This window comes from Butyrivibrio sp. FCS006 (assembly GCF_000424525.1).
Lineage (GTDB): Bacteria > Bacillota > Clostridia > Lachnospirales > Lachnospiraceae > Butyrivibrio.
Genome location: NZ_KE384203.1, coordinates 792,928 through 850,598, shown reverse-complemented (window position 1 = coordinate 850,598; position 57,671 = coordinate 792,928). Strand labels below are relative to the sequence as shown.

57 protein-coding genes, 1 tRNA gene and 2 pseudogenes (2 of these 60 only partly in view) are annotated in these 57,671 nt (G+C 43.5%); 53 read left to right on the top strand and 7 right to left on the bottom strand.

Annotation, left to right across the window (positions count from 1 at the left end):
• Positions 1 to 1,023, top strand: partial view of an AAA family ATPase gene (locus G633_RS0111195; protein ID WP_022770086.1) — the 3' portion only. Its footprint begins 402 nt before the window's first position; the window shows 1,023 of its 1,425 coding nt (coding positions 403–1,425); the start codon falls outside the window, past its left edge; it ends in the stop codon at positions 1,021 to 1,023.
• Positions 1,013 to 1,735 (top strand): hypothetical protein, encoded by a 723-nt coding sequence (locus G633_RS0111190; RefSeq protein WP_022770084.1) that lies wholly within the window; start codon positions 1,013 to 1,015, stop codon positions 1,733 to 1,735. Before G633_RS0111195 ends, G633_RS0111190 begins: the two co-directional genes overlap by 11 nt.
• 388 nt (positions 1,736 to 2,123) lie before the next feature.
• Here the strand turns inward: G633_RS0111190 and G633_RS0111185 are convergent, their stop codons facing one another.
• On the bottom strand, positions 2,124 to 3,314 hold the full coding sequence (locus G633_RS0111185) for a cation:proton antiporter (protein WP_022770083.1): 1,191 nt from the start codon (positions 3,312 to 3,314) through the stop codon (positions 2,124 to 2,126).
• Between the two features lie 126 nt (positions 3,315 to 3,440).
• Here G633_RS0111185 and G633_RS0111180 point away from each other — a divergent pair.
• The 12 genes and pseudogenes from G633_RS0111180 to G633_RS20350 all read left to right on the top strand — a co-directional run bounded on the left by G633_RS0111180 (position 3,441) and on the right by G633_RS20350 (position 8,869).
• Positions 3,441 to 3,513, top strand: a tRNA-Ala gene (locus tag G633_RS0111180).
• A 64-nt stretch (positions 3,514 to 3,577) separates the two neighbouring features.
• Positions 3,578 to 4,231 carry a histidine phosphatase family protein gene (locus G633_RS0111175; RefSeq protein WP_026512608.1) on the top strand — a complete coding sequence of 218 codons (654 nt, stop codon included), beginning with the start codon at positions 3,578 to 3,580 and terminating at the stop codon, positions 4,229 to 4,231.
• Positions 4,232 to 4,368: 137 nt separating this feature from the next.
• The gene (locus G633_RS0111170; protein WP_207638109.1) at positions 4,369 to 4,560 is read left to right on the top strand and encodes a hypothetical protein; all 192 of its coding nucleotides are present in this window, start codon (positions 4,369 to 4,371) and stop codon (positions 4,558 to 4,560) included.
• Positions 4,535 to 5,089 (top strand): thermonuclease family protein, encoded by a 555-nt coding sequence (locus G633_RS0111165; RefSeq protein ID WP_022770080.1) that lies wholly within the window; start codon positions 4,535 to 4,537, stop codon positions 5,087 to 5,089. Before G633_RS0111170 ends, G633_RS0111165 begins: the two co-directional genes overlap by 26 nt.
• A gap of 20 nt (positions 5,090 to 5,109) precedes the next feature.
• Positions 5,110 to 5,754, top strand: a complete 645-nt coding sequence (locus tag G633_RS0111160) for an MBL fold metallo-hydrolase (protein WP_022770079.1) — start codon at positions 5,110 to 5,112, stop codon at positions 5,752 to 5,754.
• A 57-nt stretch (positions 5,755 to 5,811) separates the two neighbouring features.
• Positions 5,812 to 6,609: a putative ABC transporter permease gene (locus tag G633_RS0111155; protein WP_022770077.1), complete on the top strand. Its 798-nt coding sequence runs from the start codon at positions 5,812 to 5,814 to the stop codon at positions 6,607 to 6,609.
• Between the two features lie 33 nt (positions 6,610 to 6,642).
• Entirely contained in the window at positions 6,643 to 6,834 is a 192-nt protein-coding gene (locus G633_RS0111150) for a hypothetical protein (RefSeq protein ID WP_022770076.1), read from the top strand.
• A 4-nt stretch (positions 6,835 to 6,838) separates the two neighbouring features.
• Positions 6,839 to 7,573, top strand: coding sequence for a GNAT family N-acetyltransferase (locus G633_RS0111145; protein WP_022770074.1), 735 nt, complete (start codon positions 6,839 to 6,841; stop codon positions 7,571 to 7,573).
• A gap of 36 nt (positions 7,574 to 7,609) precedes the next feature.
• Positions 7,610 to 8,302: a TVP38/TMEM64 family protein gene (locus G633_RS0111140; protein ID WP_022770073.1), complete on the top strand. Its 693-nt coding sequence runs from the start codon at positions 7,610 to 7,612 to the stop codon at positions 8,300 to 8,302.
• A pseudogene (locus G633_RS20445) lies at positions 8,303 to 8,401 on the top strand (metallophosphoesterase); the annotation flags it as partial.
• Between the two features lie 182 nt (positions 8,402 to 8,583).
• On the top strand, positions 8,584 to 8,757 hold the full coding sequence (locus tag G633_RS20495) for a helix-turn-helix domain-containing protein (protein ID WP_081647180.1): 174 nt from the start codon (positions 8,584 to 8,586) through the stop codon (positions 8,755 to 8,757).
• Positions 8,735 to 8,869, top strand: a complete 135-nt coding sequence (locus G633_RS20350) for a hypothetical protein (protein WP_022770070.1) — start codon at positions 8,735 to 8,737, stop codon at positions 8,867 to 8,869. The genes G633_RS20495 and G633_RS20350 overlap by 23 nt, the downstream gene beginning before the upstream one ends.
• Positions 8,870 to 8,976: 107 nt before the next feature.
• Here G633_RS20350 and G633_RS0111125 read toward each other — a convergent pair whose 3' ends face one another.
• Entirely contained in the window at positions 8,977 to 9,525 is a 549-nt protein-coding gene (locus G633_RS0111125; protein WP_022770068.1) for a TetR/AcrR family transcriptional regulator, read from the bottom strand.
• A 145-nt stretch (positions 9,526 to 9,670) separates the two neighbouring features.
• On the opposite strand from G633_RS0111125, the gene G633_RS0111120 reads away from it, so the two are divergent.
• The 12 genes from G633_RS0111120 to G633_RS0111070 all read left to right on the top strand — a co-directional run bounded on the left by G633_RS0111120 (position 9,671) and on the right by G633_RS0111070 (position 20,085).
• The gene (locus tag G633_RS0111120; protein WP_022770067.1) at positions 9,671 to 11,164 is read left to right on the top strand and encodes a radical SAM protein; all 1,494 of its coding nucleotides are present in this window, start codon (positions 9,671 to 9,673) and stop codon (positions 11,162 to 11,164) included.
• A gap of 401 nt (positions 11,165 to 11,565) precedes the next feature.
• Positions 11,566 to 11,724, top strand: a complete 159-nt coding sequence (locus G633_RS19955) for a hypothetical protein (protein WP_022770065.1) — start codon at positions 11,566 to 11,568, stop codon at positions 11,722 to 11,724.
• Between the two features lie 245 nt (positions 11,725 to 11,969).
• The gene (locus G633_RS19950) at positions 11,970 to 12,692 is read left to right on the top strand and encodes a hypothetical protein (RefSeq protein ID WP_022770064.1); all 723 of its coding nucleotides are present in this window, start codon (positions 11,970 to 11,972) and stop codon (positions 12,690 to 12,692) included.
• Positions 12,607 to 12,789 (top strand): DUF6462 family protein, encoded by a 183-nt coding sequence (locus tag G633_RS20440; RefSeq protein WP_334290988.1) that lies wholly within the window; start codon positions 12,607 to 12,609, stop codon positions 12,787 to 12,789. The genes G633_RS19950 and G633_RS20440 overlap by 86 nt, the downstream gene beginning before the upstream one ends.
• Before the next feature lie 165 nt (positions 12,790 to 12,954).
• Positions 12,955 to 14,175 (top strand): site-specific integrase, encoded by a 1,221-nt coding sequence (locus tag G633_RS0111105; protein ID WP_022770063.1) that lies wholly within the window; start codon positions 12,955 to 12,957, stop codon positions 14,173 to 14,175.
• Between the two features lie 615 nt (positions 14,176 to 14,790).
• Positions 14,791 to 15,063 (top strand): DUF6462 family protein, encoded by a 273-nt coding sequence (locus G633_RS0111100; protein ID WP_026519969.1) that lies wholly within the window; start codon positions 14,791 to 14,793, stop codon positions 15,061 to 15,063.
• On the top strand, positions 15,060 to 15,368 hold the full coding sequence (locus G633_RS0111095) for an excisionase (RefSeq protein WP_026518386.1): 309 nt from the start codon (positions 15,060 to 15,062) through the stop codon (positions 15,366 to 15,368). The genes G633_RS0111100 and G633_RS0111095 overlap by 4 nt, the downstream gene beginning before the upstream one ends.
• Positions 15,361 to 16,143, top strand: a complete 783-nt coding sequence (locus G633_RS0111090) for a ParA family protein (protein WP_026518387.1) — start codon at positions 15,361 to 15,363, stop codon at positions 16,141 to 16,143. Before G633_RS0111095 ends, G633_RS0111090 begins: the two co-directional genes overlap by 8 nt.
• Positions 16,144 to 16,156: 13 nt before the next feature.
• The gene (locus G633_RS0111085; RefSeq protein ID WP_026518388.1) at positions 16,157 to 17,083 is read left to right on the top strand and encodes a ParB/RepB/Spo0J family partition protein; all 927 of its coding nucleotides are present in this window, start codon (positions 16,157 to 16,159) and stop codon (positions 17,081 to 17,083) included.
• Positions 17,084 to 17,104: 21 nt separating this feature from the next.
• Positions 17,105 to 18,130 carry a DUF6017 domain-containing protein gene (locus G633_RS0111080; protein ID WP_026519968.1) on the top strand — a complete coding sequence of 342 codons (1,026 nt, stop codon included), beginning with the start codon at positions 17,105 to 17,107 and terminating at the stop codon, positions 18,128 to 18,130.
• Between the two features lie 43 nt (positions 18,131 to 18,173).
• Complete coding sequence (locus tag G633_RS0111075) at positions 18,174 to 19,550, top strand: replication-associated recombination protein A (RefSeq protein WP_026519967.1); 1,377 nt, start codon at positions 18,174 to 18,176, stop codon at positions 19,548 to 19,550.
• Between the two features lie 121 nt (positions 19,551 to 19,671).
• Positions 19,672 to 20,085, top strand: coding sequence for an EamA family transporter (locus tag G633_RS0111070; protein ID WP_026519966.1), 414 nt, complete (start codon positions 19,672 to 19,674; stop codon positions 20,083 to 20,085).
• Between the two features lie 161 nt (positions 20,086 to 20,246).
• On the opposite strand, the gene G633_RS0111065 is transcribed toward G633_RS0111070, so the two are convergent.
• Entirely contained in the window at positions 20,247 to 21,128 is an 882-nt protein-coding gene (locus tag G633_RS0111065) for a LysR substrate-binding domain-containing protein (protein WP_022765370.1), read from the bottom strand.
• 121 nt (positions 21,129 to 21,249) lie between these two features.
• Here G633_RS0111065 and G633_RS0111060 point away from each other — a divergent pair, with 121 nt between their 5' ends.
• The 4 genes from G633_RS0111060 (at position 21,250) to G633_RS0111045 (ending at position 24,444) form a co-directional block, all read left to right on the top strand.
• Positions 21,250 to 22,287 (top strand): YeiH family protein, encoded by a 1,038-nt coding sequence (locus G633_RS0111060; RefSeq protein ID WP_022765369.1) that lies wholly within the window; start codon positions 21,250 to 21,252, stop codon positions 22,285 to 22,287.
• A gap of 125 nt (positions 22,288 to 22,412) precedes the next feature.
• On the top strand, positions 22,413 to 22,850 hold the full coding sequence (locus G633_RS0111055; protein WP_013282512.1) for a radical SAM mobile pair system MarR family transcriptional regulator: 438 nt from the start codon (positions 22,413 to 22,415) through the stop codon (positions 22,848 to 22,850).
• Positions 22,847 to 23,545 (top strand): radical SAM mobile pair protein A, encoded by a 699-nt coding sequence (locus G633_RS0111050; protein WP_026519965.1) that lies wholly within the window; start codon positions 22,847 to 22,849, stop codon positions 23,543 to 23,545. Before G633_RS0111055 ends, G633_RS0111050 begins: the two co-directional genes overlap by 4 nt.
• On the top strand, positions 23,521 to 24,444 hold the full coding sequence (locus tag G633_RS0111045) for a radical SAM mobile pair protein B (RefSeq protein ID WP_026519964.1): 924 nt from the start codon (positions 23,521 to 23,523) through the stop codon (positions 24,442 to 24,444). The genes G633_RS0111050 and G633_RS0111045 overlap by 25 nt, the downstream gene beginning before the upstream one ends.
• A 91-nt stretch (positions 24,445 to 24,535) precedes the next feature.
• Here the strand turns inward: G633_RS0111045 and G633_RS0111040 are convergent, their stop codons facing one another.
• Complete coding sequence (locus G633_RS0111040) at positions 24,536 to 25,723, bottom strand: cation:proton antiporter (RefSeq protein WP_026519963.1); 1,188 nt, start codon at positions 25,721 to 25,723, stop codon at positions 24,536 to 24,538.
• 180 nt (positions 25,724 to 25,903) lie between these two features.
• Here G633_RS0111040 and G633_RS0111035 point away from each other — a divergent pair, with 180 nt between their 5' ends.
• The 7 genes from G633_RS0111035 to G633_RS0111005 all read left to right on the top strand — a co-directional run bounded on the left by G633_RS0111035 (position 25,904) and on the right by G633_RS0111005 (position 32,273).
• Entirely contained in the window at positions 25,904 to 27,514 is a 1,611-nt protein-coding gene (locus G633_RS0111035) for an ABC transporter substrate-binding protein (protein ID WP_026519962.1), read from the top strand.
• A complete protein-coding gene (locus G633_RS0111030) occupies positions 27,507 to 28,430 on the top strand; it encodes an ABC transporter permease (RefSeq protein ID WP_026519961.1) in 924 nt (307 codons plus the stop codon). Before G633_RS0111035 ends, G633_RS0111030 begins: the two co-directional genes overlap by 8 nt.
• A complete protein-coding gene (locus tag G633_RS0111025) occupies positions 28,430 to 29,248 on the top strand; it encodes an ABC transporter permease (protein ID WP_022779912.1) in 819 nt (272 codons plus the stop codon). Before G633_RS0111030 ends, G633_RS0111025 begins: the two co-directional genes overlap by 1 nt.
• Before the next feature lie 2 nt (positions 29,249 to 29,250).
• Complete coding sequence (locus G633_RS0111020; protein WP_026519960.1) at positions 29,251 to 29,973, top strand: ATP-binding cassette domain-containing protein; 723 nt, start codon at positions 29,251 to 29,253, stop codon at positions 29,971 to 29,973.
• A 70-nt stretch (positions 29,974 to 30,043) separates the two neighbouring features.
• The gene (locus G633_RS0111015; RefSeq protein WP_196804255.1) at positions 30,044 to 30,715 is read left to right on the top strand and encodes an ABC transporter ATP-binding protein; all 672 of its coding nucleotides are present in this window, start codon (positions 30,044 to 30,046) and stop codon (positions 30,713 to 30,715) included.
• A gap of 38 nt (positions 30,716 to 30,753) precedes the next feature.
• Positions 30,754 to 31,515: a class I SAM-dependent methyltransferase gene (locus G633_RS0111010; protein WP_051200124.1), complete on the top strand. Its 762-nt coding sequence runs from the start codon at positions 30,754 to 30,756 to the stop codon at positions 31,513 to 31,515.
• 17 nt (positions 31,516 to 31,532) lie between these two features.
• Positions 31,533 to 32,273 carry a DUF4198 domain-containing protein gene (locus G633_RS0111005; RefSeq protein WP_207638108.1) on the top strand — a complete coding sequence of 247 codons (741 nt, stop codon included), beginning with the start codon at positions 31,533 to 31,535 and terminating at the stop codon, positions 32,271 to 32,273.
• Between the two features lie 36 nt (positions 32,274 to 32,309).
• Here the strand turns inward: G633_RS0111005 and G633_RS0111000 are convergent, their stop codons facing one another.
• Positions 32,310 to 33,248, bottom strand: coding sequence for a succinylglutamate desuccinylase/aspartoacylase family protein (locus G633_RS0111000; RefSeq protein ID WP_026519957.1), 939 nt, complete (start codon positions 33,246 to 33,248; stop codon positions 32,310 to 32,312).
• A gap of 191 nt (positions 33,249 to 33,439) precedes the next feature.
• On the opposite strand from G633_RS0111000, the gene G633_RS0110995 reads away from it, so the two are divergent.
• The 11 genes and pseudogenes from G633_RS0110995 (at position 33,440) to G633_RS0110945 (ending at position 50,302) form a co-directional block, all read left to right on the top strand.
• Complete coding sequence (locus G633_RS0110995) at positions 33,440 to 34,465, top strand: aldo/keto reductase (RefSeq protein WP_026519956.1); 1,026 nt, start codon at positions 33,440 to 33,442, stop codon at positions 34,463 to 34,465.
• 1 nt (position 34,466) lies between these two features.
• Positions 34,467 to 34,787 (top strand): annotated as a pseudogene (locus G633_RS0110990) (carboxymuconolactone decarboxylase family protein); the annotation flags it as partial.
• 57 nt (positions 34,788 to 34,844) lie between these two features.
• Positions 34,845 to 35,072, top strand: coding sequence for a hypothetical protein (locus G633_RS0110985; RefSeq protein WP_022770378.1), 228 nt, complete (start codon positions 34,845 to 34,847; stop codon positions 35,070 to 35,072).
• Positions 35,073 to 35,087: 15 nt separating this feature from the next.
• The gene (locus G633_RS0110980) at positions 35,088 to 35,285 is read left to right on the top strand and encodes a hypothetical protein (protein WP_026519954.1); all 198 of its coding nucleotides are present in this window, start codon (positions 35,088 to 35,090) and stop codon (positions 35,283 to 35,285) included.
• Positions 35,286 to 35,548: 263 nt separating this feature from the next.
• The gene (locus G633_RS0110975; RefSeq protein WP_026519953.1) at positions 35,549 to 35,923 is read left to right on the top strand and encodes a YccF domain-containing protein; all 375 of its coding nucleotides are present in this window, start codon (positions 35,549 to 35,551) and stop codon (positions 35,921 to 35,923) included.
• 127 nt (positions 35,924 to 36,050) lie between these two features.
• The gene (locus G633_RS0110970; protein WP_026519952.1) at positions 36,051 to 37,364 is read left to right on the top strand and encodes a diguanylate cyclase domain-containing protein; all 1,314 of its coding nucleotides are present in this window, start codon (positions 36,051 to 36,053) and stop codon (positions 37,362 to 37,364) included.
• A gap of 317 nt (positions 37,365 to 37,681) precedes the next feature.
• A complete protein-coding gene (locus G633_RS19360; protein WP_051200123.1) occupies positions 37,682 to 45,925 on the top strand; it encodes a rhamnogalacturonan lyase family protein in 8,244 nt (2,747 codons plus the stop codon).
• Between the two features lie 171 nt (positions 45,926 to 46,096).
• A complete protein-coding gene (locus tag G633_RS0110960; RefSeq protein ID WP_026519951.1) occupies positions 46,097 to 46,834 on the top strand; it encodes a YwaF family protein in 738 nt (245 codons plus the stop codon).
• A 128-nt stretch (positions 46,835 to 46,962) separates the two neighbouring features.
• Positions 46,963 to 48,573 carry a sensor domain-containing diguanylate cyclase gene (locus G633_RS0110955; protein WP_026519950.1) on the top strand — a complete coding sequence of 537 codons (1,611 nt, stop codon included), beginning with the start codon at positions 46,963 to 46,965 and terminating at the stop codon, positions 48,571 to 48,573.
• A 107-nt stretch (positions 48,574 to 48,680) separates the two neighbouring features.
• Positions 48,681 to 49,511: a deoxyribonuclease IV gene (locus G633_RS0110950; protein ID WP_026519949.1), complete on the top strand. Its 831-nt coding sequence runs from the start codon at positions 48,681 to 48,683 to the stop codon at positions 49,509 to 49,511.
• 32 nt (positions 49,512 to 49,543) lie between these two features.
• A complete protein-coding gene (locus G633_RS0110945; protein ID WP_026519948.1) occupies positions 49,544 to 50,302 on the top strand; it encodes a J domain-containing protein in 759 nt (252 codons plus the stop codon).
• Positions 50,303 to 50,672: 370 nt separating this feature from the next.
• Here the strand turns inward: G633_RS0110945 and G633_RS0110940 are convergent, their stop codons facing one another.
• The gene (locus tag G633_RS0110940) at positions 50,673 to 51,149 is read right to left on the bottom strand and encodes a pyridoxamine 5'-phosphate oxidase family protein (RefSeq protein ID WP_026519947.1); all 477 of its coding nucleotides are present in this window, start codon (positions 51,147 to 51,149) and stop codon (positions 50,673 to 50,675) included.
• 105 nt (positions 51,150 to 51,254) lie between these two features.
• Between G633_RS0110940 and G633_RS0110935 the strand changes: the two genes are divergently transcribed.
• From G633_RS0110935 to G633_RS0110915, 5 genes are all read left to right on the top strand, one after another.
• Positions 51,255 to 51,740: a hypothetical protein gene (locus G633_RS0110935; protein WP_026519946.1), complete on the top strand. Its 486-nt coding sequence runs from the start codon at positions 51,255 to 51,257 to the stop codon at positions 51,738 to 51,740.
• Positions 51,741 to 51,874: 134 nt separating this feature from the next.
• Positions 51,875 to 52,210, top strand: a complete 336-nt coding sequence (locus G633_RS20275) for a helix-turn-helix domain-containing protein (RefSeq protein WP_026512635.1) — start codon at positions 51,875 to 51,877, stop codon at positions 52,208 to 52,210.
• 9 nt (positions 52,211 to 52,219) lie between these two features.
• The gene (locus G633_RS20410) at positions 52,220 to 52,477 is read left to right on the top strand and encodes a hypothetical protein (RefSeq protein ID WP_330363353.1); all 258 of its coding nucleotides are present in this window, start codon (positions 52,220 to 52,222) and stop codon (positions 52,475 to 52,477) included.
• Between the two features lie 346 nt (positions 52,478 to 52,823).
• Entirely contained in the window at positions 52,824 to 54,203 is a 1,380-nt protein-coding gene (locus G633_RS18170; protein WP_081664755.1) for an exo-beta-N-acetylmuramidase NamZ family protein, read from the top strand.
• A gap of 110 nt (positions 54,204 to 54,313) precedes the next feature.
• Positions 54,314 to 55,306, top strand: coding sequence for a DUF362 domain-containing protein (locus tag G633_RS0110915; protein ID WP_026519945.1), 993 nt, complete (start codon positions 54,314 to 54,316; stop codon positions 55,304 to 55,306).
• A 647-nt stretch (positions 55,307 to 55,953) separates the two neighbouring features.
• Here G633_RS0110915 and G633_RS0110910 read toward each other — a convergent pair.
• Positions 55,954 to 57,671 carry the 3' portion of a right-handed parallel beta-helix repeat-containing protein gene (locus G633_RS0110910; RefSeq protein WP_026519944.1) on the bottom strand. The gene runs 85 nt beyond the window's last position, so 1,718 of the gene's 1,803 nt are visible here — the last part of the coding sequence; its start codon lies off the right edge, out of view; its stop codon occupies positions 55,954 to 55,956.

The window sequence follows — 57,671 nt, the reverse complement described above, 5'->3', positions numbered from 1 at the left end:
ATCAGTTACTCCTATGAATCCAAATCAGAAAAGATGAGGAAATCTACACTTATAGATACAAGGACAGACGAGTTATTTCTTCCTGCTCCTAAGCGTGAATGCCTTATTGGAAATGATAAAAAGCTCAAACTTGACTTGTTGGTTACAAAGAGGGTTGCTTCGGCATCTTCCAGATCCTTTATCTTTTCCCCTGAGTTAATAAATAACATAAGAGCTAGAAGTAACAATAATCATGATACTGAGTTCCTTAGACATTATCAGATGATAGAAAGCTTAATTACCTATGGTAATTTTGAATTATTTGTTATAAACACTGCGAACTCAGGTGTCATTAGCATGAATGCCCTGCCACTTGCCTTTAAGTACGAGAAAGCACAAAAAGGCGCCGTTGGCAATATGGTTATCCTCCTTGACGGAACTTCTATTATTCCCGAGGAAATGCTTGAGCTTGTGAAAAAAGTCATGCAGGACATGAATATTGTTTTGGAGAAAATAGTTCCGGGACTAACTATTAGTGTAAAAGATCTGGGAAAAATTGTTCAGCAGGACGGTCAAGTTGCAAACAGAATACAGCTGATGTCACATAAGAATAATAAAGAGATTCCTCTGAAATATGAGTCAGAAGGAATAAAAAAGATTGTATCAATTCTACAGTTGCTTATAGTAATCTATAACCAGACTTCTATTACGGTAGCCATTGATGAGCTGGATTCCGGTGTTTTTGAATATTTGCTTGGGGAAATCCTTAGGATATTATCGGAGAAAGGAAAGGGACAGTTAATCTTTACATCTCACAATCTCAGGCCATTAGAGACACTTGATAAAGGATTTATTGCATTTACAACAACAAATCCAAAGAATAGATATATTAGAATGAGTGGAGTTAAGGAAAACAATAACCTGAGAGATTTTTACTTCAGAGATATAGTATTAGGCGAGCAGAACGAAGAAGTTTATGATCATACGAATAACGCTGAAATAGCGCTTGCTTTCCGGGAGGCAGGTGAGATAAGTGGCTCGTAAGAAAATAGTTTTTGTAATAGTCGAGGGCCCTTCCGATGACAGTGCTTTGGGTGTAATTCTTAACAGACTGTACGATAAGAATACGGTACATGTAGAAATAACTCATGGAGATATAACTTCTGAAAGTACTGCCAAGCCGGAAAACATTGCTTCCAAAGTCGGAAATATTGTCAAAGCTTATGCAAAATCAAATCATTTTAAGCAGGAAAATTTTTTGAGTGTCATCCATATCATTGATACGGATGGGGCTTTTATTCCAAAAGATCACGTCATAGAAGATGCTAATGCTGAAGAACCGATATATACGCTTCAAGAAATAAAAACGTGTAGACCTGAGCAGATAATAAAACGTAACGAGAAAAAAAGTGAAATCATGTTAAGGTTATCAGCACTAAATAGCGTATGGGTATCTGTGCCATATAAAGCATATTATATGTCAAGTAATCTTGATCATGTGCTGTACAATAAGCTAAATAGCTCTGATGATGAAAAAGAAGACGATGCATATACTTTTGCAATCAAGTATAGGGATGACTTGGAGGGCTTCCTTTGTTTCATAATCGATTCTGATTTTTGCAAGTCGGATGACTACAAAGAATCCTGGGAATTTATTCAGAAAGATCTTCATTCCCTGGAAAGATGGTCAAATCTTGGCATTTGCTTTAAAGAAATCAGAGAAGAAAGAAAAAAGAAAATAATAAAAGTGGGATAATCAAACTTTTTGAGGGTTTGCCAAGCGTTTTGAGGGTCTGACTTGAGGGTCAGGCCCTTTTAGTATGGGGAGTTTTTGAGGGTTTGGTTTGAGGGTCTAGTTTGAGGGGTTTTCTCGCAAGTTATTTATAAGTGTTCTAGAGCTAATGGGATTTGCTTCTCCAGACCTCATTCAAAAAATCAATGAGCTCCCACCAGAAGGCGTATCATATCTACATGAGCAGATAGAGTTTGCTGAGTATCATTGGGGCCGGAAGTAGAGTCGTCACCTATTGTAGCTTTAGATTACGGATATATACGGGGCATTAGCGCAGTTGGAAGCGCATCACACTGGCAGTGTGGGGGTCACGGGGGAGAACTTCATGCGCTCCAATTTCTCCAGACTGGAATTATTGCGTCTGTCTTTCTTTGGGTTCATCCGAAGCATACATTGCCTTCAGGATTATCGGTGTAAGGATTGAACTTAATACTATTAAAAGGATTACAGCTGTAAAGTATCTGCTGTCTATTATTTCAGCTTTAAGACCACGCTGTGCCACAATAAGGGCTACTTCGCCTCTGGTCATCATTCCTACGCCAATCTTTAACGCATCTGAAGTATTATATTTAAGGAGTTTTGCAACAAGTCCACAGCCCACAACTTTTCCAAGCAGTCCAACAATTACAAATGCTGCTGAAAAAGCAAGAATTGTCATATCAACAGTCTTTAAATTGGTCTGAAGTCCTACGCTTGCAAAAAATACGGGACCAAAGATCATATATGAGTTAATATCCATTTTTCTGTCAATGTACTCAGAATTATCCAAAGAGCTTAAGATTATACCGGCTACGTATGCACCTGTGATATCTGCTACTCCAAAATACCTATCTGCAACATAGGCCATGGCAAATGCCAGTGCCAGTCCCATGATTGGAATTCTTCTGGTATGGGGCCATTTGTGTTCAACTTTTTGCATGAGCTTAAAGATTGCTATTCCTACAACAAAAGAAAGAGCAAAGAAAGCAATTGTCTTGATAACAACGACAATCAGATTGGCGTTAGGATCCTTAAGACCAAGAACTGCAGTAAGAACAACGATTCCTATCACATCGTCGATGATAGCGGCGCTCATTATTGTTGTTCCAACATCTGTAGATATTTTTCCAAGCTCTTTTAACACCTGAACTGTAATGCTTACGGAGGTTGCTGTAAGAATTGTTCCTATAAAAAGAGCTCTGATAAATTCCGTAGAACCGGGAGCGGCAAAGCCGTAAAAAGCCATGTACAACACAGCGCCCAGAACCAGAGGAACTGCAACACCGTTACATGCAATTATTGTGGCTTTGATACCGGATTTCTTCAGCTTATCTATATCTGTTTCAAGTCCTGCACTGAACATCAGCAGTATTACACCAATTTCAGCCATTCCGGAAAGAAAATCACCGGCTTCCACAAGATCAAACAATGTGGGACCGATGATCAGCCCTGCAATAATTTCGCCTGCCACCTGAGGGGCGTGGAGCTTTCTGGCTAGAAGCCCAAAGAGTTTTGCACTGACTATTATAATTACTAGATCTCTTAATATTTGAATTGTATCCATTATTTTTCTCCTTTCAGTAAATTCTAATGAATGAGTATGCTCCTTTTGACAAAGTCAGTCAAGGTTTTTTCTGCATGCGCTAGATATGGTAATTTATGACAAAAGCCAATATAATAGGTATGATATGGGGCATTAGCGCAGTTGGGAGCGCGCTTCGCTGGCAGCGAAGAGGTCACGGGGTCAAGTTCCGTACGCTCCATTTGATATATTTAGAGGGAGTTTTTCTGGCTTTTGCCCCATTGAAGTTCAAGGAGAAAAGAGTATTGAAAATCTACATAGTAAGGCATGGTGAAACAAAACTAAACAGCGAAGGGCGGCTCCAGGGATGGATAGATGAACCGCTGATAGAGAGCGGAAGAGAGCTTGCGAAAATTACAGGGCAGAAGCTTTCTGATATCTGCTTTCATGCAGCATACTCTAGCCCTCTAAAAAGAGCATTTGAGACAGGCCAGCTAATAATTTCAGAGAACAAAGCCGGCTCAACTGATAAGATCATCACAGATGATAGGCTCAAAGAAATAAACTTTGGCGAATGGGATGGCCTTTGCTGTACTAAAAGTAACTTTGAAATAGGTGACGACTCTTTTTGGAAGATCTACTCTGACCCCTTTCATTATGAAGGACCAGCAAACGGAGAATCCATCCTTGATGTGTGCAAGAGAACAGGCGCCTTTTGGGATGAACTTGTTTCAGACAAGAGCCTTCAGGATAAGAACGTAATAATTTTCATGCATGGGTGCTCCTTGAGAGCCATGCTCCGAAAAGTTTATCCTGCTGATGAGCCTTTCTGGCATGGACATACGCCTCCTAACTGCAGCGTAAACATTATTGAGGTCGTAGGTGGGGAGGCCAAGCTCATAGAAGATGACAAGGTCTATTATGATGAAAACCTAATCAGCAACGCCTATGATCAGTAAGATGCCGATACAAAAAATAAAAAGAGCTACTTATATGTATATTGGAAAGATCGATAGAAAGAATCTGGAGTGAAACAGTCATGAAAGAACGTATAGAAAAATACATTAGGAAGAAACAACGTGAAAAAGCCATAAAAATGCTTAAGGATAATATTTTCATTATTCTCGGCGTACTGGGGCTCATCATCCTTCTGATCGTCCTAAAGATTCTTAAGAAGAAGGCCAAGAAAAAAGTTAAGGCTAAGATCAAGGAAACAATCAAAAGCGGAATAGATAGCATAAGAGATAAGGAATCATCTTCTAATGGCGACGAAGAAGAGGAAGAATAGAAACAAAAAATACATTCTGAGCGTAATTGCCACAGTGGCAGTTCTTGCTCTCATATATTTGATCACGTATCTCTTAAAGCAATCCATCAATTCAGTTTCGCAGGACCTTGATGGCCCTTATGATGTGGTGAGTGTCATAGATGGTGACACGATCATTGTTAAAAGTGATGGTGGCGATGTCCATGTAAGGCTCATCGGCATAGACACTCCGGAAAGCGTGGCCTCCGACGGCTACAAAGAGAATACTCCTGAGGGAGATAAGGCATCTGAGTATACCAGAAACCTCCTTGAAGGTAATAGTGTTTACCTTGAGTATGACAAGGAACAAACTGACAGCTACCAAAGAACTCTGGCTTATGTATACCTCCCCGATGGGAGTACAATGGTAAATGAGCTCCTCATAAAAAACGGATATGCTAAAACCATGGAGATCGAGCCCAATACCAAATACGCAGAGAGGTTTGCAGCTCAGGAGCTGATTGCCAAAGAGCAGAAAGCAGGCTTCTGGGGAACAGGATTTTTTAATTAAAAGTACGGAAATAGTAATTAATGTTAGATAACATTGAAGTATTTACGCAAAGCAGTATAAGAATAAAAGATAAAACCAGAACAATCTATGTGGATCCTTTTCAGATGAAAAGTGACCCCCATGATGCTGACTACGTTTTCATAACATATTCTCATTCAGACCACTTTTCAATCGAGGACATAAGAAAAGTCATAAAAAGCAGCACAGTACTTGTAGTCCCGGCAAGAATGGAGGATGATGCCAGGGAACTCTCTGCAGAAGTTAAGAGCATTATTCCCCTAAAACCAGGGATCTATAAGGAATTATCCGGATTAGAAGTTGAAACGATTCCTGCATACAATACAGTTAAGCCATTTCATCCAAGAAGGGCAGAATGGCTTGGATATATCTTACGGATCAACGGGAAAAGGGTCTATATTGCCGGAGATACCGGCGCAACAAAAGAGGCAAAGCAAGTCAGATGTGATATCGCACTTGTCCCTGTAGGCGGAACATATACGATGGATGTTAAAAGAGCTGCAGAGCTCGTAAACATCATTCGTCCCGAGTATGCAATTCCCACACATTACGGCAGTATTGTAGGGAAAAAGACTGATGGGAAGGCATTTGCAAAGCTTGTATCTTCTCCTGTAAAGGTGATAGAGAAGATACAGTATTTCGAATGAAAATTCAGCATCGCCTGAAAGAAATATTTAAAGGAAAGCAGATATTGTAGGTTAGTTATGATTGTTTCTCAGTACTTTGTCGAATTTATTCTGTACAGCTTTCTGGGTTGGGTGTGGGAATCCATATACTGCACTGTAAAAGAAAAGAAATGGGCCGACAGAGGCTTTCTTTTCGGACCCATCTGTCCCATATATGGCTCATGTGTAGTGGGCGCATCATTAGTTCTTGTACTTTTTCCAAGGCTTTCGGAACCTGATTTTCCTGTATGGATATTGTTTATCCTATGTTATATAGGAAGCGCCATAGCAGAATTTGGTACCTCATGGGTTCTGGAAAAAAGATTCCATGCCAGATGGTGGGATTACAGTAAAATGCCGCTCAATATACAGGGGAGGATATGCGTCCCTGTAAGCTGCACATTTGGGATAGCCGGTGTTCTTATCATAAAGTATCTGCTTCCGCTGATAGCATTTGCAAGAGGGCTTATCCCACCACTAATCTATGAGCTTCTTGCCCTATGCTTCGCAATCTTGTTCGGTGCAGATTTTGCTATGACAGAAGTCAGCCTTTCACAGCTGCTTGAGGAAGTTGAAAAAATCCACGCCGAATTTAACGAAAAAGCCCAGGAAAGATACGATAAAGTCGCAGAGATTCCAGAAAATATCAAAAACAGAATTGAGAGGAGCAGAGCTTTTATAGAAAGAAGTAATGTCAATCAAAAGAGGATTGTAGATAATATTAAAAGTTTTACACCATTGCTTAATAGTAGCAGCGAGCATAATCGTGGAAGGGAGCTTGTTCTTGACAGTCTTAAGACTGCCCTCCGTGACCATCGCGATCATAGTAGAAAATGAAAAATGAGCTTAAAGTAAAGAAGAGGTTTTAGCGTGATAGATCAGAAACAAGCCAGAGAAATATTAAAACAAAAGCTGGCAGATAATCTTGTTATTGTAAACTCATTTAAGGATCCGGAGTATTGGTGTTTCGGACTTGGTCTTGTCAGAGAAGACGGGGATATCATGCCGCTTATGGGAGACAGCACAATAAGGATCAGTAAAGAAACCGGAGAGATGGAGTAGGACTATGAACGATATACTTTGTGAACAGCTATCCCGTGATTACTGTTGCTCTCGGGAAGATGTAATTGATGATAAAAACCACTTTACTAAGTATAGCCCTGTAGATGGCAGGCGCAGATACCAGGAAAAAGAAGAATGCTACCTTAAGCTTGTATGTGTTAACGGAAAGCTCCTGTTTACCGGCAGAGAAGATATTATTGCCTGGTGTCAGGAAAACTTTGAAAGTTATGGTTCTGAGTGGTTTATGGAAGCAAAAAACCTTCGAAAGCTGAACGACAGACTGCATCAGGATGGATACCAGATAGGCATGTCCCATCCGTTTTATATATCCGAGGAAAAATCTGATGTAGACACTTCCGGATATGATATTAAGTGGTATCGGGGCAAGGAAATCGAGCAGTTTAGGGGAGATAACAGGTTCTGCGAAGCTTATACCTTCTGCAAAACTGCACCTGACATGGTAGGTGTCGCAGCCATAAAGGATGGTGAAATCCTTGGTATGGCAGGGGCAAGCATGGACAGTCCTATGATGTGGCAGATAGGAATAAATGTGGAGCCAAACGGAAGACAGAAGGGCATAGGAAAGATGCTTGTTGCGCTTCTTAAAAATGAGATCCTTGATAAGGGAAGGCTTCCATATTACGGTACTTCCATGGGACATATCGCTTCCCAAAAGGTTGCTATCGGTTCAGGGTTTGTACCGGCCTGGGCAGAACTTGTAACAGATAGGCTCGAATGATTTTCACATATACTGTCATTTTGGAGAGGACATGCGATGCAATCAGAGTCCACAAACAAATCTCAAAAGAATAATAAGCGGAGAATCCTGATTGTATGTTTTGTTGCTTTTTTCCTGCTTGGTATTTACTTTTTAATTGGAAAACCTATGATTGCTTTTGTTGGTGATGCAGATGGATTTCAAGAATATGTTAAAAGCAGAGGCATCTTTGGACTATTAGTGTTTGGATTTTTTGTTTTTTTACAGACACTCTCAAACTGCATACCAGGACTTCCGTTTTATCTTGCTGCTGGCGCTGCATTTGGAGGCATTAAGGGAGCAATCATTTGTGATATATTTGCAACTATGGCAAACACAACTGCATTCCTCTTGGGAAAGAAATTTGGAAGAGATTTTTTGCTTCTGCTTTTTCCCAAAAGTAAATTGGAACAGGTTGAAAATCTTGTTCTAAATAAAAATCCGGTATTAGTACATGTTCTGTTCATGCTTTTACCATTACCAAAAGATACGTATGCATGGCTTGGCTTTTATTCAAAAGAAAATGTGGTCCAATGGATCCTGATCACTTTTGTTGCAAGGTTTCCGCATATCTTTATCTATACATTCGGAGCTGAAAAGATGCTAGAGAACCAATACAGCTATATTGCTGCGGGCGCGATCATTGCAGTAGTCGTTTACCTGGCTGTTGCTATGCTTATTAAGAAAAAAACTGTTAATAGTGGTGAATAAATGGCACTATATGCACTTGGAGATCTCCATCTGTCTTTTCAGGCAGACAAACCAATGGATGTATTCGGAAAAGCATGGAGAAATCACGAAAAAAGAATGTGAAAAGCAGCTTTGTAAATTATTTAGTTAAACGCGTATTTCTCAGATTAAAAGCACACTATTCTATAGGTGTTGCGTTTAGTCTGAGAATTCTTTTTTTCTATATATCAAGACGTATTTCGAATATGGGTCTCTTGTGTTCATATGATGATCAACACATTATATGAAAGACAGGTGAAAAAATGTCTCATATGACATTAGATGATCGTGTTTATATTCAGGAAGGTCTTGATAATAATCTTAATCCTAATCTGATATCTAGAAAGATAGGAAAATCCCATTCAACTGTAATCAGAGAAATTGAAAAGCATCGTGTATTTAAAGGAAAACGTTATGAAGGTGCAAAAGTTTATTGAACTTACTCATGAGAAATACTATGCTGAGCTTTCAGAGTACTTTGGGGATACAATCATTGCTTTTTTTACAGACGAACCCAATATCCTTGGACGAAATGCCGTGTCAGTATAGTATGAAGGGTGACGTGATGATATGAATCAGGATTTGTTTCCGGATGGGGCAAGCTTTTCAGATTTTGTCTCTTGAATAAAACTTTTGGATGTTTCGTTAAGTAATTTTCATTCCAATCTTAAGGTTTCTGAGCATACCCTTGCCATATATTCAGGAGATTCTTTCATACCGTTTTTTATCCATGTCAGCGACACTTCCCATAAGCCGGCAGCAATACCTCTGGCAATATATTCATGATGGGAAGCGTATTCGCTGTCTGAGGCAATACATAAGGCATTATAGAACATATCCGTAAAAGAGATATTTGAATTACGGATAAGTACACACATGTCTTTATCGGAGTGCAGCCTTGAAAACACCTTTAAAAACCACTCATACGTGTTACTTTTCTGCAACAGTCCTGTCAAAGAAGCGCTGAGCTCGTCAGTTATGTTTTTTGTAATGTCTTGAATGATAGCCTCTTTTGAAGGATAATTTCTGTAGACAGAAGCTCTTGAAGCTCCTGATTTTTTTATTATCATGGTCATATTTATATCTTTGTACGGATGCTCTTTCATCAATCCGATCAGCGCATCACAGATGCATTCTTTAGTAATTCTATTGGACTCCTTATTTGACATTCTTCGTATATTTCTTTTTTCAAGCTCTGTGGACATTTTGGCCTCCATTTGTATTGTCACGACATTTTGTAAAATTGTGTATCAAATACGCACAACATATTGTTTGACATTTGTATAGATGATATAAATGTATTATCAGACAGATGTTTTGTCAATATTCATAAAAATACTGGGAGACGATATGAACACATTTACAAATATTTCACATGCAGCGCAAAGACAAGCTTTTAGTATCCTGATAGACAAATTCCTTGGCCATCTTGATAAGACTGATGACCGCACCAAAACATACTTAAAGCTCGTTGATGAAGCAGAACGCTTTTGGGGAAAGAAGGCTGCTGATCCTGAAAAACTGGAAGCTGTTAGACGTGCATTTAAGGATCCGGATAACCGCTGGGTAAACTTTATAAACAGAGTAGTGGATGAAACTGATCCGCATATAGCCAAAATGACCATGCTCAATCTGGGGTACGAGGCTTTCTTCAGGGGAACAAAGACTATACGGAAGAACAGGGAAAAATACGGCTGTAACATACCATGGCTTATACTTTTTGATCCTACTTCTGCCTGCAATATGCACTGTAAAGGATGCTGGTCAGGCACTTATGGACCAAAGAACAATTTGTCTTTTGCCGATATGGATAAGATAGTAACTCAGGGAAAAGAGCTGGGCGTGTATCTCTATATGATGACAGGTGGAGAGCCCCTTGTCAGGAAGGCAGATATACTTAAGCTTGCAGAAAAGCATAATGATGTGCAGTTCGGAATATATAGTAATTCAACTCTTGTGGATGATGATTTTTGTAAAGAGGTTGTACGGCTGGGAAATATTACATTCATGCTTTCCATAGAGGGGACACCTGAAACTAATGATGCAAGAAGAGGAATCGGTCATTATGATGCAGTGATGAATGCAATGTCTCTTTTCAAAAAATACGGGATTCTCTTTGGTACATCTATTTGCTATACAAGAAATAATATTGAAGCCGTGACAAATCCTGAATTTATAAAGTATATTGCAGAAAAAGGCGCGAGATTTGGCTTTTTCTTCCACTATATGCCGGTTGGAAATAATGCGGTACCGGAGCTGATGCCTACCGTAGAGCAGAGAAAGCTGATGATAGAACGTATCAGATGGATTCGCTCAAACGAATGTGATACAGGCTTCTTTCCGATGGATTTTCAGAATGACGGAGAAGCTGTAGGTGGATGTATTGCAGGTGGAAGGAATTATTTCCATATTAACTCAAGCGGAGATGCAGAACCTTGCGTTTTCATCCATTTTTCAAACACTAATATACATGACAATTCTATTTTGGAAATGCTAAAGAGTCCGCTTTTCATGGAATATCATAAGGGACAGCCCTTTAATAAAAATCACTTAAGACCGTGTCCGATGCTCGAAAATCCAAAACTTCTAAGGGAGATGGTGGAAAGATCAAAAGCACATGGCACAAATGAAGAATCGGAGGAGAGTGTAGAGCATTTATGTGCAAAGTGTGATGACTATGCTCTCAAGTGGGCCCCTGCTGCCGATGAGATTTGGAAATCGCAGCCACATCAAAAAAAGAAGTATGAAAATTATGCACCGGCTAATAGGATAGAAAATGATAATATTATGAGATTTGAAGAGAAGAAAACAGGCCTTGCCAAAGATTTCAAAAAACATGCATGATTAAAGATAAGCGTTTTTCCAAAATACGGCTTAATACTCTGGATTTGTCAGAAGCTATTATTCACCTGAATCAGTGAAGTTAAGGGCATAAAAAATAAGCCAGAGTGCTGAAAAACTCTGGCTTTGTGTGCATTTAGTTCGATAATTTATTTATTAAAAAGTGTGCGTTTACCCTGAAAATTTACCGTACAAAGCAGCTTAATGCTTTGTAAATATAAACAAAGAATTAATAAAAGATATCTTGAATTCAGAATTGAATGTGATACAATCATATTGTATTAAATTGTTTAAATTGATAAAGATGGAAATATAGCTGAAAGGTTTATACCTTCAGAGAAGCCGGATACCTTAGTGTGAAGCATTGAAAAACAATTGAACAAATAAACAGCAGGAGGTTTAAGATGAAGTCAGGAAATGTAATATTGGCAGTAGTAGCAATACTCTTTGGTGGATGTCTTTTCATCCACAGACGTGTGATCAAGTCCCTGATCACAGGGGAGGAGATGCCTAAAGCACCAGCATGGCATACATGGGTTCCTGAAGATAAAAGGCGCTCATAACTTTCTTAGAAAATCAACTTGCCTAACTGGTTCTTATAGTTGGATATACCATAAACTCTCGACATCTGGTCGGGAGTTTTTTAGGATGAAAGCAGTCATTGAATGGCTGCTTTTATTATGTCTGAAACTCGGAACATGATGTCTGAACATCGGACGATTTTGAAGCTGTTTCTACTATATTATATAAGAGTCTTAAGACTAACAACATATTGCTTTTGGTTTTCATCGTTTCAAAGGAGGGAAAGATGGCGGCTGAAAATGATTTTCTACTTATTTATGCGGAATCTGACAACGGCAAGAGGATCGATATCATATTTGAACACTATGATAACTTTCTTGAGCTGGCGGATATGTTTGAAGGAAGGCTCTTTGATGATATTAAGGAAGAGAAGGCTTTTAACCGGAGAGAGGCAAGAGGAGATCTTGGTATCAGGGTCCAGACCTCAGGGAAGAGTGATCCGACCTGCATGGAGGCGACAGGAAATCTGACCCTGATACAGGATATACAGGATGGGAACATTGATGATGCCATGAAGGGGGCGGATGAGGATATGAAGCACGACATCCAGATCCAGGCTCTTCAGGATATGAGGACAGATTATAAGGACCTCAATGATGCGATGGTCATCCTTCCAAGAAAGCAGAGAAATGAAGTCAAAGACCTTCTTACAGGAGAAAGAGATCTCCAGCAGATTGCGGATGACAGCAAGAACTATTACGACTCTGCCAAGTCAAGGGTTTACCGCAACCGCAGCAAGGTAAAGAAAAAGGCAATAGAATTCATAGAAGATACAAGAAGAAAACAGATGAGAAGATGGAAGGAGTTGTGCAATGCCAAAGATGAGGAAGCAATTGGAGGAAAAAGAACTGAGGGAACTGGTGATGTCGGGTCAGAAAAAATACGTAACCTACAAGGAGGCGATGCTTCTGTATTCTCTGGGGAGACACTCTATAGAAGAGCTGGCTAAAGATGCAAAAGCAAGGTATTACGTGAAGGGACGTGTTCTGATCGATACGATTAAGGTAAATGATCACATAGAAAATAATTGTGAGTATGATGAGTAATCCATAGGGATCCATACAGATACACACAAGTCCAAATAGCAGCATTTATGCGGTTTTTGGGATTTTTAAGAGGATAAATATGGATTGAAACTGAGGAATATGACGGATTATAATGAACTTATGAACCGGCTATTCCTCTTTTTATTAGATAAATGGAGGAATCAAATGCCAAGAAAAGATAATAGAGGATATGTTCTGCATAGCGGTGAGTATCAGAGAGCAGACGGCAGATACTGCTTTGCCTACACAGACCGCACAGGTAAAAGACATCAGATCTATTCAAAGACACTGGTTGGAATGAGGGAGCGCAAGAAAAAACTCCTGCGCGACTATGAGGATGGACTCGACCCTCATAAGGCAGGCACGATCGAAGTGAGCCATATGGTTGACAGTTACCTTGCTACCAAGTATGACCTTAAGGTATCTACAAGAGGAGCTTACAGGAACAGTGCCAAGTACATTGATGAGGGGATTGGAAAATGTAAGATTGTCGATATCAAGTACTCAGATATCAAGAGGTTCTACTATGGCCTGATGATTGACAAGGGACTAAAGGCAACCACAGTTGATCACGTGAACACGGTGCTCCATCCTGCTTTCCAGATGGCAGTAAGGGACGGGCTTATCAGAACCAATCCTACAGAAGGGGTAATGAACGAGATAAAGCACAGCAGGTACTGGATCAAGGAAAAGAGATTTGCCCTTTCTATTCCGGAGCAGAAGCAGTTTATGGATTTCCTTCGCTCCAGCAGCAAATATCACGGATGGCTTCCGATTTTCACAATCCTTCTGGGAACCGGGATGAGAATAGGAGAATGCCTCGGTCTTACCTGGGATGACCTTGATTTCGAGAAGCGTATCATCAGTGTCAACCATTCACTTAGCGACAGACCTGATGAGGAGGGCGACTGCAGAAAGCGTATTGAGACTACAACCAAGACTGCCGCCGGAATGAGGACAATTCCCATGGTACAGGAAGTGTTTGATGCTTTTCTTATGGAATATGAGTTCCAGAAGATCATCGGTTTCTGCGAGGAAGAAGTGGATGGCTATTCTGGATTTGTCTTTTCCACGGGTAGCAGAACCGTACAGATGGCAGGAGCAGTCAACCGCGCACTCCACAGCATCATAGATGATGCCAACAAGCTGGAGGAAAGACTAGCAAAGCAGGAGAAGAGAGAACCTATTATGATACCGCAGATATCAGCCCACAATCTCAGACATACATTCTGCACGAGGCTGTGCGAGAATGAGTCCAACTTGAAAGTCATCCAGTCGATCATGGGCCATCATGACATCTCAACGACCATGGACATCTATGCAGAATGTACCGGAGAAAAGAAGCAGGAAGTGATGGCAAATCTTGAAGGCAAGATCATCATCTGAATGACACAGGTATGTCTTTGGACATGGAAGGCGTCATTTGGATTAAAAATTTACGGAAAGGTAATGACAAATGGATCGGGAAGTATTATACTGAACTTAGTACAAAGTTCAGAGATGTAAACGAACTGAAATGTGCATCAGCAGATATTGAAAGATATCGATTATGATTCATCGGGTTCTCCATCATGGAGATTATCCATAGGTGTCCAAAGAGGGCACGTCCTGCACCAAAAAGGACAGCAGATAAGGTACACTCTACGACGCGCTATGGATAAAAGTCAGTCCCGAGACCTTTCTAAAACGAACGTGTATGACATGCTAAGACACGGTATGGAAGAATCAGTAAGGATTTTCCCGACACTTAAGTCACTGGGCAAATAAAGCCAGTAAACATGCGGGTTACAGGGAATCACATATTTTTACTGCAACAATACTACAACAGATTGAGCCCATATACACGGGAATAATCGGGAAGTAGTTGCATAGACAAATCAATAAAGTACTCATTTTAGAGTCATTCTTGAACGAAAATTCAGGAATGGCTCTTTTTGTTTTTGTGACATGCGAAAGACCTCTGCAGGAACTCATCCCAAAAAGAGATTACGGAGGTAGCATATGGATTTTGATGATGAGGAATATCAGGACCTTGAAAGAAAACAGGAAGTCCGCAATAAGGCAAGAATGTTTTGTAGGAAGCTAATCAGATACAAAGAAGCAGAGTACATCTACAGTATTCAGCACAAGAAGCTATTAGAGCTCGCTGATAAGGCGGGAGCTCTCTATCGGATTGATGGGTACGTTCTCATAAACATAGAGATATTTGAAGCATATCTGGAAAGGTTCCACCAGCCACCTAAGATGACCAAGACAGGGGGAAGGAAGAAATGAGCGGATGTATCTGGAAGTTCTCACAGTATTTGGACGATGAAGATTTGATGTTTGCCCATAAGGTAATGGTCACATATAAGCTTGCCGGAGAATATTACGGAATTGGAGAGAAACCGATGATAAGGATGGCATGGGCATCCGGGGCAGTCTATAAGATCGGGAAAAGAGTCCTGATAAGACGGGATATTTTTGAAGAGTATCTTAGAGCCCACCAGAAGCAGGTAGATAAGCTCATCGAAGGTGATGAGGAAAAATTATTAAAAATCTTTGAAGCAAAGGCAAAGGAGGAAGATGAAAATGAGTAAAGTTATCGCAATCGCAAATCAGAAAGGTGGTGTGGGAAAAACCACAACAGCAGTGAATTTAGGAGCAGGACTTGCTGCTCAGGGTAAGAAGGTACTTTTACTGGATACGGATCCACAGGGCAGTCTTTCAATCTGTATGGGATATACAGAGCCTGACAAGCTGGATGTAACAATTGCAACAGTAATTGAGAAGCTTGTTAATGAGGAAGATATTCCGGAGGGATATGCTATTTTGAAGCATTCAGAGAATATTGACTTGCTTCCGTCAAATATAGGGCTGTCTGCAGCCGAGGTTTCACTTGTAAATGTTATGAGCAGAGAACTTGTCTTGAAGGATTATGTGGATCAGATCAAGGAGCAGTACGATTTCGTTGTGATTGACTGCATGCCATCTCTTGGAATTATGACAGTAAATGCTCTGGCCTGTGCAGACACAGTGCTCATCCCGGTACAGAGTGCTTTCCTTCCGGTTAAAGGTCTTCAGGCACTCATCAAGACTATTTATACAGTAAAGCGCAGGCTTAACTCTAAATTGGAGATTGAAGGAATTTTACTGACCATGGTTGATAACCGCACAAATTATGCAAAAGAAATTGTAGCTGAAGTTAATGAGGTATATGGAAAGAGCCTTCCTGTATTTCCTATAGAGATACCACTTTCAATAAGAGCTTCAGAGACCAGCGCAATCAGTAAGAGCATATTTGAGTATGACCCCAAAGGAAAAGTTGCAGCTGCTTATACAGCACTTACAGATGTAGTGATCAGAAATTCATAAGGAGGGCGGACAGATGGCAGTAAAGAGAGAAAAGATAAAGTTTGAATCAGTGGAGCAGCTCTTAGGAGCACCAATAACAAGTGAAACAACAGTAGAACTGGAAATAAACCATATCAGGCCATTTAAAGGTCATCCCTTTAAAGTTGTAGATGACAGCCGTATGGAAGATCTGGTAAAGAGCATTTCCTTAAATGGTGTCCTGACACCGGTGATTGTAAGAGAAATAGCTGATCCTGGAATGTATGAAATGATTTCCGGTCACAGGAGGATGCATGCTGCTAAGCTGGCGGGGCTACGAACAATCCCTGCAGTAATAAAGAAGTTCACTGATGAAGAAGCTACCATAGCCATGGTTGACGCGAATGTTCAACGAGAAGAGATACTTCCCAGTGAAAGAGCTTATTCATTAAAGATGAAGATGGAAGCTCTTAACAGCAGACAGGGTAAAAGAACAGATTTAACTTGTGGCAATGATTGCCACAAGTTGGAAGAGGCAGGAACAAAGTCAAGAGCCATAGTGGGTAAAGAGGCAGGGATGAGTGAAAGGTCGGTTCAGAATTATATAAAGCTGACAGAGCTGGTGCCGGAAGTCATGGATCTTGTTGATCAGAAGAAAATCGGTGTAACAATGGGCGTTGATGTTGCAGGCTTCGATAAAGAACTTCAGAGTTGGATTTATGAATATTACAGAGATAACAATTTCCTCAAGCCAGTACAGATACAGGCACTGAAGGAAACACCCAATCTGGAGAATATCGCACAGAGAACTGTGATACAGATTATGAACGATGCTCTTCCGGATAGTAACAGCAAAGCTAATGGTAAGGTAACACTTTCAGAAAAGAAACTTGATAAATACTTTCCACCACATTTCAGCAGCAAACAAAGGGAAATGGTAATCGTGGGCTTGCTTGAAAAGTGGCATGAGGAACAAAAATAAAACAGTTGGGAGGAACATTCCGTGGGAAATAAATTAGATCTAAATTACTTCTATGGGGCTGAGGCTGATCAGTTCAACTTTATAAAGATACCAAAGCCACTCTTATTTGATCCTATGTATAAGAACGTGAATCTGGAGGAGGCTCTTACTTATTCCATGCTCCTTGACAGGATGAATCTGTCTATCAAAAATAACTGGTTCGACGAACTTGGAAGGGCCTATGTATACTGCTCTATCGAGACAATAATGGAGTTTGCAAACTGTGGCAGAAATAAAGCAGGCGAAATCCTTAAGAATCTTGATGCCATCGGCCTTATTGAAAAGGTTCTGATTCCTGGGAGAGGTCTTAAGATTTACGTAAAAAATTTTATTCCTAAGAGTACACCAAAATTTGAAAATCAAATTTTAGGAAAAGCAGAGGAACTGCTTTCGGGTATGGAAGGGAACGGCAGGGAGCTTGTGGATAACTCTGAGGTAGCCCATAATTCAAACAGCGGTGTTTGTTTTTCAAATGCCCCTGTTTATGAATCAAACCCCACCCAACCTGAAAGTAAATCTGAGGTCGTTTATTTTTTAAACACAAATAAGAACAATATAAATAATAACAGTCTTAGTAATAACAAATCTAATCAGACCATATCAATTACCGGCACTGCCAAATTGATGGGATACGATGATGATGAGAGAGCCTATGCAGATATTATCCGTGAGAACATCAGTCTTGATATCCTTATGGACCGTTATCCCTGTGACAGAGATTTTCTGCAGGGCGTTTATGATCTGATCCTTGAGACTGTACTCACCACCAGTGATTACATTCTTGTTGCCAGCAGCCAGTACTCTGCCAATTTTGTAAAGAGCAAGCTCCTAAAACTCAATTCAATGCACATTGAGTACGTGATGGACTGTTGGAATAAAAACAAAGAAAAGCCAAGAAATGTGAAGAAGTATCTCCTTGCAGCCCTGTTCAATGCTCCAAGTACCATGGGAGCCTTTTATCAGGCTGAAGTAAATCATGATATGGCTTATGGGGCGTGCGAGGCATGATATAATTTAAAGAGTGAAATTGAACAAAGGAGCATATGCTGATATGGATCTCTTTGAATATATGGCTGAGGGCAGAAAAGAAAAAGAAGCGCCTTTAGCAGCAAGAATGCGTCCACAGACACTTGATGAAGTTGTGGGACAGGAAGATATAATAGGTGAAGACAAGCTGCTTTATCGTGCTATCAAGGCAGACAGACTTAGTTCGATAATCCTGTATGGACCTCCCGGGGTAGGAAAGACAACCCTTGCAAAAGTGATTGCCAATACTACCTCGGCAGACTTCCATCAGGTCAATGCTACGATAGCCGGTAAAAAAGATATGGAGTCTGTAGTTGAAACAGCCAAGAACAATCTTGGTGGATACGGAAGAAAGACAATCCTTTTCATAGATGAGATACACAGATTTAACAAGGCTCAGCAGGATTACCTGCTTCCATACGTTGAAGATGGCACGCTAATACTGATAGGCGCTACTACTGAGAATCCATACTTTGAAGTGAATGGGGCGCTTATATCAAGGTCAAGGATATTTGAGCTAAAGCCGCTTTCTAAAGAAAACATCCTGACTCTCATAAAAAGAGCTTTTGAATCTGACAGGGGTGTAAAGCAGTACAACGCTGAAATAACAGATGAGGCGGCAGACTTCCTTGCGGATATAGCTGATGGTGATGCGAGGGCTGCACTTAATGCAATAGAACTGGCAGTGCTCACCACAAAACCCTCGGCAGATGCAAAAATCCACGTAGACCTTGCAGTAGCTGAGGAGTGCATCCAAAAGAAAGCTATCCGCTATGACAAGACCGGGGATAATCATTACGACACCATAGCAGCATTTATAGAGTCCATGTGTGGATCAGATCCTGATGCAGCGCTTTATTATCTCGGTCGTATGCTTGCTGCAGGTGAAGATGTTAAGTACATTGCAAGGAGAATGCTGGTTGCAGCATCTGAAGAAGTAGGGAATGCTGATCCCATGGCTATATGTGTAGCAGCATCTGCAGCAATAGCAGTTGAACGTGTCGGAATGCCTGAAGGAAGAATCATCCTTGCCCAGGCAGCAACCTATATTGCCTCAGCTCCTAAGTCCAATTCGGCTTATCTCGGAATAGAGAAGGTGTTGCAGATAGTGAGAGAAACCGGAAATCTTCCAATACCTCCATATCTTCAGGATTCCTCATATAAAGGGGCCGCAAAGCTTGGAAGGGGTGTTGGATATAAATACGCTCACAATTATCCCAATCACTGGGTAGAGCAGCAATATCTTCCAGATGCGATAAAAGACATGACATTCTATGAGCCGAATGATATCGGTCATGAAAAAGATATAAAAGAGTATTTCAGAAACATAGGCAAAGATCCTCAGAGATATGAATATAAGGATCCTTCTGAAGAGGGTAATCCTGAGAGACCGTGGGAATAATACCAAAGGATTTCGCATGAAGGATGGATGGGCATAATGAAAGCATCTACCCTTATTACCATGAGCTTTAATCAAAGTGGCGTTTGTAAGAAGAAAATAAAGATGGGAAGGCTTTAGATATATGTGGAGCGTATTTGCGCTGTTATCGGCAATATTTGCAGCATTGACATCAATACTGGCAAAGATAGGAATTGAAGGGGTTGATTCTAATCTGGCTACGGCTATCCGAACCGTGGTAGTGGTCGGAATGGCTTGGATTATGGTTTTTATAACTCATGCACAGAACGGTTTATCAACGATCGGTAAAAGAAGCTGGATATTTCTTATTCTTTCAGGTTTAGCTACGGGTGCTTCGTGGTTATGTTATTACAAAGCATTGCAGATGGGAGAAGCTTCCAAAGTAGTGCCTATAGACAAGCTCAGTGTGGTGATTACGATGGTGCTTGCATTCGTGTTCCTGCATGAACAGTTTACAGCAAAATCAATCTTAGGATGTATCTTGATTGGAGTCGGAACATTGCTGATGGTAGTATAATATTTCAGTTAAATGTATCAAGGATGAGGATTACGATCACGGAAAAGTAACAAACTTCCAGGTGGGTTCATATGCAACCGAAGTGTAATTATTTTCGCCTTTTCTTAGAAGGTTTTATTACTTCTAAGAAAAGGCTTTTTGCATCAGAATTAGATAAATGATCAGTATTGAAGGATTTCTTCGCAAATACTATGGATTTCTTCTGTGAAAATAGTATCTTTAGGCCAAATGAAAGTGAAATCATGCTTTATTTTGAAATCATCAAGTGATAATACCTTCAGAGACCCTGAATTCAACTCAGATGTAACGGCTGCTTTGTATAAAAAGGTTATACCACAGTCCCTTTTTACAAGACTAATTATTGCATGCATGTTTTCAACCTGTATAAAGTGGATGAAGTTGCTTGTGGAGTAATTGTTCAAAGCTAAAGATCTTTCCAAAATATTACGTGTTCCTGACCCGGGTTCTCTTATCAATATTCGTTCAGAAAATAGATCTTTTAATTTCCTTGGCTTTTTGCCGAAAAAGTGGTTGGATGAGCAAACGGGGACAAATTCTTCCCGGCTAAATAGTAAGGTTTCATAGTCGTTTTCAGGATAATATCCTTCTATAAGCGCAAAATCTATAATACCATCTTGTAGCTTTCCGAGAAGCTCTGATGTGTTTCCGAAAAGAATCTTGATATCAAAATCGGGATGATTCTTAATGTAATTGCTGATGGGGGCTGCAATTACATATTCGCCGATGGTCATTGTAACGCCAAAAGAGATTTCTTTAATTCTATGGTCTTTTTGGGTAAGCCTTTCTTTGAGTCTTATATCATCGTTTTTAATCTGATTCATTTTTTTATAAAGAAGTTTTCCGCTGTCAGTTATCAACAGTTTTTTACCTTCTTGAGAAAACAGTTTTACTCCATATTCATTCTCGAGATAATGAATATGCTGAGAAACAGCGGGCTGAGTGATGTTGAGCACTTTTGCAGCCTTGGTAAAATTGAGGTATTTGCAAACACAAAGAAAGGTATCAATTCTAAAATCCAGCATTTTCAATCTCCACAACGATAAGAAATATTTATGATTAGATAATAATATATAATTTTAACTTTTTCAACGAAGGGCATAGAATAAGACCTGAAACAATAAGAAAAAGGAAAGAGGTATAATGATGGATTTTCTTAAAAAGAATTATCTGGGAATTTTTGTTTGCCTGGCTATAGCAGTTCCTTCCTGGATCTTAGGGAAAAGATTCCCTGTTATAGGTGGTGCGGTAATTGCAATTATTATTGGTATGATCATCACATTATTTTGGAATGATAAAGGAAAAGCATCTGCCGGAATCAGGTTTACGTCAAAGATGATATTACAGGCCGCTGTTGTGCTACTTGGATTCGGTATGAACCTTTCGGTTGTCCTTGATACAGGAAAACAGTCGCTTCCAATAATAATATGTACAATTTCAACTTCGCTAGGTATTGCATGGATCCTTCATAAAGTAATGAATATAAAGGGAAATACAGCAACGCTTATCGGCGTTGGTTCTTCGATATGTGGAGGTTCTGCAATAGCTGCAACCGCACCGGTTATAGATGCCGATGACGATGAAGTGGCGCAAGCGATTTCTGTAATTTTTTTCTTTAATGTACTTGCAGCACTTTTATTTCCATCATTAGGGAAAATAATCGGATTTGATATTACGACAGGCGACGCATTCGGAATATTTGCCGGAACTGCAGTTAATGATACATCATCTGTAACTGCAGCTGCATCAACATGGGACAGTATGTGGAATCTGGGAAGTCAGACTTTGGATAAGGCTGTTACAGTGAAACTGACCAGAACGCTGGCTATCATACCAATTACGCTTGTTCTTGCTTATCAGAGGGCGCGGGAAGCAAAAAAGACAGGAACATCTACCAGTGGATTTAGTTTCAGAAGAGCATTTCCAATGTTCATAGTGTTTTTTGTACTTGCTTCTATCATAACAACCTTCTGCCTCAGCATAGGTATCTCTTCTGATGTGTTTAATCCACTTAAAGAACTTAGCAAATTTTTTATCATTATGGCTATGGCGGCAATTGGGCTGAACAGTAATGTGATTAAACTTATAAAATCAGGAGGAAAGCCCATCATACTTGGAGGATGTTGCTGGATCGGTATAACGCTGGTTAGTCTCATATTACAGCATGTGATGGGAATTTGGTGATGTGATAAAGCAGTAAAGGTCTTTGTAGAGAATAACAGTGCGTTATCTCTGAAGTTATGATATGTGTGCTTGACAAAAATACTCCTATATCGTAGTATAAAACTACGATATAGGAGTATTTAATTATGAAGACAAATGGTGGATTTCTTGTTACAAAAATAAAACAGCTGGGTGATCGTATATTTGAAAGGATACTGGCAGAAAAAAACATTGATGCATTTAACGGAGCTCAGGGAAGGATTCTTTATGTCTTATGGCAGGAAGATGGTGTTCCTATTAAAATTATTTCCGAGAAAAGCGGACTTGCAATTACTTCACTTACGACCATGCTTGAGCGGATGGAAAAAAACGGACTGATAAGCCGCAAAACTGATGAAGCTGATAAGAGAAAAACTCTTCTGTTCCTGACAGATAAAGCCAAAGAACTTAAAGAAGCTTATGACTCCGTATCCAATGAGATGGGGAATATTTATTATCGTGATTTTACGGATAAAGAGATTCTTCAGTTTGAAGAGTATCTTAACCGCATCAGGGTAAACCTTGAGGAATGGAGTGACAAATGAGTATCTGTATTAAAGATCAGATTCAGAACATGAATCTTGTTATAGGGTGCACTGTTGGATGTCCGTACTGCTATGCCAGAAACAATACGAGGCGTTATCACATCATAGATGGTTTTGAAAAGCCACAGTTTTTTCAAGGAAAGCTTCGTATGATGGAAAAGAAAAAGCCGCAGAATTTTCTGCTGACCGGCATGAGCGATCTCTCGGGCTGGCATGAGGAATGGAGAGAGGAAGTCTTTAAAAAGATAGCAGAGAATCCTCAGCACCAGTTTCTTTTTCTTACCAAACGACCGGATCTTCTGTCTTTTGAAACAGATCTTGATAATGCATGGTTTGGCGTTACAGTTACGAGAAAGTCTGAGTTATGGCGTATTGATGCACTGCGGAGCAATGTGAAGGCAAAAAAATATCATGTTACCTTTGAGCCTTTGTTCGATGATCCGGGTAAGGTTGATCTTACAGGCATTGACTGGATTGTGGTGGGAACCATGACCGGTGCAAAGAGCAGGACTGTTAAAACAGATCCCGGGTGGGTTTATTCATTGACAGAACAGGCTCATGAACTGAACATTCCTGTATTCTGGAAAGAAGATCTTGTTCCGATTATGGGAGAAGAAATGATACAGGAAATGCCGGATGCTTTTAACAAAGTGCTGGAGGAACAGAGGATATGGAACAACCAGAAATCAAAGTAAATCATATAGAAACAAAAAGTGTAATGACAAAATCGAATACTCCTATTGGAGGATATTCGTTGAATCCCTATGTGGGGTGTCCCCATGCCTGTAAATACTGCTACGCATCTTTTATGAAACGCTTTACAGGGCATACGGAGGAATGGGGAACTTTCATGGATGTGAAAGACTGGCCTGAAATAAAGAATCCAAAGAAGTATGCTGGACAGAAGGTAATCATTGGAACAGTTACGGATGGTTATAATCCGCTAGAGGAAACATATAAAAATACAAGAAGACTTCTGGAAGAACTAAAGGACAGTGGTGCGGACATACTTATCTGCACAAAGTCAGACCTTGTACTAAGAGATCTGGATCTGCTAAAAGAGATCAATGAAAATAGCAGACTTACAGTATCATGGTCAATCAATACTCTCGATGAAGAGTTTAAAGATGATATGGATGCGGCAGTAAGCATAGAAAGAAGGCTTGCTGCAATGAAAGAGGTATATGCGGCAGGCATTCGTACAATTTGCTTTATTTCACCCGTTTTCCCGGGGATTACGGATATAGAAGCAATCATAGACAGGACAAAAGATCAGTGTGACCTTGTATGGCTTGAGAATCTGAATCTTCGTGGAGGTTTTAAGGCAGATATCATGAAATACATTTCCGATAAACATCCGGATCTGGTGCCACTGTATGACGAAATCTATAACAAAAAGAACCGCAGCTATTTTGAAGCGCTGGAAAAGAAAGCAGAAGAGCTGGCTAAAAAGTATGATTGCAGGTTTGTTGATAATGAAACTCCGTATGAGAGAGTAGAGAAAGGACATCCAACAATCGTAGATTACTTTTACCACGAAGAAGTAAGAGGAACTGCCAATAGTGGAAAGAGAAATGTAATACATAATCCTTGATGGAAGATTAACTGAAATAAAAAGGCCCGTTTTCTTAATAGAAAGCGGACCTTTTTATTTTAGTACAATTCCAGTTCTACAGTCGATTAACTCAAGCAGGAGAATTAGCTTTGTCATCTGAGGCATATATAGCCTTTAATATTATAGGTGTCAGAATTGAGCTTAATATTATCAACAGGATTACTGCGGTAAAGTATCTGCTGTCAACGATATCAGCCTTGAGACCTCTCTGAGCCACGATAAGTGCAACTTCGCCTCTGGTCATCATACCAACACCAATCTTTAACGAGTCAGAGGTGTTGTACTTAAGGAGCTTTGCTACGATGCCACATCCTATAACCTTTCCGAGGAGCCCAACGACAACAAATGCTGCCGAGAATGCAAGGATTGTCATGTCAACAGACCTTAGGTTTGTCTGAAGTCCTACACTTGCAAAGAATACGGGGCCGAATAACATATATGAATTTATGTCCATCTTTCTGTCTATATACTCGGAGTTGTCCAGGGAGCTGAGAATAATACCTGCAACATAGGCGCCGGTGATATCAGCTACTCCAAAGTACTTATCGGCAACATAAGACATCGCAAAGGCAAGTGCCAGTCCCATGATCGGGATTCTTCTGGTATGAGGCCATTTTGCTTCTGCTTTTGACATTATCTTAAAGATGATAATTCCCACAACAACCGAGAGGGCAAAGAAGGCTACGGTCTTTAAGCAAACAGCTGCAAGATTGGCATTAGGATCTTTCAGACCAAGAACAGCTGTAAGAACCACGATTCCTATTACGTCATCGATGATCGCAGCGCTCATGATTGTTGTTCCCACTTCTGTGGAAATCTTTCCAAGTTCCTTTAGAACCTGAACTGTTATGCTCACGGAAGTAGCTGTAAGAATAGTTCCTATAAAGAGTGCTTTTATGAACTCAGTTGATCCGGGAGTTGCAACGCCATAGAAGGCCATGTACAGGAGCGTTCCAAAAACCAGCGGAACTCCAACACCGGTGCATGCAAGGATTGTTGCCTTTAGGCCGGATTTTTTGAGTTTGTCGATATCTGTTTCCAGGCCGGCGCTGAACATCAGAAGAATCACACCGATTTCGGCCATGCCCGACAGGAAATCACTGGGATTAACAAGATTAAGCAGTGTTGGCCCTATGAGAAGACCTGCGATGATCTCACCGGCAACCTGTGGCGCATGGAGTCTTCTGGCGATCAGTCCGAATAACTTTGCCATGACGATTATGATAAAAAGATCTCTGAGTATCTGAATTGTATCCATTTATATACCTCCTTATTAATAACGCTAAGAAATGAGTATGATACTTTTTCGTCTCAAAATCAAGTTAAAAAATTATAACCAACGTAGTAATAACCCCCCAGGGGGCTTGTGGAGCGGATTTCATAATGCTATCCTTTCCATTGTGTGAGGTAATTCAGGCACAATGGAGGATACTATATTATGAAGAAAAAGTTTTTAGCAGCACTTCTTGCTGCAACCATGACACTATCAATGGTAGCTTGTGGTTCAGGTGCAAACACACAGACAACAGAAACACAGGCATCAACAGAAACACAGGCATCAACAGAAACACAGGCAACATCTGAGAATCAGACAGCTGACGCAAGTCAGTCTACAGCTACAGGTGAAAAGATTCTTCACACTGCAGCATCTTTTGCTTATCCAAGTCTTGATGTACACAAAGAATACTATGGATGGTACACATCAATTTATGGTGTTTCAGAGGCGCTGTTTAAGCTCGATGAGACCATGAGCGCAGTTCCATGTCTTGCTAAGGACGCAGTTGCTGATGGCAGCACATGGACAATTACACTTAATGATGGAGTTCAGTTCTCAAACGGAAACCCTCTGACAGCTGATATGGTCATCAGAAACCTTCATCGTCTTGCTGCAGAGAACAGCAGATTTGCTTATCTTGGCGATTTTGAGATGACTGCTACAGATGACAAGACAATCGTTATCGATACTAAGGAAGTTTATCCTACTCTTAAGAACGACCTTGCAAGCCCTGAGTGCGGAATGATCGATCTTGATGCAACAACAGATTTTGACAACGCACCTGTATGCACAGGACCATTTGTTGTTACAGAGTTTATCCCTGAGGGAGATGTAACAGTAGCAAAGAACGAAAACTACTGGGGCGGCGATGTTAAGCTCGACGGCGCTGTATTCTACTACATGCAGGAGGATGATCCCAAGCTCCTTGCTATGCAGAGCGGCGAGATCGACTGCTACAACAGCGTTTCATCAGCAGCTCTTGAGGTTTATAACCAGAGCCCTGATCTGTACGATGTAGTTTCAATTCCCGGTGCACGTCTTCAGTTCTACATTCTCAATGAGAATACACTTGATGATTCTGTGAGAGAAGCAATCAATCTCACTGTTGATAAGGACAAGATCGCAGAGTACCTTTCAGGTACAGTATCTGCAGCAGTCGGACCATTCTCAACATCAGCTGCTTATGGCAAGGTGAGTGTTCCTGCAGTAGATACTGCCAAGGCAAAAGAGCTTTTGGAGGCCGATGGTTATACACTTGGAGCTGACGGCATCTACGAGAAGGACGGTAATAAGCTCAGCATCAGCATTGCATACTATGCAGCAAGATCTCTTGATACTCTTGCAATCCTGATCCAGGAGCAGCTTAAGGCTGTTGGTATTGATTCAACACTTAGAGTTGAGGAAGATCCTGATGCTACTTACATTGCTAACGCTGACTTTGATCTTGCTCTTTACTGCATGATCGCTGATAAGTCAGGTGATCCTCTTTACTTCATCGACTCAACTCTTGCAGACGGAGCTTACTACAATGTGGGTGGATTTGAGAGTGCTGAATGCCAGAGCATGATTGAGCAGCTCAGAACTGAGACAGATACTGCAAAGAGAGCAGAGCTTGCCAACAAGATCGTTCAGATTGCTATAGATGACAATGCATTCGGATATGTTGGACTTTTCAATAACACTACAGTTCTTCGCAAGGGTGTAAGCGGATTTGCTGAGTATGTTCCTTTCGATTTCTATGGAGTAGACGCAGAGACTGACATTAATGGCTAAACAAATACTTAAAAGGATCCTGGGACTTGCCCTGATACTTTTAGTGCTGAGCTTTCTTGTGTTTGGCATAATGTATCTGGCTCCCGGTGACCCTGCGGAAAAGAGACTCACCTCCCAGGGTGTGGTGGTCACAAAAGAAATACTGCAAGCGGAGCGGGAGAGGCTTGGCCTCCTCCGCCCCTTTATCGTTAGGTACGCGGAGTGGCTTTCGAATGTTCTTAAAGGGGATTTTGGTGTTTCCTTTAAGGATGATCTTCCCGTTGCGCCAAAACTGATAAAAGGGCTTAAGAACACATGTGGACTGGCTTTAACCAGTCTGCTTTTGGCGCTTATAATCTCTTTTCCACTGGGAATATGGTCAGCGGTCAAAAAGGGAAAATTGGTAGACCATATAGTCAGGCTCTTTTCATTTATAGGTAATTCCCTTCCGAATTTCCTTATTTCAGTACTTTTGATGTATCTGTTTTGCATACATATCAAGGTCTTTCCTGTAATTGCAGATGGAAGCATCAAAGGACTTATGCTGCCTGCACTTTCTCTGGCAATACCCATGGCAGGAAGGTTTACAAGACAGATTAGGAGCGAACTCTTAGATCAGCTTGGGGAAGAGTATGTTGTGGGAATGAAGTCCAGAAAGGTAAAGGGCAGATTTATTCTTATCAACAATGTCCTTAGAAACAGCCTTGGACACATACTTACAATAATCGGCCTTCAGATCGGAACCCTGATGGGAGGCAGCGTTGTTATTGAGAATATTTTCAGATGGCCGGGTATCGGCAAACTTGTGATGGATTCCATAACAGCCAGGGACTACCCTGTGATCATGGGCTTTGTGCTTATTATGGGAACAATCTATGTTGTTATAAATCTGATAGTTGATATTACCTACAGGCTTTTGGATCCGAGGTCTTTTTAATGAACCATAAACGGAAAAAGATTAACAGAATAAAAGTAATAATATCTGCAGGTGTTGCACTGCTTTTGGTGCTTATAGCTCTTTTCGCAAGTGTTATTGCACCTAATGATCCATATGCAACAAGCGCATCAGCCATAAGGTCAGCTCCGTCCGGGGAATTTCTGTTTGGAACAGATAACCTGGGAAGATGCGTGTTTTCAAGAGTTTTATACGGAGCAAGGACAACTATAGCAGCTACATTTATACTGGTTGCGATTTCTTTTATCCTGGGAAGCATTATTGGAATCCTTAGCGGATATTATGGCGGAATATTGGATGAAATTATGATGAGGATTGCCGATATTATGCTGGCATTTCCTCAGATGGTAGTAGCCATCGCGGTTGCGGGCATTCTTGGAGGAGGACTTTCAAGTGCCATGATTGCGCTGGGAATAACTATGTGGACCGGGTTTGCCAGACTTGCACGGAGTCATACTTTTGCCATAAAGAATTGCCCCTACGTGCAAGCTGCAAAACTGGCAGGAAAGAGTGGGCCGGCTATAATGATGGCCCACATACTTCCTAATATAATAGCACCACTTCTTACAAATGCCCTTACACAGATAGGAACCACCATGATAGGTATCTCGGGCCTGTCTTTTTTGGGGCTTGGAGTTGTGCCACCCACTGCTGAGTGGGGGTCAATGATCAATGAGTCCAGGGCATATATACAGATAGCACCTTGGGCTGTGCTGTATCCGGCAATTGCTACCATAGTCACCATCATAGTATTTAATTATCTTGGTGACTGCGTCATGGAATATAGAGATGAGGATTAAGCATGGATACAATACTTAGGATAAACAATCTCTCTGCCGGCTACGGTGATGAGAGTGTTATAAATGATATCTCTTTTGAAGTGGAAGCAGGTAAAAGAGTCTGTATCGTCGGTGAGAGCGGAAGTGGTAAATCTACGCTTCTTAAGGCTATTCATGGCTTTGGAGGCGTGACTAAAACATGCGGAAGTATAGAGACTCCAAAAGACATTTTACTTGGCATTGTGCCTCAGAATCCCGGCGGATCTTTTAATCCCATAAGGACTTACAAGGCACAGATAATGGAGGCGCTAAAAAGTAATAACATCGACTTTAAAATAGATGAAGTTGAGAAGACACTCCAAATCCTGGGACTTAATGATGCTAAAAGAGCGCTTGCATCAAGGCCTTATGAGCTGTCAGGAGGCATGAACCAGCGCATGGCCATTGCCACAACAATGCTCTTGGAGCCGGGGATTTTATTATGCGATGAAGTTACAAGCGCCCTGGATGTTAAAACTGCAGGGATGGTTGTGGAGCAGCTTCTTGAGATCAACAAACTAAAGGGTACTACTATTTTGATGGTTACCCACCATTTGGGTATTGCATCTAAAATGGCTGATTACATTGGAATCATGAAAAGTGGCAGGATGCTTGAGTATGGCCCTGCAAAAGAGATCCTGGAGAATCCACAAAACGAGTACACAAAAAATCTCTTGAAGGCCGTACCAAGACTGAAGGTGAGCTGATATGCCGGATTCAGATATAATTTTAGAAGGAAAAAATCTAAATAAAAGTTACGTTGATAAAGGCAAAAAATTGCAGGCTTTAAAGGATGTGAGTTTCTTCTTGAAAAATGGAGAGATCCTTGGAATCGTCGGCGAGAGCGGAAGTGGAAAGAGCACCCTTCTTCGTCATGTCAGCTGCCTGGAAAAGCCTGACAGTGGAAATCTTTATTATAAGGGAACAGAGTATACAGGTAAGTCGCCGGCCTTTGCCGGAACTTTTCTGCAGATGATATTTCAGGATGCCCAGATGTCTTTTGACCCAAGAATGAAGATGAAAAAAGCCGTTGTGGAAGCTGCAAAGGGCTGTGGCCATGAAAAACTGTCACGAATCCTTGAGGCCGTTGGGCTTGATGAGAGTCTTTTGGAGAAAAAGGCAGGAAGCATGTCCGGAGGACAGTGCCAGCGAATGTCAATTGCAAGGGCGCTGTGTTCTGATGCCGGGATTCTTTTGTGCGACGAGGCAACAAGTGCGCTGGATGTTACAACTCAGGCCCAGGTAGTAGCTCTTTTGCAGCAGCTGAGGGAAAAAGAAGGGGTGTCGATCATATTTGTCTCCCACGACATTGCTCTGGTGAGCATGCTGTGCGACAGGATAATGGTAATGAAAAACGGAGAGTGTGTGGAAGAGGGAGAGACCGGTAAAGTCCTTGGAAATCCACAACATGAGTACACAAAAGAACTGCTTGATAATCTTATTGAGTAACAAACTTTTAGAAAAATAATTGAGGTATACGTAGTAATATGACTAAACTTATGCAGATTCCTTTTGAGGAGGAAGCTGAAGATATCAAAGATAAAGTAGTGACCTACTGGTCCAAGAGAGCTGAGAGCTTTAGTGAGCACAAGCACGAGGAGATCCACAGCAGAAAAAAACAGCTGTGGCAGTCGGAGTTTTTAAGGCACTTTTCAGCTGATGATAAGTTGTCTGTTCTGGATGTAGGATGCGGAGCCGGCTTTTTCGAAATGGTGTTGTCGGATTTCGATTTTGACGTGACCGGGGTGGATCTTACGCCTGAGATGATAGAGAGGGGAAAAGAGCTGCTTTCGCGCCATGGAGCAAAGGCGCGCCTTATGGTTATGGACGCAGAAAAACTGGATTTTGCCGATAGCTCTTTTGACCTGGTGATAAATAGAAATCTTGTCTGGACACTTCCTCATCCGGTGGAAGCCTACATGGAGTGGCACAGAGTGTTAAAGCCGGGAGGAATGCTGCTTGTGTATGATGCGGAGTATGCAAAGGGATTTCATCACTATGATCAGATGCAGAACCTTGCCCACAAAAATGTGACCGACGCCATGGTAGAGGAGTGCCACGATATTTACCACATGTTATCTATCAGCACTTTGGACAGACCGGAGTGGGACAAAGCTGCTCTTGAAAAAATCGGTTATGAAAATATAGTTACTGATCTTGGGGCGGGAGATAGACTCTATAGCGAGAAAGACCAGTTTTATATGCCTGACAGGATGTTTCTGGTAAAGGCGCAGAAAGCAGAAATATAAAGGGAATGGAGTTTGAGATGAGAAGAGGAATTGATACTACAGATATGATGGTATATGGCCACGAAGCCTGGATAATCACTGACAAGAGTGTATATGAGCCGGGGGAAGAAGTCTGCGGAATAATGAGGTGGGGACATCACATGAGGCCGGACGGATTCTTTCGCCTTGATGAGATAAGAGCCTTTGCCACAGATGAAAAAGGCAACAGAATATCAATAACACCGGTAAAGGGCCCGGGCGATGAGCAGGGAGACTACTATGAGCTTCGCTTTACGCCAGTTTCTGAGGGCATTTATACCCTTATGTGTATCTATGACAACAATTATGTAAGAGATGAAAAAGACGTGTATTATGAGGGCGACAGAAGGACATATCCTGATATTCTTGACGCCAAGAACTATCCTCAGATATATGTGACAAACATAACTGTTGGAGATAAGAAGGGGACTCCCGAATTTATCCATGAGTCCAGAGTAAGCTTCGTTCCCAATCCCTGGGAAGCAGACACCGACGTGCTTCATTTAAAGCTTATTCACGACAAATTCCCGCTTAAGGGGTCCACGGTGGTTGTTGTGTTCTATGATGGAAAAGAGTATTTTGAGAGAATCCTGAACACAGATGAGGAAGGCAGGATATTCTTCTCAGTGGAGAAAAAGGGTGTGTATATGGCCGTTACAAGAACTCCGCTGGCGGAAGGAATTCCCGGAATCTATGACAGCAAAGAGATAGCTTCAACATTCACATACGTTAAAAGGTAATACGAAAACAGGATGCATTCAACATGCATCCTGTTTTTATATTACTCCGTAGGTCACCATGGGACCATTCTTTATTATGCTAAGAGATGAGCACTGGTGGATCAGAACTCCGTCAGTATCGGCAATGGCTGTGTGAAGGGGTCTTCCAAAGTAATCCCTTATCTCACCAAATTTATCACCTTTTGAAAATCTCTCTCCCACCTTTTTCTCAGGATACCAGCAGCCGGTGAATGGGGCGTCATCGCTGAATTCTCTGAGTTCTGTCTTGGGATATGTCTTGTACTCTCCTTCAATAAGACCAAGGAATTTCAAAATGTTCAGCACATCCTCTTTGTCTGCCTGTACCTCATCCTTTGGAAGCAGGCTTAACTGACCGCGCTCTATGAGAACACTGGGGATTCCGGCCATGGATGCTGTGTTGTAGGCGCCTTCGGTGGTGCAGGTACTCTTTACGCAGTAGGAGGCGTTTACGCAGTCTACCATCTTTTTTGCAATATCACTGGAAGGAGAAGCTCCCACGTAGTATGCGTAGGGGATAAGAGTCTCGTATCCGTCTCCGCTATGCAGGTCAATGTAAGCATCAGCGTTTTTGATAAAAACATCAAACAGAAGGCTAGCCAGGCGATCGGCGGCTGAACCATCCTTGTCTCCCGGGAAGACTCTGTTGAGATTCTTGCCATCCTCATAAACAAGGGACATGGTTCTGTTTTCAAAACCTGACCTGTTGGCTAATGGGATGATGATAAGATTTCCTGAAAGGTCTTTGGGAGAAATCTCATTAGAGAGCTCAATAGCTGCCTGAATGCCGACATATTCTGCGTTGTGAATGCCGGCTGTGACAAGAACGGTTTTGCCCGGCTTTTCTCCGCAGATGATGATGTGGGGAATGTGTATCTCAGTTCCGCCGACATGTATATGATCTTTTATCGTCTTGCCGGAGGTAAGTTCGTGTCCGGCTATATTTATTTTCTCCATAGTTTTTAAACCTCACTTCAGAGCCAAGATTATCATGATGTCGAATGAGCTTTCAAGCCCCCCGGGGGGTTGCTGTTTGCAAGGTGATTTAAGAAAATGAACCTTTCAAAACATATCATGACATGATGTCAGAATAACTATATAATTCAAATTGAGAGCAGAATTATTTGCAGACAGAAAGGAGCACGACGATGAAATACACAAAACTTGGAAATTCAGACTTAAATGTATCACGTATCTGCATGGGCTGCATGGGATTTGGCGATGCTACAAAGGGACAGCACAGCTGGACACTTGATGAAGAGCATTCCAGAGAGATCATCAAAAGAGGTCTCGATCTGGGCGTTAATTTCTATGATACCGCGATAGCTTATCAGAGCGGAACCAGTGAGCAGTTCGTCGGCCGTGCTCTTAGGGATTTTGCAAAGCGTGAAGATGTAGTTGTTGCTACAAAATTTCTTCCAAGAACACCGGAAGAAATTGAAAAAGGAATATCAGGCCAGCAGCATATCGAGAACATGGTAAACACAAGCCTTAAGAATCTTGGAATGGACTATGTGGATCTTTACATCTATCACATGTGGGATTGGAATACAGACCTCTATGACATTATGGATGGTTTAAACCGCATCGTGAAAGCCGGTAAGGCAAGATACATCGGCATTTCAAACTGCTTTGCATGGCAGATTGCCAAGGCTAATGCACTCGCAGAAAAAGAGGGCTTTGCAAAATTTGTTTCAATACAGGGTCATTACAATCTTATCTTCCGTGAAGAAGAACGCGAGATGGTTCCATATTGTGAAGAAGAGAATATCGCACTTACTCCTTACAGTGCACTGGCAAGCGGAAGACTTTCAAGAAAACCCGGCGAAGGTGACACAAAGCGCGCAGCTGAGGACACCTATGCGAAGTTTAAATATGATACTACAGCAGAGCAGGATGCAGTGATCATAGGTCGCGTGGCAGAACTTGCAGAGAAGCATGGTGTTACCATGACTGAGATTTCGCTGGCGTGGCTCTTGACCAAGGTTACAGCTCCTGTGTGCGGAGCAACCAAGATTCACCACATCGAAGGCGCAGCAAAGGCAGTGGATCTGGAGCTTTCAGACGATGAACTTAAGTATCTTGAAGAGCCATATGTTCCTCATTCCCTGGCAGGTGTTATGGCACAGAATAAAAGAAGCGATGCACAGAAAATATTAGGAGGTGAGAAATAAGATGGCAGAGAAAATTGTACAGACAGCAGGAAGAGAGCAGCTTGGTGAGTTTGCACCAATGTTTGCGCACTTAAATGACGACGTCCTTTTTGGGGAAGTCTGGAATGAAGAAGCGATTGATGTAAAGACAAAATGCATCATCACTGTAGTTTCACTTATGGCTTCAGGTATCACGGATTCATCTCTTTCGTACCATCTTCAGAATGCCAAGGCACACGGCGTTACCAAGGAAGAGATCGCAGCCATCATCACCCATGCCACCATGTACGTTGGCTGGCCGAAGGGATGGGCTGTGTTCCGTCTGGCAAAAGAGATATGGAAAGAATAATAAAGCTGAGGCATATTAAAGGTTCATGGCATGTCCACGAGGGTATTGCTTATGGAAAGAAAATCTATCCTGATAAAAGACACAACAAAAGAAGAACGCGAACAGATAATAAAAAACTCCCTCGACTGCGGAGGCGGATGCGAGAATTGTTCGTCCTGCTGGCTCGGCGGAGGAAGTCCGTGGGATATTTATCAGGACTATATTGATGGCAAAAAAGAGATCCGCGACATCAACATGGAATACATGGAGAAGTACCGTCAGGACAGACAGATTCACTAAGAGGACCTAAGGCCTATGAGAAGTGCACCCGAGATAAATGGCTCTACGGCAGAAGAGCGCAGAGCATATATAAAAGAGAGATTTCCCTGCATCGCAGACTGCGATATGTGTGGACTCTGCAAAGTTTTCCGCGGAAAAGACGCAGAGACAGCATACGCAGATTATATCAATGGAGACAGGGACTTTTTAGATGTGTCAGCTGATTATAAGTGATTGATAAAATTGTTCAATGATGTGACAATGGAGGTGTTTCTGTGAGTCAGTGGGGACGTTTCAGTTTGACTCATTTTGGTTCGCAAAATGAGTCAAACTGAAACGTCCCCACTGACTCACATTTTTTTAGATTAATGCCACAACAATTTTGTATCGTTAATAAGATTGTAATCGTAATTTAATTTCATTTTAATTGAATTGCATACATATAAGCGCAATAATGATTTGAAAATGATAAAAAAGCAATTGTCAGGAGGGACATCATGAGAATTTTAGGAAACATTTTGTGGATTATCTTTGGAGGACTTTTCAGTGCAATAGGATGGTGGCTTGCAGGAATTTTATGGTGCATTACCGTAGTCGGAATTCCTGTGGGTATCCAGTGCTTTAAGCTTTCATCAATCTCTTTGAATCCTTTCGGAAAAGAGATCGTGGATGAGGGCGGAGCTGTTTCATTCCTCTTAAATATTCTGTGGATATGCTTTTCTGGCATCGAGCTTGCGATCACAAATGCGGTTCTCGGATGCATTTTGTGCGTAACAATTGTGGGAATTCCTTTCGGAAAGCAGTTCTTTAAAATTGCGAAACTGGCTCTTTTCCCATTTGGCACCAAGGTTGTAAGAACAAAATATCTCTGATTCATAAACGAGGGGGAAAACGATGAAGAGACCAACAAGCACAGAAAGATTGAACGACTTCACGATCTTGAACAAGAACTTACGGTTTATTCTACAATGATAAGCGGAAAAGTAGTAAAATAGTTGCATGAAGAAACTTGATCGTGCAACTAAATATACGATCCTTATATGCATTGGACTGGTAATATTCAATGTTATCTTTGGTTTTGCCCTTAGCAGAGTGGCAATAAATGCCCTCAGAACGCAGATCAACGAGCGTATGCTGGATATATCCAACACGGCAGCAGCTATGTTAAACGGCGATGAGCTTGCGAAGATAACGGCTGATGACTATGGCTCTCCGGAATATAATAGCGTCATGAAGACCCTCACGTATTTCCAGGATAACATTGAGCTCTCTTACATCTACTGCATTATACAGGTCAGTGAAAAAGAGTTTGTCTTTGGTGTTGACCCTACCATTGAGGATCCGGGGGAATTCGGTTCTCCTATCGTCTATACAGATGCTTTGTACAATGCCAGCAAGGGAACAGCAGGTGTAGATGAAATTCCTTATGCGGATGAATGGGGCGAGTTCTACAGCTCCTATTCACCTGTGTTTGACTCAAAGGGCAATGTGGCAGGTATTGTGGCTGCGGATTTTAGTACTGACTGGTATGATCAAAGGATCAGGCAGCTCTTTTACATTATTGTCGCCTTTATTTCCGCGGCGCTTATTGTCGGTATTTTCTTGGCTGTCATGATCACAGGGCAGTACAACAAATTCTTTATTGCTCTTGTAGATAAGATGAACGATCTTTCAAACGGCATTGAGACTCTGGTAAAAGAGGTTGATTCCAGCGAAGATGACTTTGGATATTTTGCTCTCTCAGATACAGACTCGGATAAGAGCGTGAATGATTCGGTCAAACTCCTTGAGGAGAAGATCGTTATCATGCAGATGAGACTGACGAACCAGATAGAGGTCATCAGATCTCACGCCTACATCGACGTCCTTACTGGAGTAAATAACAGAAACTCTTATATGGAGTATCTGCAGATTCTTGAAGATAAGATAATCAGTAACCCCGAGCTGGTATTTTCGGTAATCGTGTTTGATATCAATCAGCTCAAGATGATCAACGACGACTTTGGTCATGACCAGGGCGATAAGCTTATCATTGAGGTGTCAAAAGAGATTCTTCAGGTATTCGGAGGTAACAGGATATATAGGGTTGGCGGCGATGAATTCGTGGCTATCCTGGATGACCCGGATCCTTCAGAGAAGATACTTAAGGTAAAAGAGCTTTTGACCAACAAGATTTCCATCGGATATGCAACCTATGATCCTAAGATAGACAGGAATTATTCGGATGTATTCCACAGGGCGGATAATGCCATGTATGCAGATAAACAGCAGTTTTACAAGACTCATGAAGATCGCAGAATGAAGAGAAACTGAAAAATTTAAATACCCTTATCCGGGTATTTTTGAGCCCCAGGGACGGAGTCAGGGGCTCATTTTTTTGAGCCCTAGGGACGGAGTCAAGGGCTCATTTATTCCGGGTAAGGGTATTTTTTTGCGCGGTAAAAAGGTTGAATTTGCATAGTGAAAGCAGGTAAATGAATTGCTGTGTATATGAATAATTTATAAAATCTTTAACAAAATATAATAAAGTTTGTCACTATTTGCGTAAATATCCGGGGCGAAAAGGGCATATTTCGTAAATTTGCAGTAATACTGCGGGGGCGTGACGGACTTAGAGGAGGGAAAACGAAATGGGGAACCAGAGAAAAAACGGTCTCGTCAGGGCAATTGCGTTTGCGACAAGTATTTCACTGACAGTTTCAAGCGTATTTGCATATTCGACTGTTAAGTCCTATGCGGCCGAAGAGGCATCTTCCTTAGAGAGCAGCGTAGCAGCTTCTTCAGAAGAAAGCTTAGATGCAGCAAGCGATGCCTCATCAGAAGAGAGCTCGGCAGCAGCTGATGGCTCATCCGAGAGCTCTTTTGACGAAGCGTCAGCAGGCTCGGGAAGCACAAACGAAGATGCAGCGGCAGAAGATGACAGCGAGGAAGAGACAGATGAAGAAACAGACGAAGAAACAGAGGAAGAAGCAGACGCTGCTGACTCCGCTAGTACAGAAGCTACAGATGACGACCTTGCTAAGGAAAAAGCGAAGTCTGCAGTAAGGCTTCTTGGCTTGGCACCTACACCTGCTACAGTTGAGCAGGGCGACGACGGATATGAAAACTTCGTTGAAGATACAGTAGTTGCTGACTTCCTGTTTGGAACAGATAACGGGATCTCATCTGAGAGCGTTTACTCAGAGGAGACGGGATATGGATTTAGCGATGTCGACTTTGATACAGACCCGGTGGGCTGGTCAGGAAATGTTTACTATCCGAGAGTAGCAAATGTTACTGAAGACAGCGCTAGCCATGTAACTGATGAGGACTCATATCTTGGAATCTCAAGCAAGGTTTGGACCGAGACAGAGAGCACAGGCTACGGCGTTTACACATATGAGAACACATCAACCTTTAATGTAGACCTCTACAATGCGGACTACGAGGTCGAGGTTACACTTACAAACCCAACAGATTCAAGCTATTCTGCATACCTCGAGGCAGAGGACATCACACAGGAGAGCGGAATAACAGTCGGAGGCGGATCTTCAGCAACAGTGTCCTTCCAGACAAACCTGGTTGACTCACAGCTGAACCTTAAGTTCCTCGCAGCAAGCTCAGCAACATCAATAAGCGATGCAGGAACAAACAATGTATATGTTTCAGAGGTTAAGATCACAAGACTTAAGACACAGGAAGCAGGCTCAAAGCCAACTCTTTACATCGCTTCCGATTCAACAGTTCAGACCTACGATGCTTACTACTATCCTCAGACAGGATGGGGCCAGGTATTCTCTGACTGGTTCGGTGAGTTTGTTGAAGAGAGAGAAGCTGATGATGCTGACTTCTCACAGGCTCAGGTTTATGAGACAGCAAATGTCATCGTTGAGAACAGAGCCATCGGCGGACGTTCTTCAAGCAGCTTTATCCAGGAGGGTAAGCTCGAAGATATCCTTGAAGATATCAAGCAGGGTGACTACCTCTTTATTCAGTGGGGACACAATGATGCCACCTACTCAAGACCTAACCGTTACGTATCAAGCAGCGACTTTGGCGATTACATCATGCAGTACGTTGACGGAGCTTATCAGAGAGGTGCAACACCTGTACTTGTAACACCTGTTGCAAGATACAGCTACACAGATAACGGCGACGGAACAGTTACCTGGTCAAGCAATTTCGAGGCATACCGTCAGGTTATGATCTCACTTGCCAATGAACACGACATTCCTCTTATCGACCTGACAGCTCGTTCAGGTGACATCTGCGAGGACTTCGGCGCAGAGGGTGCAAAATCTCTTTTCCTGTGCGGAGTAGAAGCAGGGGATTACACAGAAGGTGCATATACAGGCGGATCTTCCGATGCAACTCACCTTCAGTGGTACGGCGCATTCAAGTTCTCTCAGGCGGTAGCTCAGGGAATCCTTGATTTCGCAAACGAAGAAGATAATGATTACGCACTTGGCTTTAACGATCAGCTCGATTCTCTTGCTGAGCTGGTTTCAATAGATGCTTCAACAGAGGCTCCTGAGAAGGTGCTTGACCTTGAGAGCACTTCTGTGGGATCAACAAGCGTTTCACTGTCCTGGACACAGGCAACCGGCGCAGAGATGTACTACATTTACCGCGCAGAGCTTGAGGACGGACAGACAGTAGCTGATGTAGATTTCAGTAATGCAACAAAGTATTCGGTTTCAACGAAGACAAAATATACTGATTCAGGCTGCAACTCAGGAATTACTTATGTTTACGCTGTAGCAGCATGGAACAGCTTCGGAACAGGTGAGCTCTCCGATGTGATCGCAGTATCAACCAAGGAAGCAGGCCTTAAGTTCGACTTTAACTACAATAACTCTCCCACAATGGAGGGATGGACAGGCGTTAACCAGGATCAGGCCTATGATGCAGCTAAGGGCTATGGCTGGATCACAGCTCCAGGAAACGGAAGAAACAGAAATGGCAACGGAAACAAAGATTCTTCTGCTATGGCTGATGACTTCAACCTTGGCGGCGGAGAATTTGCTGTAGATCTTCCAAACGGTTCCTACGAAGTTACAATTTACGCATGTGACCTTCTTCCCGGAACCAGCACTATTAAAGTAGCTTACAATGCAGAAGGAGTGTCTTTTGGCTCAATAGCAACCAAACAGGCTCTCGCAAGCTGCACAGGCACAGTGGCTGTAACTGATGGCCAGCTCAACATCACCGTTGGCGGAACAAATAACTACATCAACGGTATGACGATCACAAGCCTTCTTACAGCTCCTTCAAACCTTACGATCACTGAGCTGAGCTTTACTGCAACAACAGCAAACTTCCTGTTATCCTTCGGAACAGTTGATGATGCAGTGAGCTACACAGTTTACCAGAAGTCAGAGAGCGACGCAGAGTTTAGCGTAGCTAAGACCTTCACAGCACAGGAGCTCCTTGACAGCGAGCTTGACTGCAGAGCAATGGTAGCAGACCTGGGCGAGACCTACAGCTACTACATGACCTGCACAAACTCAGAGGATACAGAGTCACCTGCAAGTAACGTGGTTACACAGTCAATGCTTGATGAGAGCGTAGCAGTTCCTTCAGCTCCTCTTAATCTTGTATGCACAAGCCCTGAGGCAGGACAGACAGAACTTCAGCATTATGTTGACCTTAAGTGGGATGCAAATGCCACAGAAGGGGGCGTTATCAAGTACATCGTTTACCGTTCACAGAAGCCTGAGAGCGACAAGGCATTCAAGGGCTATGAGAAGATAGGCGAGACAAAGAGCCCTGTTTATACAGATGATACAGTTTACACAAACATTCATTATTACTACAAGGTTGCAGCTCTTAACGCAGGCGGACTCAGTGAGATGTCAGTCGGCTGCATCACACCTGTTGCAGGAAACCTGGTGGCAGGCGGACTTGAGCACTACTCATCAAGAGCACTGGTTGCCATCAATCTCGCAGGCGGAGCTGGCGCAGAGACCAAGGTAAGCGCAACAGATGCTGAGGGCAATGAGATCACAAGCGGTGTATACCTTAGCTGGAGAGCATTTGCAGGCGACCTCGATGGTAACGGCAATGTCACAAGCTCTTTTACCGTATATAGAAATGGCGCAGCCATTGCAGAAGGCCTTAAGGTTACCAACTGCGTGGATGAGGGCGGAAGCGCATCCGATACATATACAGTTGTTGGTTCAAACGATGCTTCACTTGGGCTTTCCGCAGTTTCAACAGCAGTTTGGAACAACCAGTATCAGGAGTTCCAACTTAACAGACCTTCAGACCAGACAATGCCTGATGGAACATCAGCATCTTATACAGCTAACGATATGTCAGTGGGCGACCTCAACGGCGATGGCGATCTTGAGCTCATCGTTAAGTGGTATCCGAGCAATGCAAAAGACAATTCGGGCTCAGGCTACACAGGAACAACCTTCCTCGATGCTTATGACATCGACTTTGCAACCGGAAGCGCTACTCTGATGTGGAGGATCGATCTTGGTATCAACATCAGATCCGGTGCGCACTATACACAGTTCCAGGTTTGGGACTATGATGCAGACGGAGCAGCAGAGATCGCTGTTAAGACTGCTGACGGAACAACAACTTACGATGCTAACCTTAATGAGACAGGATTTGTCGGTGCCTGCAGCATGGCAGAGCTTGATACAGCTACTATTTCTACTGAGAATGACTACAGAAATTCTTCAGGATATGTCCTTGATGGACCTGAGTATTTCTCAATGTTCAACGGCGAAGACGGAACTATCATCGACACTGTTGAGTACCTGCCCGGAAGAGGCTCTGTATCTGCATGGGGCGATGGCTATGGAAACAGAGTAGACAGATTCCTCTCAGGAACAGCTTATCTCAACGGAACAACTCCTTTTGCAGTATTCGCAAGAGGTTACTACACAAGAACATGCCTCACAGCATACTACCTTTCAACTGCTGATGACGGCACACAGTCAATCGGTGTTTACTGGCAGTTCGACACATTAAATGCCGGAGCACAGTACGAGGGACAGGGTAACCACGCACTTGCTGTAAACGATGTTGACGGCGACGGATGCGACGAGATCATCTACGGTTCACTTACAGTAGATAATGACGGATCGGTTCTTTACAGCACAGGACTTGGACACGGCGATGCAGAGCACGTTGGTGACTGGATTCCAAGCAGATCCGGACTTGAAGTAATGGATGTGCACGAGCATGACAATGCTGCATACCATGTAGAGATCCACGACGCAGAGACAGGTGAGGTTCTCACAGGTTACTACACAGGAAAAGATACAGGCCGTGGCGTTGCATCAGATATCGACCCGAGATACGAAGGCGCAGAGTACTGGTCAATCGCAAATCCTGCATACACAGGATCTGACGAGCCTTCATGGGATACAAGAACAGCAAACGTATTCTCATCACTTTCAGGAATTTACGACTCATCTGACGCATCAGGAAGTTCAATGATCACCGTCAATGAAGGCGCAACACCTCCAAGTAACTTCTCAATTTACTGGGATGGCGACCTCCTTGCAGAGATGCAGGATCACACCTTTGATTCAGGCGCTTATGCTCCTCTTACAACAACCATTGAGAAGTGGGATTACGAGAACGGCGCAAACGTAAATCTCTTTGAGTCAAGCGAGGTTCTTACAAGTAACGGAACCAAGGGAAATCTCGGACTTGTAGCAGATATCCTCGGCGACTGGAGAGAAGAGATCATCGCAAGATGTTCTGCAGACAGCAGCAGGATCAGAGTATACTCGACTACTATTCAGACTGAATATGTGATTCCATGTCTTTTAACAGACCTTGCTTACAGAGAGGGCGTTGCATGGCAGAACGTTGGATATAACCAGCCTGCACACACAAGCTTCCTTGTATCAAACGGACTTATTACAGCAGGTCTTTTAGCAGGAGAGATTAGTTCTTCATCTGTTGAAGTTCAGTTCACACCTGCAAATGACGGTGCGCTTTACGGACACGAGATCACAGGATATGAGATCTACAGAGCTAAGGCTGATGATGACGGAAATGCCGGTGAGTACGAGCTGATTGCGTCTAAGGATGTTGCTGAGCTTGATCAGGTGGCAAAGAGTGATGACGGCTCAGGTTCAGGTTCGGGCGATGCGGCAGAAGTTACAAAGCCTGTTGATTACAAGTTCGACTTCGGCGCAGGAAATACTCAGGACGGATGGACAGCAGTATCTGCAGCTACAGAGTACAGCGAAGATCTCGGCTATGGATTTAGCGATGTATCTTCAATTTCAAATAAGACTTATGCAGCACTTGAGAGCGAAGAGAGCGATCTTTACTACGACTCAGCTCTTGTATGGATCGCAAACGGAAACTGCGAATTTGTTGTTGATGTTCCAAACGGAAGCTATGAAGTAACACAGTACATCTACAACGGATCAGGTGCTTCCTACCAGAAGCTCACAGCTGAGGGAGTAGAGTTTGCAGACTTCAGACACGGCAATACAGATAAGATCACTTACTCCGAGACACAGACTGTAGAAGTTACGGATGGAAAGCTCAATCTGGTTAACACAGTTACCAAGAACGGCTACTCAGCAATGTACTTCACAGGATTTGAAGTTAAGACAGCAAATTATGATGAGGCACTTGCGAAGTATGAGGCTGCACATAGCGGTGCTCAGGGCGGTTCTGCAAGCGGATCAGGTGTTTCAGCAGATACAGTCTTCAGCTACGTTGATGAGACTGTTGAAGGAAATACAAACTACCTCTACAGAGTTGCAGCGGTAGTTGATGGCAAGACAAGTTACAAGTCACTTCCACTTTCAGTTCTTACAACTGTTTCAATCGCATCAATTGATGCCGATCAGCTCCAGGCACTTCAGAACCAGCAGCTGGTTGAGGACACAGTACTTGCAGATGGTCAGAGCGTTGCAGATCTTCTCAAGGCAAACGTAGGAACCGTTAAGGTAAAAGACTCTGAAGGCAAGACCCAGACTGTATCGGTTAGCTACGAGGCAGATGAGGTTGATATCGAGAACGTTGGTACTTACACTGCTTATGCAAATGTAAGAGGCTATGGTTCAAACCCTGTAGAAGTTACAGTAACCGTTGTTCCAAACAAGGCTACAGGATATGCACAGCTTGATGCAGTTGAGGTTATTGAAGGACAGGAAGCTAAACTGCCTGAGTTCGTTACAGCAACATTCCTCAACGGAACAAGCAAGGATGTGGCAGTAACATGGGATACAGCTTCACTTGATACAGGAGTTGTCGGTGTTTATGAGATCGCAGGAACTGTTGAGAACGATGCAGAGGCTGAGATCACACTTACAGTAAATGTTGTTGCTGACTATGTAGTGGCAGTGGCAGACAGCTTTACAGAGCTTGTTATCGGAGATGCTGATGCTGCTTCTAAGCTACCTGCTACAGTAAGCGCTACATATAAGAGTGGCAGCGTTAAGGATATTCAGGTAGCATGGGACGTTACAGGTATTGATGTAAGTACAGCAGGAACCTACAAGACAACAGGAACCATCGAGGGTAGCGTAATTGTTGCAAACCTCACAGTTACAGTTGATTACCAGGCACTTTACAAGTTTGACTTTGGTATCAAAGCAGGTGTTAGTGCTGATGGATGGACAGAAGTTGTTGTTAATCCTAAGAACGGAACAACAAAGCTTTCAGACCTTGGATCTTTCTACACCGAAGAGAAGGGCTGGGGATTCAGCGATGATGAGCAGTTCACTCAGGGTAGATCAGAAGGATTTACCGTAGAGGGAGCGCTCGATGCAAATGTTTACACAGACTTTGCACTTCCTGCAGGCCAGGAATTCTGGGTTGATGTAAAGAACGGTACATATCAGGTAGAAGTTCTTTCAAACTCAGTATACAAGAGCAATGTAAAGGGAGCAGTTGAGGGCGTAAGCTACAATGTTTCCAATGCAGCAGGAACATACAACTGGGCAGTTCTTACAGATGTAGAAGTTACAGACGGACAGCTTACATTCACATTTGATTCTGCAACAACCAGCAGAATGGGTGCGATTATCATTCGTGAGAAAGAGGTTGTTGTACCTAAGGAAGATCAGGTGATCACAGGAACAACAAGCTACAATGTAAGCCTTGCAAGAAACAACTATGTACTTGATGCAGTAACATCAGGCGACGGAGCACTTACATATGCTTCTTCAAATGAAGAGGTTGTAACAGTTGCTGAGGATGGAACACTCAACCTTGTTTCAACAGGTGATGTCATCATCACAGTTACAGCAGCAGAGACAGATGCTTACAACGAAGCAGTGATGCTTATCAACGTACATGTAAATGCGTACTACGAAGTAGATTCCGAAGGCAACAAGGTCTTTTACAAGAATGGTGACAAGCTGGCGAACGGTTTCGTTACTGAGGCAGAAGGAACCTACTATGTGAAGAAGGGCGTTGCACAGACAGGTCTTATGACTGACCGCCTGACCCTGTATTACTTCAGCGAAGATGCCGACGACCTCGGCGTAATGCAGACCGGATTTGTGACAGTAAAGGGCAAGACCTACTACTTCGGCGAAAACGGTAAGGCAGTAAGAGGCTGGTTTAACGTAGACGGCGCTCAGTACTATGCAAACCTTGATTACACAATTCACGACGGATTCCTCATCGGACTCCTGGCAACTTATTACTTCGATCCTCAGACCCACGCGATGGTCAAGGGCTTTAAGACCATCAATGTAAGAGGTGAAGAAATCCTGTACCACTTCGATGAGAAGACCGGCAAAGCAACCACCGGATGGTTTACAGTTGACGGAGTTCAGTACTTCGCCATCGGAGGTGAAGTCCAGAGAGGTATCGTATGGATACTCCTGAAGGTCTACCACTTCGATGAAACCACAGGCGCACTAATAGCACAAAGATCCATCTTCGGCAGATGGTAATCCTTCCAGCTCCCCACTCCGGTGGGGAGCTTTTTTGAGCCCTAGGGACGGAGTCAGTGGCTCATTTCTGAGCCCCGGGGACGGAGTCAAGGGCTCATTTCTGACCCCTGGGGACGGAGTCAAGGGCTCATTTTTCTGTGAAGACAGACACGGAAGTAATATAATGGAAGCATGGAATACTTCTGGATGCAGCAGGACGATATACCGCCGGAAATGGGCTATCCGCTCTTTGGAGCCGCTCATCTCATCAGCGTCGCGGTAACTTTGTCGCTGGTAGCAATTGCATTATTCGTTCTCAGAAAGAAGAGTGGCCGGGTGCAGAGAAGAGTGCTGAAGGCCATTCCCCTTGTCATGCTCGTTCTGGAAGTGGCAAAAGACCTTTTTCTCCACTCAATACATAAATTCGGCCTGGGCTATCTTCCTCTCCACGTCTGCAGTATCGGCATCTTCGTATTTCTTTTACGAGAGTTTCTGCCCCTAAAACGGGCCAAAGCCTACTTCGGCGAAGTCGCATATGCCCTGATCATGCCGGCATCACTCGTTGCCCTGATCTTCGCCGATTGGACCATCTATTACCCTGTCCTGAACTTCATAAACCTTCACAGTTACCTCTGGCACGGCCTGCTGGTGCTGTATCCGGCGCTTCTATTTATGTCAAAAGAGATATCCCCGTCCATCAGGCATATCCAATGGGTTCTGCTGTTTCTGTGCCTTGTCGTACCGCCAATCTACCTCTTCGATAAGCACTTTAACTGCAACTACTTCTTCGTGAACTGGCCAATCCCCAATAGCCCGCTATCTTGGCTGGCATCATTCATGGGAAACCCGGGCTACCTCATCGGCTACGCAATCCTGACTATCCTTGTTCTTCTCCTTGTCTACAAAATGACCCCTCGACTCCGTCCCTAGGGCTCACAAATGATCCCTTGACTCCGTCCCTAGGGCTCAAAAAAATCATATTTCGTTAATCTGTATTTAATAATTTGTTGATATGATATTAAGTGTAATATTATGCGCAAATTATGACCGAGGTCGATATGGATAAACACATTCTCCGGATCTATACCCTGTTCCTGGCAGTGGCATGCATCATTGTAGCAGTGTATGCCTTTAATGGTGGTGCGCAGAACCGGATCAGCATGTACCCAAAAGACACTAAAGTCGTGCTGACTCCGATCACCGACAGCATAGACGAAACAGGCACACGCGTGCTTACATTTGATACCTCCGAGATCATTGCAGCCGGAGGATGCCTTTCTTTTACATCCGGATTCAATGATGTCCGGGTCTATTCACGCGAATCCATTATTTATGAGAGCATCGGCGTCCGCTCGACGTTCCTGCGCTCCAACGGAAATGCCTGGCATTTTGTTCGCGTGCCCGATGTAGATGCTACTCTGACCGTCAAACTCAAATCCGTATATGACAGCTATGCCCCGACGATAACGTCGGAATTCACGGCGGGAGATTACTATAACCTCAGGTCGTCACTCATAGCTGGCTCCACACCCGTACTCATTACTTCAATACTGGATGTGCTCTTTGGACTTATCATGATCGCATATTCCTATATTATTTGGCGCATTACTCCCGGAAAACCCAGGATCGTCTATATCGGCTTAACAGCTGTCCTGATAGGTCTTTGGTCCGCAGGAGAGACCAACGCCATGGTTGTCCTTCTGAACAATCGCGCGCTGGCAGGAGTCTTCGCCTTCCTGATCCTTATCTTTATCCCCGTGCCTTATGTCATGTACATCCGCGCCGTTTTATGGAAAAATGATAAATTCATTTACAGGATCCCAATCTGCCTCTCACTTCTTGATTTCGTAGTGGTAATGGTCCTTGCCCTCACCGGCGTCATGGACCTCAAGCAGTCGGTCATCGTAACCCACCTGACCTGGGCAATCTCCATCATCTATGTAGTTGCAGCTGCCATAATCACGCTGATGAACCACAAAAAAGAAAAAGACAGCATGGCCATTTTCAACGCCGCCTCGATGCTGGTCCTCATCGCCGTCGCGGGCCTTGAGATCGCTTATTACTGGACCGGCGTGCGCATCCAGAACGACGTCTGGGGGCGTGTCCTGATCCTTGGCTACATAGTCCTACTCGCTAACAGAAACATCATCGATTCCCTGAAAGACATCGAGAAAGGCAGAAGGGCAGAGTACTACAAGAAGCTCGCCAACACTGACCCCATAACCGGTCTTGCCAACAGGACCGCGTTCAACCACGACTTAAAGAAGCTTTCCGGGGAAAAGAGTTATAGCATTATCTCCATGGATCTGAACAACCTGAAGGAAGTCAACGACACCAAAGGACATCTGGCGGGAGACGGATATATCATGAAAGCCGCCGAAATCATCAACAAGGTATTTGGAAAAGATGGCAAGTGCTATCGTGTAGGTGGCGATGAGTTCACCGTTATCATCAAAAAGCCGGAAAGTGACGCTGTTGTCGCTGGCCTCATTCCGCAGATGAACGAAGAAATAAATGCATATAATAACAACAATCCTTCAGAGCCGATCGCAATCGCGCTGGGCTATGAGAGCAGCTCCGAAGAGACGGGCTTTGATTTTAACGATATCCTGCGCCTGGCAGACGTAAAGATGTACGAGAACAAGCGCTGGCTGAAGGCAAAAGAATAGTCTTTCACTTTGACTCATTTTAGGCAACTACAGCCACAGAGAAAAATCTGTGGCTGTTTTTTGTTATAATAAACGAAACTACATCAGACAGTGGGAGAAATCTAAGAATGATATACATCGGTTGTCACCTTACAGTAACAAACGGCTATGAAGCCATGGGCCATCAGATGGTCTCTTTTGGCGGCAATACCTTCGCCTGGTTCACCAGAAACCCCAGAGGAGGTAAGACCAAGGAAGCAGACCCGGCAGACGTCGCAGCGCTGTCAGAAATCCTTAGTAAAAAGAGCTTTGGCAAGCTTGTAGCGCACGGCAGCTATACCATGAACCTGTGCTCAGCCAACGCTGACACCAGGGCCAACGGCCTTGAGATGCTGGGAAAAGACCTTGAGAAGATGGAGGCACTTCCCGGACAATATTACAATTTCCACCCCGGCTCACATACAGGACAGGGCGCTGAAGCAGGTATCGAGCAGATCGCCGAGGGCCTGAACAAGGTGCTCTGGCCGGAAATGCACACAACAGTGCTGCTGGAGACCATGGCAGGAAAAGGCTCCGAAGTCGGCAGAAACTTTGAAGAGCTGAAGGCCATCATCGACTGCGTAGAGCTCAAGGACAAGCTCGGCGTTTGCTTTGATACCTGCCACACCTGGGACTCCGGGTACGACATAGTGGGCGACCTTGACGGCGTCCTTACAAAGTTTGACAAGATAATCGGCCTGGACAAGCTGAAGGCCGTTCACTTCAACGACAGCAAAAACCCCTGTGGCGCAGCCAAAGACCGCCACGAGAAGCTCGGCCAGGGCTTCATCGGCATGGAAGGCATGAAGCGCTTTGCAACTCATCCGGCCTTTGAAGGCCTGCCATTTATCCTCGAGACCCCAAACGACGACGAGGGTTACATCCAGGAAATCGCCACAGTACAGAGCTGGTTCGCGTGATGAAATTTGAAGAAAAGAGAAATGGCTGATATATGACACTTAAGGAAGCCTACAAGATCCTGGGCGCCACCAAATCCGACGCCCCCCGGACCATAAAAACCAAATACAAGAAGCTCCTGATCCTGTACCACCCGGACTCAGATCCGCTCGGGGAGAGAGACCCCGAAGACGACGAGAGGATAAGGCAGGTCATTGAAGCTTATAGGAAGATTCGAGAATCAGACGGCGACCCCGGCTACGATCCTTATGAATTTACCTGGGATGCCTTTGAGAACAAAAGAGCTTTTTCCGAGCGCAACATCTACGTCCAGTTCAAGATGTACGACGAAGAGTTGCCTCTTTCCAAGATGGCCTGTGGAAGATTTGTCTGGGACCCTGACATGGAAGAGTTCAGGCTCTTTTCCAAGAGCGTCCTGGAGGCATGCAAGGAAGCAATGACTGATCACGACGTCGCCATGTCGCCTGATTTGGTAAAAGACATTTTCCACCTTATGATGCAGGAATACGTCCTCCCGGCTGACACAGCCCGTAAGCTTGGCAAGAAAATTGGTGAAGACGATGACGCGGAAACGTATGCCTTTACCGGGTTTGTGAAGGGAGAGACTTTGTCTTTTGACGAAGACGAGCTGTACTACGTGGTACTGCCACTCTTAGAAAAACCGCAGATCAAATCGCGCAGAACCGTCATTGGCCGCATGAAAGCTACGATCGAGCTGACAATACCAAAGGGCTACGCAGATAGCCCGGTTTCGAATGGAGAGGGAATACTGGAGAGATTGCAAGGAAAGTGATGGACGGAGGCGAGATTTACTTGATGACACGGCAAAACTGTCTATGACGTGCCGAAGTCGCATTACATCGAGACCATATATGTACGTTGGTTGGAAACGTGATTTCGACCCCCCCCACAACTCACTTCCATATAAAAAATAGTTGGAAATTACAAAAAGGACTTTGGAGGTTCGCGACTAAACTACAAAAAAACTACATCACAAAGTACCGTGGAGCCGGTAGCTGTGATGTAGCCACAACGTTAGCCATCAAATTTTCCAAAAGTAGAGGTTTGTAATTTCCAACTATTTTTTTATATACAAATTTTTGGTATGCATTTGAAAAATCAAATCCAACCAACAAGCCCCTATACGTAGGCTTGTGATGCACTTATGACTCGTTAACAAGTTTCCCTGTCATATGCTCCGGTGTCAGCTCAAGGCACTGGACACGTGGCAGGGCATTTTTCAGCTCTTTTTGAAGATATTCTTCATCATCAGTGAACTTTCTGCATAGATGAGTGCAGATTTCTCTGGCCTTTTCAGAATCTTCTACAAGCTTCATGCGGCCGAAGATAACAACACTGTTGATGTTCAGCGCCCACTCGCCTTCTTTGCGATAGCCTTCATCATGCACGCAGTAGCTGACCTTGTCGCAGGCCTTGATGGCATCGAGCTTGTGCCCTTCCTTGGCACCATGGAAGTAGAGCTTTCCATCTTCCTCACAGTACCAGTGATCAAGCACAATTCCGTATGGATAGCCATCATCTCCAAGAACCGAGAGCACGCCCCTTGGCTCATTCTTCAGGATTTCTATACATTTCTCATCAGATATTTGCTGAGCAAATCTTCTCATTTTTCTGAACATAGTTTCCTCCTCATTTCAGTTCCAAAACTCAGATTTCATTTTACCATATCTACTTTGCTATAATAAGTTTAAAGCAAAAACCATAAATCAGGAGAAACATTCAATATGAGTGAAATCTGGGAAATCCTTCATAAACCCGAAACAGTAGTATTCTTCGACATCGACGGCACTCTGACCAGCTACAACTACGGCCGCCACCATGCTCATCACGAGCTGGATGGCACACCGGAGTTCCGCGCCGTGAACATATACGCTGACTGCAAGAGGCTCGAGCCCCTGTACAGCTACATCAAAGGTCACGATGTGGAAAGGCTCTTTTGCATATCAAGGGAACCCCACGGCCATGAAGCATGGAAGTCGGAGATGGTGGAACGCCTCTACGGGATCCCTGCCGACCATTGCTTCTACACCCTGGAAGCCGCCGAGAAGCCCCAGATCGTCATTAACAAGGTAAAAGAGCTTTTTCCGGGCATTTCACCTGAATCCGTAGTCCTCATGGACGACAACGATGACACCTTAGGAAAATACATGGCGCAGACTCCGTTCTGCACCGCTCACCCAATGATCTTCATGGAGCATCTAGATGATTAAATGATGCTAGAGTATCAATAAGTTTACTTTGTGTAGTATTCAAAAAGAAAGTCGAAATGGCTAGCCAAAAACTATTGCGGATATAATGGTCATATGATAATGTTTGTATATACAAACAAATGATAGGAGGAGATATGACTATTAGTGAAAGATTGTTCAAGTTAATGGAAGATAAGAATATATCGATACCTGAACTATCTCGAATGACAGGAATATCAAGACATACGATTTTTGACTGGCATAAGAAGAATACAAATCCTGGTGCTGATAAAATAATGATAATATGCGAGGCACTGCAAATATCACCAGTAGAACTTCTCATTGGAAAAGAAAATCTGGAAGTTACACAAGAAGATATCTCTTCAGGTGATATTGAGACGCAGATTATTAGTGAATTTAGGAAGCTATCAGATTCTAAGAAAAAACGACTACTGGCATATATAAGTATGCTAATGAATATGAAGGAGTAAGCTTTTTTTGTGGATAGGAATGTAGAAATAAGAACTAATGATGAGGGAAAGCAAATTGTAAGAATTAACGATATACGTTTCAAGGGAAAACGTGCTGTTAACTGGGATGATGTAAAAGAATATCTCAAAGGTTATGTCGGAGCCATGTACAAGATTTCTAATGGTGATGATTTAATATTTATAGGGGCAGATCTTCCAGATGAGTATACTGGTTCAAGATATACTTACAAGCTTATGGGGACTATTGCAAAAGCAAAGGCATATTAGAGATGCTAAGCTTGGCTGGTATCGTTATGATTCAAGATTCGAACTTCCGGTATTCAATGAGGACGGCAGTGTTGAGAGATATAATCTATTCAAAGCTACAATGCTGATTAGACATTCAGCTGATAATAAAATGTATCTATATGACATTTTGGACATAAAAAAAGAAACGAGCAACTCCTTCGACTCATTACGAGTTTACCGGACACAAAACCCATTCCTTTGACAAGAGAATAGCAAAAAGAATAGTGAAAGTCAATCGGAACATTTAAACTTGTACTGGTTTTGGTCCATGGGGATGGAGTTAGGAGACCATAATTAACACGACATAGACAGGAGCTACATGTTAATGCTAAGAAAAACATTATCAATTCTTATCATAATCGCTCTCACACTCAGCTGCGTGGCATGCGGAGGCACTGATAATCCGGTAAAAGACATTTCATCTGCGGAAACTGTCTCGCAACCCTCTGCAGAACCAGAAGCCCAGCCCGAAGCTGAATCTGCCCCAACAGAATCTACATCCGATAACAATTTTGAATCAACCACGACTACAAATCCCGACGCCAGCCTTGAAACTACCACTGCTTTCACCCTCGGCGACGAGCAGTTCGATGCCTACATCCCGCTCCTTGAGGGCAAGAGGATAGCTCTTTTCTCCAACCAGACAGGCATAGTGGGCGACAAAGACCAGCACATCCTCGATGCGCTGATAGAGCGAGACGTCAATGTCACGGCAATCTTTTCGCCTGAGCATGGCTTTCGCGGAACGGAAGATGCCGGCGAAGCAGTGAATGATTCAATTGATGAAAAGACCGGAGTCCCGATTCTCTCGCTCTACAGTAACGATACGCATTACCCATCCGAGGAGGACATGGGCACCTTCGACACCCTTGTCGTAGACATGCAGGACGTGGGCCTTCGCTACTATACCTACTACATTTCCATGTACTACCTGATGGACGCCTGCGCGTCGGCGGGCAAAGAAGTGATCATCCTGGATAGGCCCAATCCCAACGGCTTTTACGTGGACGGTCCGATTCTGCAGGATGAGTATAAATCAGGCGTTGGTCAGCTCCCGATTCCCATCGTCTACGGAATGACCTGGGGCGAGCTTGCGCAGATGATCAACGGCGAAGGCTGGCTAAATGCCGGGAAAGGCGCCTGCGACCTGACCGTGATCCCTTGCCTTAATTACACCCACGACATGAAGACAACGCTGGCTCGCAGACCATCGCCAAACCTTAAGGATATGCGCGCTGTCTACCTCTATGCTTCCACATGCTTTTTCGAGAACACCTACGTTTCGGTGGGACGAGGCACTGACACGCCATTCGAGATCTACGGAAGCCCATACCTTCCGCAGGAGAGCAATCCTTACACCTTCACGCCGCAGGACATGGACGGCGCAGACAATCCGCCCTTCGAGGGAGAAGTCTGCTACGGAAAAGACCTGACGGACATCCCTTTGGAAGACATCTGGGCAGCAGGCATTGACCTTAACTACATTATCGATGCCTACAATGATTTCCATGCTGCTAATCCAGACCTTGATTTCTTTGACAGCCCGACCAACAACGTCAAGAACTGGATCGACTACTTAAGCGGCTCCGATGACCTTCGCAAGCAGATCATCGCAGGCCATTCCGCCGAGGAGATCAAAGCCTCCTGGCAGTCTGACATCGAGGCCTTCAAAGCCCGGCGCGAGCCCTACATGCTCTATGAATAAAGTGAGCCCTAGGGACGGAGTCAGTGGCTCATTAATGAGCCACTGACTCCGTCCCCGGGGTTCATTTTTTGTTAAAATATACTTACATCAAAAAAGGAGGTACAGATAAGATGACTGACGGATCAAGATACATCCCATACGACGAGAGAACAGGTGCTGAGTCTGTTGTGTACTTTACAAGAGATTTGTCGGCAGCCGGCATCATGAAAGTGTTTGAGAAGGTGAACGGAAACATCACCGGAAAAGTTGCGATCAAGCTTCACACCGGCGAGCCCAAAGGTCCCAACATCACACCTCCGAGCTGGGTTAAAGAGGTAATGGAAAAAGAGCCGTGCCTCAAAGACGCCAGGATCGTGGAGACCAACACCTTCTATAAAGGCGACAGATACACCACTGAAGATCACAGGAAGACTTTGGCCATCAACGGCTGGGACTTCACAGAAGTAGATATCATGGACGCCGACGGAACCATAACCCTTCCCGTTAACGGCGGTAAGTGGTTTAAAGAGATGAGTCATGGCTCACATATGCTTGACTACGATTCAGTGTTTGTGCTCACCCACTTCAAAGGCCACACCATGGGCGGCTTTGGTGGAAGTAACAAGAATATTGGAATCGGATGCGCTGACGGACATGTCGGCAAGATGTGGATCCATGCCAAGAACGGCAACGACTGGGGCGTAAACGAAGAAGAACTCATGGAAAAGATCACTGAGTCCACAAAGGCCACCATCGACCACTTCGGCAAGAACATCACTTACGTAAACGTAATGAGAAACATGAGCGTTTCCTGCGACTGCGAAGGCGTGGACGCTGAGCCCGTTGTAACACCAAACGTAGGAATCCTTGCTTCAACCGATATTCTGGCAATCGATCAGGCCTGCATCGACCTGGTTTACGCCATGACAGAAGAAGAGCACAAAGCCCTCGTTGAGCGAATCGAGACAAGGCACGGCCATCGCCAGCTCTCTTACATGAAGGAACTTGGCATGGGCAACGACCGTTATAAACTCATAGACACCGACAACGGCGACGTAGAGATCACTCAGAAAGACGCAGTAAAAGACCTCAAGCCTTTCGTCAGGATCGACGCCAGAAAGTGAGACACCGGGGACGTTTCACTTTGACTCATTTTGAGACACCGGGGACGTTTCACTTTGACTCATAATTTATAATAGGTTCATTTTATCGGAAAAAGAGATTTTGCCAAATGGGTTGAATGTTGGTAAAAGACATTTTGAGCCTGATAGTACATAACAACAGGAGTTATATGGACTTCATGGTATGAGTTGATTTTTGAAATGCATAACAAAAATTGATATATGAAAAAATAGTTGGAAATTACAAAATCTTTTCATGGCCAAGAAATAAAAAATTTGATGTCTAGCGCCTTCCCTACATCACAACTACCGGCCTACGGGTGCCATGTGATGTAGTTTTTCGAAAACACTAATGCTTGACCACAAATCCCTTTTTGAAATTTCCAACTATTTTTTGCATAGAAGAGAGTTGTGGGGTGGTCGAAATCACGTTTCCAACCAACGTACAAATATAGCATCCATGTAATGTGGTTGTGAGACACCGGGGACGTTTCACATTGACTCATTGTGCGCAATGAGTCAAACTGTTACGTCCCCACTGACTCAGAAAATGGTCCCTAACCCTCGTCCCTAGGGACCCAAAATGAGCCACTGACTCCGTCCCTAGGGCTCAAAAACCCCGGATCATTTCTGACCCGGGGGCTAAATCTTTAATCACCTATATATCTCTGTATCAGCACTTCCAACCTTTCCCTCGTAAGCTTCGCACCGGTACTATACTCAATCATTGGCTGCATCGTTCCGCCTTCAAAATCAGCTCCGGCAGTCTTCATGGCAGCTTCCTTGTCCTTGATCCATTTCTGCTGCTCAGCCTTAAGGTTCGTCATGTTCTCCTCATCAAGCGTTCCGCTGAGGTAAGTCCACATCTGATTGATGAGCGAATCCCACAGATTAAATTCCTCATAAGCCAGCTGGTTGAGCGTAGCCTGATCGAGCAGAGCATTAGTCGACAGCTCATTGTCTATCTCGGCCTGCCTGTCCACAGCAGCATTGTAGCCCTCAAGAAGTGAATCCTTGGTAGGCGCGCTAGCCTCCGACGCGTTCATATACTCAGTCATCGCAGAGCTGTTGCCAGTCTCGGTACAGTTCTCAAGCGTAACTTCCCTATTAGAGAATGTATAGAACTTGTTGTCTTTGAATTCGCAATTCCTGAACGTAACCCTGTCGTACTCGCCAACCTCAACAAAGCTGGTAGTGTCGAAGCTCGTCGCATCATTCCCCGAGAACACGCAGTCCTCAAATGTAACATCATAAGCGCTGTCGCAGTCTATCATCGAAAGATCGCTGCTGTCCCTCATGACGCAGTTCTTGAAATTAAAAGTTCCTACATTATGAAGTGCAACCAGTCCGTAAGTGCACTCATAAATATCCGTGTCGGTCACATTTGCATCGTAGGTGTTGTAAGCCTCGATTCCGTAAGTTCCGCTGCCGTACAGATTGCACTTATCAACATTCAGATGGTCCACGCCCTCGAAGTACAGAACGCTTCCGCTGCAATAGCCGGGTTCCACGTGATGTCCGACAGTTAGGTTCCTCAGCGTAATGCCCTTACTGTTGTTAAAAGACATTACGGGGTCATAGGGTTCATCGATACAAAGCTCAACTTTGGCTCCGTCCTTAGCCTCGATGCACAAGCTGCTGACCTCCGAAATAACGTTCTTGGTCCCGTCCCAGCTCTCGCTGACGCGGAAGTTGTTGATGGCCTTTGACGCAACCTGTGAGAAGTCGTATTCCCCGGCCTCAAGCAGGATCTTTCGGTTGTTCTGAATGCTGTTCAAAAGATCTGCAGTATTGGAAACCGTAACCGTATCAAAGTACCTCAGGCTCTCCGGATCATCAAACAACGGTGAATCCTTGGGAAGATAGATGCTGGTGTAGGTGCTGTTTGACCAGTACTCAGGATCACTCTCGTCCTCATATCTGTACTGCTTCTCAACAACGAGCCTTCCTTCCTCATTCAAATAAAGTTTCAATTCCTGATCATCCGAGGAATCGTCAAACGGATCTGCCAATGTGAAGGTAAAAGAGCTGTCGTCTCCACTCTTCACCATAGGAATTCCGCAGTTCTTCTCGTAATAATCGTATTCGGTATAGTAATAATCGACAACGTACTGATCACCTTCGCTTCTGATAATCATCTCTGACGCAGGAGCCTCGCCGTCACAGTACATTAAAGAGGTGTCGTAAAAATCCCCATCAGAGTACTCAATGTGGCTGAGCTCACACATCAGCTGCCAGTGCCCCTCAATGCCGGAAGCAACCGCCTCGCCTGACTCTTCGCCACTACCGGAAGCGCCCTGGCCATCGCCTTTCTGACCATCGCCCTCCTGCCCCGAGCTCTCCTGAGCCTCCGCTCCTTCCTGCGCAG

Bases quoted from the DNA above. Each gene is read 5' to 3' on its own strand.
- G633_RS0111030 (WP_026519961.1), top strand. From the start codon at position 27,507: ATGGCTAAACAAATACTTAAAAGGATCCTGGGACTTGCCCTGATACTT.
- G633_RS0110985 (WP_022770378.1), top strand. From the start codon at position 34,845: ATGGAAAGAAAATCTATCCTGATAAAAGACACAACAAAAGAAGAACGC.
- G633_RS19955 (WP_022770065.1), top strand. From the start codon at position 11,566: ATGAAGTCAGGAAATGTAATATTGGCAGTAGTAGCAATACTCTTTGGT.
- G633_RS0111185 (WP_022770083.1), bottom strand. From the start codon at position 3,314: ATGGATACAATTCAAATATTAAGAGATCTAGTAATTATAATAGTCAGT.
- G633_RS0111165 (WP_022770080.1), top strand. From the start codon at position 4,535: ATGGCGACGAAGAAGAGGAAGAATAGAAACAAAAAATACATTCTGAGC.
- G633_RS0111060 (WP_022765369.1), top strand. From the start codon at position 21,250: ATGGATTTTCTTAAAAAGAATTATCTGGGAATTTTTGTTTGCCTGGCT.
- G633_RS0111065 (WP_022765370.1), bottom strand. From the start codon at position 21,128: ATGCTGGATTTTAGAATTGATACCTTTCTTTGTGTTTGCAAATACCTC.
- G633_RS20350 (WP_022770070.1), top strand. From the start codon at position 8,735: ATGAAGGTGCAAAAGTTTATTGAACTTACTCATGAGAAATACTATGCT.
- G633_RS0111075 (WP_026519967.1), top strand. From the start codon at position 18,174: ATGGATCTCTTTGAATATATGGCTGAGGGCAGAAAAGAAAAAGAAGCG.
- G633_RS0111025 (WP_022779912.1), top strand. From the start codon at position 28,430: ATGAACCATAAACGGAAAAAGATTAACAGAATAAAAGTAATAATATCT.
- G633_RS0111105 (WP_022770063.1), top strand. From the start codon at position 12,955: ATGCCAAGAAAAGATAATAGAGGATATGTTCTGCATAGCGGTGAGTAT.
- G633_RS0111070 (WP_026519966.1), top strand. From the start codon at position 19,672: ATGTGGAGCGTATTTGCGCTGTTATCGGCAATATTTGCAGCATTGACA.
- G633_RS0111000 (WP_026519957.1), bottom strand. From the start codon at position 33,248: ATGGAGAAAATAAATATAGCCGGACACGAACTTACCTCCGGCAAGACG.
- G633_RS0110980 (WP_026519954.1), top strand. From the start codon at position 35,088: ATGAGAAGTGCACCCGAGATAAATGGCTCTACGGCAGAAGAGCGCAGA.
- G633_RS0111090 (WP_026518387.1), top strand. From the start codon at position 15,361: ATGAGTAAAGTTATCGCAATCGCAAATCAGAAAGGTGGTGTGGGAAAA.
- G633_RS0111160 (WP_022770079.1), top strand. From the start codon at position 5,110: ATGTTAGATAACATTGAAGTATTTACGCAAAGCAGTATAAGAATAAAA.
- G633_RS0111050 (WP_026519965.1), top strand. From the start codon at position 22,847: ATGAGTATCTGTATTAAAGATCAGATTCAGAACATGAATCTTGTTATA.
- G633_RS0111045 (WP_026519964.1), top strand. From the start codon at position 23,521: ATGGAACAACCAGAAATCAAAGTAAATCATATAGAAACAAAAAGTGTA.
- G633_RS20275 (WP_026512635.1), top strand. From the start codon at position 51,875: ATGACTATTAGTGAAAGATTGTTCAAGTTAATGGAAGATAAGAATATA.
- G633_RS19950 (WP_022770064.1), top strand. From the start codon at position 11,970: ATGGCGGCTGAAAATGATTTTCTACTTATTTATGCGGAATCTGACAAC.
- G633_RS0110970 (WP_026519952.1), top strand. From the start codon at position 36,051: ATGAAGAAACTTGATCGTGCAACTAAATATACGATCCTTATATGCATT.
- G633_RS0111155 (WP_022770077.1), top strand. From the start codon at position 5,812: ATGATTGTTTCTCAGTACTTTGTCGAATTTATTCTGTACAGCTTTCTG.
- G633_RS0110975 (WP_026519953.1), top strand. From the start codon at position 35,549: ATGAGAATTTTAGGAAACATTTTGTGGATTATCTTTGGAGGACTTTTC.
- G633_RS0111145 (WP_022770074.1), top strand. From the start codon at position 6,839: ATGAACGATATACTTTGTGAACAGCTATCCCGTGATTACTGTTGCTCT.
- G633_RS20495 (WP_081647180.1), top strand. From the start codon at position 8,584: ATGTCTCATATGACATTAGATGATCGTGTTTATATTCAGGAAGGTCTT.
- G633_RS0111125 (WP_022770068.1), bottom strand. From the start codon at position 9,525: ATGTCCACAGAGCTTGAAAAAAGAAATATACGAAGAATGTCAAATAAG.
- G633_RS0111170 (WP_207638109.1), top strand. From the start codon at position 4,369: ATGCTTAAGGATAATATTTTCATTATTCTCGGCGTACTGGGGCTCATC.
- G633_RS0110995 (WP_026519956.1), top strand. From the start codon at position 33,440: ATGAAATACACAAAACTTGGAAATTCAGACTTAAATGTATCACGTATC.
- G633_RS0110945 (WP_026519948.1), top strand. From the start codon at position 49,544: ATGACACTTAAGGAAGCCTACAAGATCCTGGGCGCCACCAAATCCGAC.
- G633_RS0111040 (WP_026519963.1), bottom strand. From the start codon at position 25,723: ATGGATACAATTCAGATACTCAGAGATCTTTTTATCATAATCGTCATG.
- G633_RS0111005 (WP_207638108.1), top strand. From the start codon at position 31,533: ATGAGAAGAGGAATTGATACTACAGATATGATGGTATATGGCCACGAA.
- G633_RS0110935 (WP_026519946.1), top strand. From the start codon at position 51,255: ATGAGTGAAATCTGGGAAATCCTTCATAAACCCGAAACAGTAGTATTC.
- G633_RS0110950 (WP_026519949.1), top strand. From the start codon at position 48,681: ATGATATACATCGGTTGTCACCTTACAGTAACAAACGGCTATGAAGCC.
- G633_RS0111085 (WP_026518388.1), top strand. From the start codon at position 16,157: ATGGCAGTAAAGAGAGAAAAGATAAAGTTTGAATCAGTGGAGCAGCTC.
- G633_RS0111020 (WP_026519960.1), top strand. From the start codon at position 29,251: ATGGATACAATACTTAGGATAAACAATCTCTCTGCCGGCTACGGTGAT.
- G633_RS0110915 (WP_026519945.1), top strand. From the start codon at position 54,314: ATGACTGACGGATCAAGATACATCCCATACGACGAGAGAACAGGTGCT.
- G633_RS0110955 (WP_026519950.1), top strand. From the start codon at position 46,963: ATGGATAAACACATTCTCCGGATCTATACCCTGTTCCTGGCAGTGGCA.
- G633_RS0110960 (WP_026519951.1), top strand. From the start codon at position 46,097: ATGGAATACTTCTGGATGCAGCAGGACGATATACCGCCGGAAATGGGC.
- G633_RS19360 (WP_051200123.1), top strand. From the start codon at position 37,682: ATGGGGAACCAGAGAAAAAACGGTCTCGTCAGGGCAATTGCGTTTGCG.
- G633_RS20440 (WP_334290988.1), top strand. From the start codon at position 12,607: ATGTCGGGTCAGAAAAAATACGTAACCTACAAGGAGGCGATGCTTCTG.
- G633_RS0111095 (WP_026518386.1), top strand. From the start codon at position 15,060: ATGAGCGGATGTATCTGGAAGTTCTCACAGTATTTGGACGATGAAGAT.
- G633_RS0111035 (WP_026519962.1), top strand. From the start codon at position 25,904: ATGAAGAAAAAGTTTTTAGCAGCACTTCTTGCTGCAACCATGACACTA.
- G633_RS0110940 (WP_026519947.1), bottom strand. From the start codon at position 51,149: ATGTTCAGAAAAATGAGAAGATTTGCTCAGCAAATATCTGATGAGAAA.
- G633_RS18170 (WP_081664755.1), top strand. From the start codon at position 52,824: ATGCTAAGAAAAACATTATCAATTCTTATCATAATCGCTCTCACACTC.
- G633_RS0111100 (WP_026519969.1), top strand. From the start codon at position 14,791: ATGGATTTTGATGATGAGGAATATCAGGACCTTGAAAGAAAACAGGAA.
- G633_RS0111140 (WP_022770073.1), top strand. From the start codon at position 7,610: ATGCAATCAGAGTCCACAAACAAATCTCAAAAGAATAATAAGCGGAGA.
- G633_RS0111055 (WP_013282512.1), top strand. From the start codon at position 22,413: ATGAAGACAAATGGTGGATTTCTTGTTACAAAAATAAAACAGCTGGGT.
- G633_RS0111120 (WP_022770067.1), top strand. From the start codon at position 9,671: ATGAACACATTTACAAATATTTCACATGCAGCGCAAAGACAAGCTTTT.
- G633_RS0111010 (WP_051200124.1), top strand. From the start codon at position 30,754: ATGACTAAACTTATGCAGATTCCTTTTGAGGAGGAAGCTGAAGATATC.